Consider the following 57671-nt stretch of genomic DNA (forward strand, 5'->3'; position numbering starts at 1 on the left):
AAAAAGCGCCGCAAGCGGCGCTTTATCCTTCAAGCAGGCTGTCGCAAATACCCCACCAGCCTCATCAACATCGCATCGCACCCTTGCAACTGCTCCAGGCTGACAAACTCATCCGGCTTGTGCCCCTGGTCCATGCTGCCCGGCCCGCAGACCACCGTGGGGATCCCCGCCTGGTCGAACAGTCCGCCTTCGGTGCCGAAAGCCACGGTGCCGAATTCACTGGATCCGCTGAGCAGCGCCAACACCCGCGCCGCTTCACTGTCAGCCGGTGTCGCCAACCCCGGATAAGCACTCAACGGCTGCAACCGCACCGCCGTTTCCGCCTGCACGGCGCGCATCTTCGGCAGCAATTCGGCCTCGGCGTAGGCACCCAGTTCGTCCGCGACGGTCTGCGCATCGAAGCCCGGCAAGGCCCGGACTTCGAAGTCGAATTCACACTCCGCCGGCACGATATTCAACGCCCTGCCGCCTTTGATCACCCCGGTCTGCACCGTGGAGAACGGCGGATCGAAACGCGCGTCATGCTGTTCAGGACGCGCCAGTCGCTCGCCGATCTCGCCGAGTTTGCCGATCAGCCGCGCCGCGTATTCGATAGCGTTCACGCCATAGGGCGCATAAGCCGAATGACAGGCCGCGCCGTGCACCTGGCAACGCATCGCCAGCTTGCCCTTGTGGCCGAGTACCGGCTTGAGTTCGGTGGGCTCGCCAATCAGGCACATGACTGGCTTGTGCGGACGCTGTTCCAGAGCCGCGAGCATGGAGCGCACGCCGAGGCAGCCAACTTCTTCGTCATAGGAAAACGCCAGGTGCACGGGAATCTGCAACGGCTCGGCGAGAAACGCCGGCACCGCCGCCAGCACCGAGGCGATAAAGCCCTTCATGTCGGCGGCGCCACGGCCATACAGGCGGCCTTCGCGCTCGGTCATGGCGAACGGGTCCACCGTCCAGGCCTGGCCGTCCACCGGCACCACGTCGGTATGCCCGGACAGCACGATGCCACCCCGGTCCCGCGGACCCAGGGTGGCGAACAGGTTGGCCTTTGTGCCTTCGGCGTTATGGAACAGTTCGCTGTCCACGCCATGCCCGGCCAGGTAATCGCGAATGAACGCGATCAATTCGAGGTTGGACTCGCGGCTGACCGTGGCGAAACCGATCAGCCGGCCCAACAGCTCGCGGCTGCTGGTGTCACTCATCGCCCGGCACTCCGTAGCTGGGCGCGGCGGTGGGATCAAGGGCGCGGGTGACGTAATCCTGCATCTGTGGCCGGTAGGCCTGCCAGAGTGCATCGAGCTGGCCGATCGGGTCTTCGTCGGCCCAATCGACCCGCAGGTCCACCAGCGGCCAGGTCAGTTCGCCTGCCACTTTCAGTGCCGCCGAATGCACCGGCCCGGCCTCGCCGCCCGCCGCCATCGCCGCGTGCATGGCCGCCAGCAGGCGGTCGGCGAGCAGGCCGTGGCTGTTTTCGAAGGCGGCCACCATGGCCTCGATTACCTCGCGGCTGGTCAGCAGGTTGCCCGCCGCCGCGCACTGCTCGCCGGCCACGGCGTTGTGCACGCCAAGGGCTTCCTGGCCGGTGAACAGCGCCACCTGGCCATTGCTGTCGATCACCGTGACCTGGCGATATTCGCTCCAGCCGTTGGTCCCCAACACCCGCTCCAGGGCAATGCCCGGCGCGAGTTGCTGGCCCTCCAGCAGGTCGAGAATCTGTGGGCCGAGCGCCGGCAGGGTGATGTTCTGCGTCGACACCGCGCCCACGCCCGCGCGTACCCACGGGCAACGCGCGCCGACGGCGATGCTGGAAGAACTGATGGCGATGCCGAGCTGCCCGGATTCCGCGCAGCGCCCGATGATGGAAAAGGTCATGTGTGCTCCTTGAGGGCCGCCCGCGCGGCCGCTGATTACGGCTGTTGGGGCAGATGGTGCGGGACGTCCGGCAACAGGAAAACGATTAAAAATATGCTCCGGGCATAGGAAAAACCTGCCTAGCCCGCCGCAAGGCCCGTAGCGCCGGGCCTTCGCTTTTTTGTCGGCAATCCCTCGCTAATTACTATTTTCGCGAAAAACCGCCCGTCCCTAGTCTGGCCCCAGGCAACGGCGGTTCGACGACCGCCCTGGACAACAACGTCTCGAAGACAGGGCTTGAAAATGACTTTGAACAACCTCGAAATCGATACCCTCGTGGTCGGCGCCGGCCAGGCCGGCGTGGCCATGAGCGAACACCTGAGCAAGCTCGGCGTGCCGCACCTGGTGCTGGAGCGCAACCGCATCGCCGAAGCCTGGCGCAGCGGTCGCTGGGACTCGCTGGTGGCCAACGGTCCGGTCTGGCACGACCGCTTCCCGGGCCTTGAATTCGACCTCGACCCGGACGCCTTCGCCGGCAAGGATCAAGTCGCCGATTACTTCGAAGCCTATGTGCGCAAGTTCGACCTGCCGATTCGCACCGGGGTGGAGGTGAAATCCGTGGTGCGCAATGCCGACCGTCCGGGCTTCACCATCGACACCAGCGAAGGCGTGATCCGCGCCAACCGCGTGGTCGCCGCCACCGGCCCGTTCCAGCGGCCGGTGATCCCGCCGATCGCGCCGAAAGACGCCGGCCTGCACCAGATCCACTCCGCCGCCTACTACAACCCAGAGCAGTTGCCCGAAGGCGCCGTGCTGGTGGTGGGCGCCGGCTCATCCGGCGTGCAGATCGCCGACGAGCTGATGCGCGCCGGGCGCAAGGTCTACCTCTCCGTCGGCGCCCACGACCGGCCGCCGCGCAGCTACCGCAACCGTGATTTCTGCTGGTGGCTGGGCGTGCTGGGCGAGTGGGACGCGGAGATCGCCAAACCCGGCCGCGAGCACGTGACCATCGCCGTCAGCGGCGCCCGCGGCGGCCACACCGTGGACTTCCGCGCCCTCGCCCACCAGGGCATGAACCTCGTCGGCCTGACCCGCTCGTTCGACAACGGCGTGGTGCGCTTCGAAGACAACCTGGCCGACAACATCCGCCGTGGCGACGAAAACTACCTGGCCCTGCTCGATGCCGCCGACGCCTACGTCGAGCGCAACGGCCTGGACCTGCCCCTGGAGCCGGAAGCCCGCCGCCGCCTGGCCGACCCGGCGTGCGTGACATCGCCGACTCTCGAACTGGACCTGGCCGCCGCCGGCGTCACCTCGATCATCTGGGCCACCGGCTACGCCGTGGATTTCAACTGGCTGAAAGTCGATGCCTTCGACGCCAACGGCAAACCGAAGCACCAGCGCGGCGTGTCCGCCGAGCCGGGCGTGTACTTCGTCGGCCTGCCGTGGCTGTCGCGTCGCGGTTCGTCGTTCATCTGGGGCGTGTGGCACGACGCCAAGCATGTCGCCGGACACATCGCCACTCAACGTACCTACCAGGCCTACCGCGACCGCGACCAGCGCCAGAGCACTGAAACCACCGAATCCTCCGCTGCCAAAGCCGACCTCATGGGAGTCAACTGATGCCTACTCACACCCGCGTTCGCATGTTCAACACCAAGGAAACCTACCCCAACCAGACTCTGGACAATGACCTGTGCCAGGCCGTGCGGGCCGGCAACACCGTCTATGTTCGCGGCCAAGTCGGCACCGACTTCGAAGGCCGCCTGGTGGGCCTTGGCGACCCGCGCGCGCAAGCCGAACAGGCGATGAAAAACGTCAAGCAACTGCTCGAAGAAGCGGGCTCGGACATGTCGCATATCGTCAAGACCACCACCTACATCACCGACCCGCGCTTCCGCGAACCGGTCTACCGGGAAGTGGGCAAATGGCTGAAAGGCGTGTTCCCGATTTCCACCGGGCTGGTGGTGGCGGGGTTGGCGCAGGCGGAGTGGCTGATGGAGATTGATGTGATCGCGGTAATTCCGGAGTAACCATTTATTGGGGGCTGCTTTGTGATCCATCGCGAGCAAGCTCGCTCCTACAGTGCGTGCTGTGAACTGTAGGAGCGAGCTTGCTCGCGATGAACCGCAAAGCAGCCATCAGCTCAACCGCGCCAACTCTTCCCGACAGAAATCCACAAACAACTGCGCCGGCCGGGTCAACTGCACCCGCTTCAGCTTGGCGGTCACCAGCCCGGACATTTCCACCGGTTCGGCAATGTCCACCGCCACCACTTTCTGCCCGTCATAGGTGCATTCGGAACTCGGCCGGGTCACCAGCAGCGAGAAGCCGAAGCCCTGCCCCACCATGCCGCGCACCATCTCGATCGATGGCGAGCTGAAGACGATATTCGGCGTCAGCTCAAGGTCGTTGAACAGACTGACGAAGTAGGTCCGGCTCGGCGCCACGTCCAGCAGGATCATCGGCTCCGGGCACAGGTCACGCAGCGAGACCTGGGTCTGGCCGGCGAAACGGTGCTTCTGCGGCAGCAGCACATAGGGTTTCTGCGGCGGCATCAACGGCTCGGTTTCGATGGTGTTGTCGAGGTAGTGATCGTAGAGAAACGCCAGATCGAAAGCGCCCGAGGTCAGGCCCTGGATCAGTTCCTGCTGCTCGCCGTCGCGCATGCGGATATCCACGCCGGGATAGCGCTGGCGAAAACCTGCGATCAGCCGCGGCAGGTACAGCGGCGCGACGGTCTCGAACACACCGATATCGATTTGACCGGCCACGGTGTCGTTGTCGGCCAGGGCGTTCTGCTCGAACTCGCGGGCCATCTGCAAGAGCAATTTGGTCTTGCTGTAGAAGCGCTTGCCGCTGGGGGTCAGGGACACGCCCTGGGCGTGATGGCGGATGAACAGTTGCACGCCGAAACTCTCTTCCAGGCTCTTGATCGCCGTGGAAATCGAAGGCTGCGCAATGTAGAGCTGGCGCGAGGCCTCGGCAACGCTACCGGCCTCGACCGTGGTGACGAAGTACTTGAGTTGTCGCAGGGTGTAGGAAGCCACGTGAACCTCTCCTGGCCGGCTGCCGGCTCCGTCCCGCAGCGGTGTGGTCGATGAAGCTGTCACCTTACCGTAGACGCCGGATGACAGCTTGGCCGCCAGGAGAGGTTTTTCCTGTGCTTGGAAGATATTTTTCCTTGGGTCGTTGAGGGACTGGCTGACAGTTTTTAGCGCTCTATCTGAAAAACACTAAAGATCACAAACCCTCACCCCGACTCAAATCACCACTTTCGCCACCTGCTCCTGCAACTGCCGCGATACCCGCTTCAACCCTTCACACGCCTCCCCCGTCTGCCGCAGGGTGTGCGTGCCCGTGGACGCGGCATCGTGAATCCGCGTGATGCTGCGGTTGATTTCGTCCGCCGTGGCCGCCTGTTCCTCGGACGCGCTGGCAATCTGGAAGGCCATCTGGCTGACCGTCGCCGCCGACACGGTTATCCGTTCCAGCGCCTGCCCGGCGCGGGCCGAGGCTTGTACCGGGTGCTGCGCGGCGGCGACGTTGGTGCCGATCTGGCCCGCCGCTTCGCTGGCGCCGGCCTGAACCCGGGTGATGATCTGCTGGATTTCCAGGGTCGATTTCTGGGTGCGCATGGCCAGGCTGCGCACTTCGTCGGCGACCACGGCAAAGCCACGCCCGTGCTCGCCCGCGCGGGCGGCTTCGATGGCGGCGTTGAGCGCCAGCAGGTTGGTCTGTTCGGCAATGGCCGAGATGACTTCCAGTACCTGGCCGACGCTGCCGGAATCGGCGGCAAGCTGGTCCACCACTCGGCGGCTGTCGTTCAGGCCGTCCGCCAGCACGCCAATCGCGCTGACGGTTTCGTCCACCGTGCCACGCCCCTCGCTGGCATGGCGCTCGGCTTCTTCGGTGGCGCGGGCAGCGACGCTGGCGTTCTGCGCCACTTCCTGCACGGTGCAGACCATCTGGGTCATGGCGGCGACCACGCTGTCGGTTTCCTGCTGCTGGGCGGCCATGTTGTCCTGGGCGGTGCGGGTGATGCGGCCGAGGTCATCAGTGGCCTTGGCGATCGCCTGGCTGGCATCGACCACGCTGGCGGTGACGTCATGGGCCGCCAGCACCAGGCTGTTGAAGCTGCGCGACACCTGGCTCAGTTCGTCGTCGCCATCCACCGGCAGGCGCAGGGTCAGGTCGGTGTGACCTTGGGTTGCACGGGCCAGTGCATCGACGGTGTCGTTCAACGGCCGGGTGATGCTGCGGATCAGCAGCCAGGCGAACAACCCGATGGCCAGCAAGGCAAGCCCGACGATAAAGGCCGGCACGCGCAGCACCTGGTTGACTTCGTCACGCACGTCCTGCGGATGGATGCCGCTGGCCAGCACCCAGCCCCAGGGCTTGAACAGCAGCACTTCCGACACCTTGAACTCGGCCTGGGCGCCATTGGCCCGCGGGAACCAGTACTCCACCGTGCCACGGCCGAGGGTGCGCGCCTTGTCGATCATCTCGCGGGAAAACAGCTTGCCGTTGACGTCCTTGAAGTCCGCCAGTTGCTTGCCCACCAGCGCCGGCGCGGTGGGGTGCATGAGCATGCGGTGGTCGAGGTCGAGGACCAGCAGGTAGTTATCGCCGAGGTAGCGGATGGTGCTCACCGCCTGCAACGCCTGGCGCTGTGCTTCTTCCGCGCTCAGATGGCCTTCGCTGGCCTGGCGCTGGTAGTGACCGAGGATATTCGAGGCGGTGTTCAGCGCGGTGCCGACCCCGGCCATTTTTTCCGTCAGCAAGGTGCGCTGCAGGGTCAGCCCCAGCCAGCCGCTCAGGCACAAGACAAAAAGGGAAATGCACGCAACCAACAGGGTGACACGCGTACTGATGCGGAGTTTTCTCAACCCGGACATGGGATGCCTCGTTCTTGTAAGAGTGATGGCAGGGGTATGGCCTGCGGCGGCAAACATACACCAATGCATTCACAAGAAACGAGGAAAATAGAAAAGGATTAGCTAATTTGCGCAGCAGTAAATCGATTTACATTCATAACAGTATTCATTTACCAGCAATCAACCGCTGGCTTTGTCCTTGTCGTCCCGGCGCGGCCAGACCAGCCGCAGGTGCGGCTCGGGAGGTTGCAGGCGCTGGCGGTTCTCGCTGAGCACGCGCAACCGCGCCTCCAGCCGCTCGGCTTCCGCCGCCAGTTGCTCCAGCGCCTCCAGCAGGGGCTTGGCGGACTCGGCATCCACCGGCTCGGGCCGCTGGGCGACGCATTTCATCAGGTCGTGATAACGACGCATCAACGCTTTGAACAGGATCACTCTTACCTCCGGCACTACGCGTGGAGGCCCTTGGGCCGTGGACAAGCCTTCAATCGTGTTTCCAGCCGCGCGGCCTTGCGCGCCAGCTCCTGGCTGGCAGCACTGGCCTGGCGCGAACGCCAGGCCGAGGTCTGCGCGAGTTGTTCGATACTTGCCAGGGCACCCTCAAGTTCATCAGTCGCTCGACCCTGGGCCTCGCAGTCGCGAGCAATCAGCGTGCCGCACTGGCTGATGCTGCTCGCCGCGTCGCTGATCCCGGCCAGGGCGAGGTTGGCGCTATAGGCCTGGTCGCGGCTTTCCCGGGCCAGCGCCCGGACGTCCCGCACCATCATCGCGCCCTCGGCTTCGGCGGCGGTCGCCGACTTGTCCATCGAGCGAAACGCCATCAGCGTCGCGCTGAGCCCGGCCTGCCCCTCGCGCGCCAGGCGCAGCGACTGGCGCGATTCGTTGCCCACCCGTTGTGCATTGCCGGCGAGTTCGCGGCCCTGCGCCTTGATCCGGGCGAAGGCCGTTCCGGTGCATTGCAGCTTGAGCTGCTGTTGTTGCAAAGCGATGTCGCAACTGTCGGTGAGGACGTTGAGCCGGGCGGCCAACTGCGCCAACAGCAGCGCGTCGTGCCGCAGGACGGACAGGGTCTGACGCAGTGTTTCCACTTCGCGCCGCCCCGCGCTGAGGCGCCGGGCCTGCCAGCCGGCCAGCACCAGCAGCGCCAGCGACAACAGGCACAGGCCGGCGGTCTTGCCGAGCACAATGGCCTGCGGCGTACTCAGCGCCACGACGGACAGGGCAAGCGGGAGGGCAAAGCGTGGAATGGAGATGGGAACCTCGGCGGGGGGCGCAAACGTGTGCGGGCCATTGTCCGTACTTTCGCGACAGGCTTTAACCCCGCGCTGGCCGAGGGATAAAGGAAAGGGCTGCGTGGATAAAGGAAACTAGCTGCGCCCCTGTTCCCGATAGCGTCCCGGCCCCATACCGAACCACCGTTCACAGGCCTTGTTGAACGCGCTCTGATGGCGGAAACCCACTTGGTAGGCGATCTGTTTGAAACTCAGGGTGCTGCTGCGCAGCAAGTTGTGGCTATCGCGCAGGCGCACTTCATCGAGCAGGCGCAAAAAGCCGTGGCCTTCGTTTTCCAGCCCGCGACTGAGCTGGTGCTGGCTCAGCCCGAGGCTCTCGGCCACCCCCGCCAAGGTCACCGGCCGGCCTTGAGCGAAGTGTTCGCTGATCGCTCGCCTGACTCGCAGGCTGACAGTGTCGCTGTCCAGTTGCCGTTGCCATTGCGCCAAGTACTGGCTGTGCACCGCGTGCAGCGCCGGGTCGTGGGTGGCCACCGCGAGCTGGACATCGGCGTGGCTGAACAGCAGCGCGTTCTGCGCCGCGCCATAGTGAATTTCAGCGCCATACAAATCCTCGACGGCGCGGGTGTCGGCCGGTCGCGGGTAGCTCAGTTCCGCGCGCAACGGCCGAATCACCCGCCCCGGCACCAGCCAGCACAACAACCCGAGAGTGATGGCCGAGATGGCATCGATGAACACCCGCGACAGCGGCTGCTGCTCGGGGCCGGTCATTACTCCCACCAGGCGCAGGCCCTCGACCCGCTCCTCGACGAACAGGCAAAAGCCGCTGCCAACCAAATGGTGAAACTCGGCAATGGCGGTCAATACGCTGCCAATCGTCGGGCTGGACATCAACGCATAGCCTAACGGCCCGAGGTTCGCCGGATGGGCGTGGTGAAAGGCGCGCAGGCCGATGTCCGGGTCGCCGCTGAGAACACTGGCCTGCTCGAACAACGCGGTGAGCGACGCCAATGAAATGAACGCCGGATCGGACGCCGCCAACAGTGGCTCGCCCAGGCGTCGGCAAAGCGCGGCGACGGCAGGATCGGACTCGCCGAGCGCGGCAATGATCGCGCTGGCGAAGGTCCGCGAAAGGGTGTGCATGAAAGGGCCCCGGGAAAAGAGTTGGTCTACCAGATGAAGGTCGGTCATCCGACACCAAAGGGGCTCATTTTACCCAGCTAACCGCTGCCTATTGGAAGACCGTAAATGGAGTAAGGCTTTTCCTGATGGGGTTTCAGCCTGATAGGTAAATGCCATCAATCGATTCCAAAGTGAAATGAGTTGTCATACAATTGTTGGTAATGATTCTCAGTATCTAATCTTAATAATTCTTAACTGAACGATGAGTCAGCAGGCTGATAGAACAAGCGCGAATCTCCAGTGAAGGAGCGGTGAATGCGGGTATTAGTAGTAGAGGACGACCCTTCGGTCAGCCATTGGCTCGGTTGCAAGCTGCATGCGTGCGGGCATAACTGCCGACTGATCGACAACGGCGAATGTGCCTTGCAGATGATCGGCAGCGAGGTCTTCGATGTGGTGATTCTCGACCGGATCCTGCCAAAGATGGACGGCATCGAAGTGCTGCAACGGCTGCACGGCCAGAATCGCCCGCCGATCCTGATCCTGTCGGCCAACGACCAGAGCAGCGACCGGGTCGAGGGGCTGCGTGCCGGCGCCGACGACTACCTGGGCAAACCTTTCGACTTCAACGAGTTGCTGCTGCGCCTTGAGCTGCTGGCGCGGCGTCACCAACGCCAGGTGCCGAGCGAGATTCTGCAGATCCAGGACCTGCGCATCGACCTGGCCAGCCGCCGCGTCCAACGCGGCGAGAAAGCCATCGACCTCACCGACAAGGAGTTCAAGCTGCTCCAGGTGCTCGCCGAACACGCGGGGCAAGTGGTCACCCGCGGCATGCTGCTGGAGCGGATCTGGGGTTACAACTTCGACCCGCAGACCAACCTCATCGACGTGCACCTGTCCAAGCTGCGCACCAAGCTGGAAAAGGGTTTCGAGCATCCACTGATCAAGACGGTAAGGGCGATCGGCTATGTCCTGGGCTAGCCTGCGCCCACTTCTCGCCACCAGCAGCCTGCGCCAAGCCACCACCATCGCCTTTATCTGCCTGTTGTTCTCGCTGATCTCCATCGTGCTGAGCAACCAGTTGCTGGAAGTAGTGATGCGCAGCCATGTGCGCGACATGATCCTCAACGAGGTGCGCAGCGGGCAGTTGCAGGGACGTTTCCAGGACGCCGCGCAGTTGGCCTGGTCGCTGCAGCACCGGCAGTCGCTGGAGGTGCGCAAAGAGCACCAGGCGGTGGTCATCGACCGCGATGGCCGGCTGCTGCTGGGCAACCCCGATTACCTGCCCGACACCCGCCGCCCGGCCACCGACAAGCCGCGCTGGCACCACATGACCCTCACCAACAGCAACGGCTACACCGCGGAAATCCTCGGCCTGTCGATCCCGCTGCCAGACGGCGGCCAGTACTTCAGCGCCTTCGACCTGCGACCGATGCTCGAACGCACGCGGATCATCCCGCTGGCCACCGGCGCCGGCTTGCTGCTGTTGCTGCTGTCGATCCTGATCACCGCCCTGCCCTTCGGCCTGCACAACCTCTACCGCATCAACCGCATTCGCGATGCGCTGGTGCGCTACGCCAACGGCGACTACACCGCCCGCGCGCCGACCACCCAGCAAGGCGACGAATTCGATCAGTTGGGCGTCGAGATCAACCACGGCCTGCTGCGGATCAACAAGCTGATGGACGAGGTCAAGCACATCACCAGCCATATCGCCCATGAGCTGCGCACGCCGCTGACCCGCCTGCAGAGTCGCCTGCTCACCGCCAGTGAAATGCTCGAAGGCCCGGCCCGCGACGAGCTGCTCTGCGCGGTGCAGGACAGCGAACGGATCCAGAACCTGTTCCGGGCGGTGATGCGGATTGCCGAGGTGGAAACCGGGCGCATGACCTGCCATTTCCAGACCATCGATGTGCATGAACTGCTGCACGACGTCACCGATTACTACCAACCCCTGGCCGAGCAGCGCGGGTGTCCGCTGCGCCTGGACGTGGCCCGTGACTGTCAGCTCTACGGTGACCGTGCGCTGTTGTTCCAGGCCCTCGCCAACCTGATCGACAACGCCCTCAAGTACGCGCCGCCGGGGCTGCCGATCACCCTGCGCGCGCAGTCACGCAACGGCCATGGCGAACTGCAGGTGCGCGACCACGGCGCCGGCATCGCCGCCGCCCAGAGCGAGCGGGCGATGGAACGGTTCCAGCGCCTCGGCGAAAGCAGCGAAACCCCCGGCCATGGCCTTGGCCTGACCCTGGTGCGGGCGATCGCCGAGCTGCACGGCGGCGAGCTGCACCTGGGCGACAACCGTCCCGGTCTGATCGCCACCCTGTGTGTGCGCCGTCAGCGCCCGGGCCCGGCGGGCGAGGTTCGTTAAGCATTCTTAATGGTTGTCGCCTTGCTCGCCAATTGAGAATAAATCTTAATATCGCCACGCCCCGCCGGGGGCCTTTCCTCCCCCCAAACCTGTTCCCGGAGACTTGCCATGACCCCACGCATCCGCGCCTTCCTCAACGACGAAAGCGGTGTGACCGCCATCGAGTACGGCATCCTCGCCGCCGCCATGGCCGCGGCCATCGGCATCATCTTTGGCGAGGACGGGGTGTTCATCAAAGCGCTCAAGGACCGCTTCGCCGCCATCGGCAACCAGATCAACGGCGACAAGGGTGGCGCCGCGCAATAAGCCGGCCAGCCAGTCCAGATGAACAGCACTTTCGCCCTTGTCGTCCTGCTCCCCGCGCTGTGCTGGGTGATCTGCTCGGACCTGCTCTACCGCCGCATCCACAACCTGCTGGTGGTGCTGTTGCTGCTGGTCTGGTGCGCCTTGCCGCTGTTCGCCCTGCTCGGCCTCGGGCCCTGGGGCGCACTCGCCGGCCCGGCTCTACTGAACGAGACCGGCAGCGCGCTGTTTGGCGCGGCGCTGGTACTGGCGGTGGGTTTCATGCTGTTCAACCTGGGCCAGGTCGGCGCCGGCGACGTCAAGCTGATGACCGTGCTGTGCCTGTGGAGTGGCGGCAACCAGATGGCGTTCCTGATCGTCACGGCCCTGGCCGGCGGCATCCTCGCCCTGGCAATGCCGCTGCTGACGCCGCTGGAACAGGTCGTCGCGCTGCTCTGGCAACGCCTCGGCGCACGCTTTCCGGGCCTGGCCATCGCCACGCCCACGGTGCTCACCAGCGACCGCCCGCAAGGCCTGCCCTACGGCCTGGCCATCGCGACCGGCAGCTTCTACACCCTGCTGTTTCCCATTCACTCCTGACGACCGGTTGAACCATGAAAACCCCTTCCGTCCTCCTGCTGGCAGGCGCTTTGACCCTGGCTGGCGGCGCCGCCCTGCTGGCCCGCGTCCTGCTCGCTCCGCCCGCCGCGCCCGTCGCGGCCAAGGCGCCCGCCGAAGCAGCCCCCGTCTCCGTGAGCAAACTGGCGGTGCTGGTCGCTACCCGTGAACTCAAGCCCGGCCAGTTCATCGACAGCAGCCTGCTGCGCTGGCAGGAAACCGACGCCGAACTGCCGGCCGAACAGGTTTACCTGCGGGGCCAGGACGACCTCGCCCTGGTGGTCGGCGCCACCGTGCGGCGCACCGTCGCCGAGGGCCAGCCGGTGTTCGTCAATGCCCTGGTGCGTCCCGGCGAACCGGGCTTCCTGGCCACCGCGCTGACCCCCGGCATGCGCGCCCTGACCCTGCCCACCTCGGCGGTCGCCGCCGGCCAGGGCCTGATCGCCCCGGGTGATCGCGTCGACATCATCCTGGCGCTGAACAAGGACGCCCTCGAAGGCCGCGACGCCGCTGGCGCGCCCGTCTTCCCGCCGCCCTACGCGGCCCAGACCTTGCTGCGCAACGTCCGAGTGCTGGCGCTGAACCGCAGCGCCCGTGACCTGACCCAGCGCAACGACCGCGCCAAGACCCCAGCCACGCCAGGCAAGAAAGACGAAAACCCGTACTTCGACAGCGTCACCGTCGAAGTCACGCCGCGCCAGGCCGAGCGCCTGTCCCTGAGCAAGGAGATCGGCGTGTTGCAACTGGCCTTGCGCAGCAACCGCGAAGAGAGCGACGGCCTGCCCCGCAGCGGCAACCGCGAGGTCACCCGCCTGGCCCAGACCACCGACCTCTACCCGGCCAAGGCCGCGGCCCCGGTCATGCTCTATCGCGGCGGCACCACCGAGATCGTGCCGCCCAGCCACTGAGGCTCCCGACCCTCCCGACCGTGCCCGCGCCGCGGGCATTGACTGGCCTTTCCGGAATTCCTGACGATGAAGTTCGCCCCTGCCTGCTCCCCCCTGTCGCTGTCCTGCGCGCTGGGCCTCGGTTTGTTCTGCGCCCTGCCGTTGCGCGCCGAGGTCGTGGTCCTCGACCCGCCCCTGGAACTGCCGCCGCAATATGAAGAAGTGGCCCAGCCGGTGGACACCGAAGCCTACGCCAGCGAGGCCGAATACCCCGTCGCGCCGGCCCCCAAAGCCGCCGCGCCACGCCTGCCGGCAACCCTGACCGAAGTCCGCGAAACCCGCGACCTGCACCTGCTGCTGAAACAGGGCCGGTTGCTGCAACTGCCCAAGGCGGCGAGCAAAGTGCTGGTGGCCGATCCGAAGATCGCCAGCTACCAGGTGCCGACTCCCGGCAGCGTCTTCGTCTTCGCCGAAAGCGCCGGCGCCACCACGCTTTACGCCCTTGATGCGCAGGACCAGGTGATCGCCGCCATCCGGGTGGTCGCCGACTACGACCTGGAGGCCCTGAGCAAACAGATCAGCGCCGAAGTGCCGGGGGCCAAGGTCGAATTCGGCCCGTCCTCGGCCAAGGGCCTGGTGGTGCGCGGCAATGTCCGCACGCCGCAGCAGGCGCGTCAGGTGATCAGCGCGGTCGAGGCCTACCTCGGCTCGCCGAGCAGCAGCCCCAACGGTGGCGGCGCCGCCGGCAGCGACGGGCCGCGGGTAATCAACCAGCTCAAGGTGGAGCTGTCGGCCCAGGTCAACCTCAGCGTACGCATCGTTGAAGTCTCGCGCAGCCTCAGCTCCGAGCTGGGCCTGAACTGGGAAGCGACCCTCAAGGACGGCAACTATTTCTTCCGCAACGCCCGCAGCCTGTTCGACGCCACCACCGGCGCGTTCACCGGCGGCACCGCCACCAACGCGGTGGCCGGCGGCTTCCACCGCTATGGCTCGACCACCGTTTCCGGGCTGCTCACCGCGCTGTCCCAGGACGGCCTGGCGACGGTGCTGGCCGAACCCAACCTGACCGCCATGTCCGGCGAAACCGCAGGCTTCGCCGCCGGTGGCGAGGTGCCGATCGTCATCACCACCAACAACAACATCACCATCGAGTACAAGCAGTACGGCGTGATCATGCGCATGACCCCGACCCTGCTCTCGCCCAACCGCATCAGCCTGCACGTGGCCCCGGAAGTCAGCGACCTGTCCGACGAAGGCGCGGTGGAGCTGCAAGGCAACGTGATTCCCGCGTTCAAGGTGCGCCGCGCCGACACCACGGTGGAACTCGCCAGCGGCCAAAGCTTCGCCCTCGCCGGCATGCTGCGCAGCAACAGCGCCCAGCAGGTCAGCGGCGTCCCCGGCCTGAGCAGCGTCCCGGGCCTTGGCCGCCTGTTCGAGACCCATACCTCCAGCCAGGCCGACACGGAACTGGTGATCATCGCCACCGCCTACGTCGTCGAGCCCACCAACCCGGGTGACCTGCAAACCCCGGGCCGCGGCCTGCGCACCCTGGACTCGCAACTGCCCGCCCAGGCATCCGCCGGCTACCTGTACTAAGTTTCGGAGCACTTCGCATGCACGCCGCCAAACCCCTGTTCGTCGCCCTGTCCCTCGCGCTGTTGCTGGGCGCCTGCGACCGCAGCGTCAACGACCAACGTATTGCCCTCTACGCCCCGCAAAGCCCGCAAGCGCCGATCCGCGCCGTGCCGTCGGCGATGGTCGCGCACCTCACCGCCAGCGCGGGCGGCGGCATGAGCCGCGAATCGCTGGCCGACCTCAACACCCTGCTCGCCCGCCAAGGCCGCATCAGCCAGCAGACCCTGACCCTGCGCCCGTCCACCCCGGCCGGCGAACAGGTCGCCAAACGCCTCGGCGAGGTGCTGACCCAGCTCGGCGCCCGCCAGGTGATCGTCGCGCCGACCCAGTTGGACAAGGCCCAGGGCGCCGACCTGCAAGTGGTGTCCGAAGCACTGGTGGCGCAGATCCCCGATTGCACCATCAGCGACCCGGACCGTTCGGCAGTCAAGCCGTACCGCGCCGTCGGCGACCTGGGCTGCGCCAACCGCGCCAACATCGCGCGCATGGTCGCCGACCCGCGCGACCTCAACCGCGCGCAAAGCCTCGAGGGCGCCGACGGCGTCGCCGCGGTGAACGCGGTCGAGCGTTACCAGCGCCACGAGACCGTGGAACTGCTGGACATCAACTTCAACAAGGACTGACCGGGAGCGAGCCATGAACGACACCACGCGAGTCACCCCGCCCGGCAACGACGTGCCACCGGTGCTGCTGTACGCCGCCAGTGCCGCCGACGCCGAACTGTTCGGCCAGTACCTGCAACGCCTCGGCCTGCCGGCGCAACTGGCCCGCGCCGGCGGTTTCGCCGCGGCGCTGGCCGGCTGCCGCGAGCAGGCGGCGCCCGAAGTGCTGGTGGTCGATCTCGACGGCCAGGCCTCGCCGCTGCAAGCGGTGGCCGAGTTGGCCCAAGTCTGTCCGCCGGACTGCCGCTTGATCGCCCTGGGCAGCACCCACGACCTGAACCTCTACCGCGCGCTGCTGCACAGCGGCGTGCAGGATTACCTGTGCAAACCGGTGCCCCTCGACCAGTTCGCCAACACCCTGCGCCGCGCCCGCGATCCGCATGACAGCCTGCGCCCCGGCAGCCGCACCGGGCGCACCATCGCCATTACCGGCGTCAGCGGTGGCCGCGGCACCAGCACGGTGGTCGCCGGCCTCGGCCAGTTGCTCGCCAGCCAGCGTCACAGCAGCAGCGCGGTGGTGGATTTCGACCGCGGTCACGGCGACCAGGCGCTGCTGCTCGGGCATGACGGCGACGCCGGCCTGGCCGCCGCGCTGAGCACCGCACAGATCGACTCGCGCTTCCTCGAACGGGCCCTGGCACGGATCGACGAACGCCTCTACCTGCTCGGCCAGCAGCCCGACCTGCGCGCCGCCGACAGTTTCAGCGGCGAACACCTGCTGAACCTCGGCGCCAGCCTCTGCCAACTGTTCAACCAGGTGATCTGGGACTTGCCCAGCGGCCGCTGCCACGGCGCCCTGGAAGTGCTGGAGCATGCCGACACGCGCATCCTGCTCTGCGACTTCAGCGTGCAGGACGCACGCAACTGCCTGCGTCTGCTGCGGGAGATCGGCGACGAGAGCAACGGCCAGCGCCTGCTGCTGGTGGGCAACCCGGTGCGGCCGGGCCACCTGGACCTGGTGGAGCGTCAGCAGTTCGAGGATTTCGTCGGGCACAAGGTCGATCTGGTGCTGCCCCACGCCGGCAGCGTGATCGCCGACAGCCTGCTCGCCGGCCCGCTGCAGACCGCGCGCGCCCCGGCCTTGCAACAGGCCCTGCTGGACCTCGCCGACCTGGCCTGCGGACGCACGCCGAGCAGCGCCCCGGCCGTCAGCGGCAATCTGATCCTGCGTCTGCGCCAGGCCCTGGGCCGCGGCCGCCGCGCCGCCTGAAGCGAGGAACCGGCCGATGATCATCCGACACCCGAAAAAGAACCTCGCCGCGGTCGCCGTCAGCGACGTGCCCGCGCCGCCCCACAACAGCCGCGCCAGCACCGAGCCGACCTCGGTGCAACGCGCGGCGCCCACCCGCCCGGTGGACACCCTCGGCACCCAGAACCGTCGGCTGATCCGTAACCAGCTTTACGACCAGATCGACCCGCTGAAAGCCGCCGCCCTCGGCCGCGATGCCCTGCGCCAGCAGGTCGAGGCGGTGATCCGCAAGATCTGCGACGACAGCCGCCTGCAGTTGTCCCGCCAGGAAGAACAGGCGGTCGGCGAGGAAATGCTCAACGAGATGGTCGGCATCGGCCCGATCCAGCCGCTGCTGGGCGACGACTCGGTGAACGACATTCTGGTCAACGGCGCCGGCCAGGTATTCGTCGAGCGCTACGGCAAGCTGGAGCTGTCGCCGATCACCTTCATCGACGAAGAGCACGTGTTCAACACCGCCCAGCGCATCGCCGCGGCGGTGGGCCGGCGCATCGACGAAGCGCACCCGATGGTCGATGCGCGGCTGGCCGACGGCAGCCGGGTGAACGTCATCACCTACCCGCTGGCCATCGACGGCACCACCATCTCGATCCGTAAGTTCATGCGCCGCAACATGTCCCTGGACATCCTCGCCGAACGCGGCGCGCTGTCCTTCGAGATGGCCGAGGTGCTCAAGCGCGGCATGCTCGCCAAGCTCAACATCGTCGTTTCCGGCGGCACCGGCGCGGGCAAGACCACCCTGCTCAACGCCCTGTCGCAGAACATCAGCGACGAAGACCGGGTCATCACCATCGAGGACGCCGCCGAGCTGCAACTGCAGCAGCGCCATGTGGTGCGCCTGGAAACCCGTCCGGTCAGCGCCGAAGGCACCGGCAAGGTCGACCAGCGCGACCTGGTGCGCAACGCCCTGCGCATGCGCCCGGACCGCATCATCCTCGGCGAGGTGCGCGGCGGCGAAAGCTTCGACATGCTCCAGGCGATGAACACCGGCCACGATGGCTCGCTCTGCACCGTCCACGCCAACACCCCGCGGGACGCCATCATGCGCCTGGAAAACATGGTGATGATGGCGGGCATGCAACTGCCGCTGGAAGCCATCCGCCGACAGATCGCCAGTGCGGTGAACCTGATCGTCCAGGTCGAGCGCATGCGCGACGGTGGCCGCCGCATCGTCTCCATCACCGAGGTCTGCGGCATGGAGAACGACGTGATCCAGACCCAGGAACTGTACGGCTTCACCACCAGCAGCGTGGATGCCGACGGGCGCCTGGTCGGCCAGTTCAACGCCAGCGGCCAGCGCCCGCAGTTCTATACCCGGCACGCCCACCTGTTCACGGGAGGCCAGTGAATGGACGCGCTGCTCGATCTGTTCACCCTGCTGGTGTTCCTCTGCGTGCTGCTGGGCTTCTTCGCGGTCCGTAGCCTGAGCCGCAAGCGCCAGCGCGCCGAGGCCCAGGCCGAGCGGTTGACGGCGCTCAAGGCCGGCTTCGTCGCGGCGCACCCGGGCGCGGCCCTGGCCCTGGAACACAGCCCCGACCTGCTGCGCGACCAGGATGCTCCGGACTGCACCCGCTGGCCGCTGCTGGGCGCGCCGCTCGGGCGCTTGTGGCTGGGCAGCCGCAGCCTCGGCTGGCACGGCAAGCTGCGTTCACGCCTCGGCCTGCTGGCCGTCGCCAGCCTGATCGTCGGCGTGGTGCTGGGGCGGCAGATGCCCTGGCCGTGGCTGTACGGCAGCTTGCTGGCCGGGCTGACTTTCGTCGGCGTCGCCACGGTGGTCTATCGCAACGCGATGAACCGCTACCTGCACGACCTCAAGCTGAGCCTGCCGCAGGCGATCGACGCGATCACCCGCGCGGCCCGCGCCGGGGTGCCGGTGAGCAACGCCTTCACCCTGGTCGCGCAGAACATCAGCGGGCCGCTGGCGGTGGAGTTCGCCGAGATCGACAACTGGCTGCGCCTCGGCCTGCCGTTGCGCCAGGTGATGCAGGACTCGGCCAACCGCATCCCGCTCAATGAATACCGCTTCTTCGCGGTGATCCTGATCATCAACCAGGAAGCCGGCGGGCGCCTCGGCGAAACCCTCGACCGGCTGTCGGCGACCCTGCGCGAGCGCCAGGAGCTGCACCTGAAGGTCCAGGCCAAGACCTCCGAGGCCCGCGCCTCGGCCAAGATCGTCGCGGCGCTGGTGCCCTGCGCGCTGGGCTACATGTACCTGAACTCGCCGCGCGACTTCCAGTTCCTGCTCAACGACCCGACCGGCAACAGCGTGCTGTTCTACGCCTTCGGCAGCGTGACGCTGGGCCTGGTCATCACCCACCTGATGGTACGGAAGATCGCATGAACAGCTTGCTCCAGGATCCGTTCGTCCAGGCCGCGCTCGGCCTGCTCTGCTGTGGCCTTGGCGTCGGCCTGATCGGCCTGTACCGCCAGCAGCGCCAGCCGGTGCTGCACGAGCGCCTCAACCGGCGCCCGGCCGGCGCCCCGACCAACGACCGCGCCGACATCCTCCGCGACCAGGGCCTGCAAGTGCCGCCGCGCCTGCTCGCCGTGCTGCAAGCCGTGGCCCGGGTTGGCGAACAAGCCGCCGGCAGCCCGCGTGACCGCGACAAGCTCGGCGTTCTGCTGGCCATGGCCGGCCTGCGCCAACGCGAGGCCCTCGGCCTGCTGATCGCCGGCAAGTACCTGCTCGGCCTGCTGCTGGTGGCGCTGGTGATGATGCTGCTGGAACCGGGCAAGCGCCTCGGCCTCAACGGCGTCACCGCGGCGCTGGTGGCGTTGTTCGTCGGCGGGCTGATCCCCGAACTCTGGCTGAAATGGCGCGCCGCCCGCCGCGGCGGACGCCTGGCCCGCAGCCTGCCGGATGCCCTCGACCTGATGGTGATCTGCGCCGAGGCCGGCCTGCCGCTGGGCCGCGTGCTGCAAGTGGTGGCCAAGGAGCTGGCGCTGTCGGCGCCGGAGATGGCCGACGAGTTGCGCTACACCTGCGCCGAACTGCAAATCCTCGCCGACCGCCCGCGGGCCTTGCTCAACCTCGCCGAACGCACCGGCGTGAGCGGCATCGACAGCATGGTCTCGACCCTGATCCAGGCCGAGCGCTATGGCACGCCGCTGTCGCAGGCGCTGCGGACGATTTCCGACGAGAGCCGCAAGACCCTGATCCTCACCCTGGAAGAGCGCGCCGGCAAACTCCCGGCCCAGCTCAGCGTGCCGCTGATGACCCTGATCCTGCCGCCGATCATCGCGATGATGGGTGCGCCGGCGCTGGTGCGCATCGTCCGCCTGCTCTCCAACTGAACCTACCGACTGCCCTTTTCGAGTGACCGCCATGCCCCGCTCCCTGACCACCCTGACCCTTCTTGCCGTGCTCGCCCTCAGCGGTTGCAGCAGCCTCGGTTCGGCCCTGCCCGGCGGCGCGCCGACGCTGTCTGGCAAGGAAAACCGCGAAGCGCTGAAACTGGCCCGGGTACTGCGCGACAACGGCCGCCTGGAAGGCGCTTTCGAGGTTTACCAACGCCTCGACCAACGCAGCTCGCTCAAGGGCGCCTACCTGCTGGAATACGCCAGCGTCGCCGCCGCCGTGCGCCCGCCGCGCGATGCCTGGGCGCTGTACGACCGCGCCCGCCAGCAAAGCGACCTCGCCGCCCTCGACCCGGCCCAGCGCCAGGCCCTGTGCGGCGGCCTGGGCCGGGCCGCGCTGGCGCTGGGTAACGCCAGCAGCGCCGAACAAAACTTCAGTTGCGCATTGAAAGTGGACGGCGAACCCAGCCAGCGCGCGCAACTGCTCAACGGCCTCGGCGTGGCGCAGACCCTGCTCGGCCAGCGCCCGGCGGCGCGCGAATCATTCCAGCAAGCCCTGGCGCTGGAACCCGGCTACAGCCCGGCGACCAACAACCTGGCGCTGAGCTGGCTGGCCGACGGCGAGCGCAGCAAGGCCATCGGCCTGCTCAACGGTGCGCGGCAGAACGGCGAAGTCGCCCTGCAACTGAACCTGGCCCTGGCCTGGGTGCTGGACGGCCACGACGACACCGCCCTGCGCATCCTCGAAGAAAACCTCGAGCCGCACTACGCCCAGGACATCCTCGAGCGCTTCCGCGCCACCCGCGAACGCATCGCCAACGGCGCGCCGGTGGACAGCGAACTGCTCGCCGCCAGCCAGCAACCCCTGAAACTGGCCAGCCGGGACTGATTGTCGATGAGAGCGCCGATGAAATTGCGCGTTGCCCTGCGTCGCTTGCGCGGCGCCGATGACGGTGTCACCGCGGTGGAAACCGCGTTCATCCTGCCAGTGCTGCTGTTCGGCCTGATGATGCTGTTCGAACTGGCGCACATGGCCCTGGTCATCGGCGCCGGCAACCTGGCGCTGGAACACGCCGTGCAGCGCCTGCGGGAAATGCCGGATTACTACCGGCTCGGCGCCAGCGACCTGCAACAGCGGCTGGCCGAACGCATGCAGGCGCGCAGCTTCGGGCTGATCGAGGCGGGCGAGCTGAAGGTCGACGTGCTGCCGTTCGACAACCTGCGCCAGTACGGCGAATCGCGTCCGGGCGCCAGCGGCACCAGCAACGCCAGCCAGACCGGCAGCGATGCCGTGGCCGGCGTGGAGACGCCGCTGGACACCGTGTTTTCGCCGCCGATCCTGAGCGTCACCGTGGACCTCAAGCAGGACTACATGACCGTCTTCCCCGGCCTGTTCGGCCTCGGCGACGGCTACCAGTACCAATACCGCCACCTCCTCGGCAACCTGCCCAGCGACCCGGACAACGAGGACAGCCAATGAAGCGCAAACACTCCCAGCGTGGCAGTGCCTTGCTGGAAACGGTGCTGGTGTTCCCGGTGCTGATCGGCGTCACGCTGCTCGCCGCCGACCTCTACAACCTGCACCAGGCGCGCAGCTACATGGAGCAGTCGGCGCACACCATCGCCTCGGTGCTGGGGGTGCAGAGCACCCTCGACAACAATGGCGTGCAAGCCCTGGTCGAGCGCGCCACCAGCATGAACCGCACACCGTTCGAACTGATCATCAGCAAGGTCGAGAGCGACCGCAGCATGAACTGGCGACCGCTGTACCGCGGCGAGGTCCAGGGCGTGTGCGAACGGCACAGTGCCGGCTCGCGCTTTACCGGCGCGTTCCCCGAGGCGCTGCGCGCCGATGACGAACAGACCCTGAGCAACGTGCCGGTGGTGGTGGTGCAGGTTTGCGCCACCGTCGACGCCCTGGCCTTGAGCTACGCCCTGCTGGGCAGCGACAAGATCGAGGTCCAGGCCATCAGCCGCTTGCAACACGGCACGCCGACCCTGGACGACGTCCTGACCCGCGAACTCGACCCACAGGAAGACGAATGAGCCAGACCGTCCCCCAGGCGCGCGGGCTCAAGCGCCTGGCGTACCTGCTGTTGGCCTGGGCCAGCCTCGGCATGGCGGTACTCGGCGCCGTCCTGCCGGGGCTGCCTTGTACCGAGTTCGTCCTGCTCAGCGCCTGGGCCGCGTCGCGCAGCTCTCCGCGCCTGAACCGCTGGCTGGAACAGCACCGCCTGTTCGGTCCACTGCTGCGCGACTGGCGGGCGGGCGGGTTTATCAGCCGGCGGAGCAAAGTGGTCGCCAGCGTAGCGATGCTGCTGTGCCTGGGATTGCTGCTGTGGCACCAGCCGCCGTTGTGGCTGGTGTTATGTGCGGGGGGCGGGATGGGCGGTGGCGCGGTGTTTATCTGGTCGCGGCCGGAGCGGGGTTAGAGGGCCACATCCCAAGGGTTCGGCGCCCCGCCAAAATCGCGCCTACAGAGGCGACGTGCCCCGGACCTTGTAGGAGCGAGCTTGCTCGCGATGCCCCCACCCTTAAGCAATCTTAATGATGCAACGATTGCCGCTAACAAGAACGATTCCTATCTTTGTCGCCACCCTCGGCCGAGGCACCTCCGGCCCGCTCACTGCGCAGGAACCCGTCCCGCCATGCCCGCTCTCCCCCGCTTCGCCACCCGGCTCCGTCATTTCGCCCGGCAACAACAGGGGGCCGTCGCGCCCTTCGCGATTCTGGTACTCGGCGGTGCGCTGATGGCCACCGCCTACGTCATCGACCAGAGCCGCGCCCTGGAAAACACCGCCCAGCTCAAGCGCGCCACCGACGCCGCGGCCATGGCCGTGGGCAACCAGCGCCTGCTCGATGACAGCCTCAGCCAGCAGCAGATGCAGCAACTGGCGACCTCCATGATGCAAGCCAACCTCGGCACCGACCTGGCCCTGCGCGAGCAGGTCGGCGGCGATGACATCAACCTCACCCAGCAACGCGACGGCGAAGGGGTGGTGCGCATTACCGTCAGCGCCGCCTACAGCGCCGAGTCGCAACTGTTGCAGGCGCCGGTGCAACGCATGCAAGTCAGCTCCACGGTGGAGGTGGTCAATCGTCCCGTGGAGATCGCCCTGGTGATCCCCAATACCCTCAGCGAACAGGCCCGCGACCTCGCCGCCCTGCGGCGCCTGGTGCGCGAGTTCGCCGAGCAGGTGCTGGGTGCCCGTCCCGACGGCCAGACCTGGATTTCCCTGGTGCCCTACAGCCAGTCGGTGAATGTCTACAGCAGCGAAGACAGCGGGCGCATCCGCCGCTGGGCGGCGCCCGGCGCACTGACGCCGGTGGAGCTGCGCTCGCTGTTCCGCACCGGCTACAGCGGCCTCGCCGACCAGCGCATTCCCGACCGCCGCGCCAACCTGCTGTGCATGTACCGCGGCCTCGGCCAGGGCCAGAACTACTTCTGGGACCAGGCGCCGTCCGGGCAATTCAAGGTCCATTACCGTCACGACCTGCCGGAGAACGGCAGCCCCGGCGCGCCGGCGATTTCCTGGACCGGCCCCAACCCGGACTTCGGCCAGGCCACCGGGGTCAACGACACCCGCTGGATGGTCGCCGACCGTGGCTGCCCGGCCGCCGCCCTGCTGCCGCTGACCCGCGACATGACGCGCATCGAGCGCCGCGTGCAAGAGTTCTCGACCCGCTTCAACACCAACTACGCCATCGCCATGGGCTGGGCCGCCGCCAGCCTCTCGCCGCAAATGCGCGGCGCCGCCGGCTGGGGCGACAGCCGCCTGCCGCTGGACTTCAACGCCGACCGCCAGGGCGACAACGTGAAGATCATGGTCATGCTGGCCAACACCACCGGCAACTGGTTCGACACCGATGCGTACAACGCCGAAGTGGGCCAGGCCATCGACGGCGAGAACTCCACGGTGTCGTCCAACGACATCGCCGGCCGGCGCTTCATGAACCTGTGCAACAGCTTCGTCGCCCGCGGCCTCAAGTTTCATTTCCTCGGGGTTCGCCCCGGTGACCCCAACGACTTCGGCCGCCGCCTCTTCGACCGCGTCGCCGGCCCCGGCCTGCGCGTCTGCGCCCAGGACGGCAGCATGACCTTCGCCAATGCCGAGAACTTCGGCGACGGCGAAGCCCAGATACGCAGCCTGCTGCGCGAGATCGCCAACAGGATCAAGCACGAGCGCTTCGTGCGCCTGATCGACTGAGTCCCCTCTTTCCGCTTCCCGACAAGGACATGCCATGAGTGCGTCACGCCCCCGCAATCGCAAGCCCCACACCAGCCTGGCACTGGCCCTCGAACCGAGGATGATGTTCGACGCCGCCGCAGTGACCACCGCGGTGCAGACCGCCGACCAGGCCGATGCCCAGCAGGCCGCGGCCAACCATGCGCCGAGCCTGAGCGCCGAGGCGACGCAGGTCACCCATACCGTGACCGAGGGCGCGGTCAGCGGCGGGCCGTTGTTCAGCAATGTGCTGGCCAACACCAACGACAGCGACCAGCACTTCGACAACCTGCGCATCACCATCAACAGCAGCGGCACCCACGAGGCCCTGCTGGTCGACGGCACGCAGATCCTGCTGGACGGCACGCCGAGCGGCGAGACGGCGGGCAAGTTCTACAGCTACACCGTCAGCAACAGCGGTGGCATGACCACCATCGACATCAATTTCGATTCCAGCGCCGCCAACAGCGCCGCCGACGTCAAGGCACTGGTGGAGGGCATCCGCTTCCAGACCCTCGACGGCACCCCGGACAACGGCAGCCGCACCATCAGCCTGACCCAGGTCAGCGACATCAACGACGACAACAGTGGCGGCGACAGCACCACGCTGAACATCAGCGCCACGGTCAATCTGGTCAGCGGGGTCAACCGCGCGCCGCTGCTGGAACGCGACAACCCGCTGGACCTGGCGCAGTCCCTGACCACCAGCGGCATCACCCTGAAAGAGGCGATCTACAGCGGCGACGGCAAGTTTCTCTATGCCGCCGCCGACAATGGCCGGCTGCTGGTCTACGGCATCGACGGCAAGGGCATGCTCAGCCTGGTGCAGAACCTCGCCGCGCCCACCGGGATGACCGAACTGGTGGATGTCGCCCTGAGCAAGGACGGCAAGTTCCTTTACAGCGCCAGCAGCGACACCCTCCACACCTTCCAGGTAGCGGCGGACGGCAGCCTCAGCCGCATCCAGGGCACCAGCATCGGCAGCGTGCGCGGGCTGGCGCTGTCGGACGACGGCAAGCAGGTCTACATCACCACCCTCTACGGCGGCCTCGAAGTGCGCAGCCGCGACCCGCTGACGGGCGCCATCGGCACCAGCGCCGTGCAGACCCTCGATGAAGGCACGCTGCAGTCGGGCCGGGCCAAGCTGGTGCAGAGCATCGGCGACTATGTCTACGTGGTGCTCGACCCGGACTCGTTCGTCTCCCGCGACACCCTGACCATTCTCAAGCGCGGCAGCAACGATCGCCTGTCGGTGGTCGACCTGGGCTGGGCCTACACCACCGACGGCAGCTTCGATGGCACCACCGAGCACAGCCTGGCGGCCAGCGCCGATGGCCGTTTCATCTACCTGGGCGACAGCGAGCAAGGGGTGATTCAGGTCTATCAACTGAGCAGCAACGGCCTGGTGCGCATCGACAGCATCGCGCTGGCCCAGGTCAACGGCCTGACCCTCAGCGCCAACGGCAGCCAGCTCTACGCCACCAGCGCCGACGGCACGCTGCATCAATATCAGGTCAACGCCAGCAGCGGCCTGCTCAACGAAACCGGCAGCCAGAGCGTGGTCGGCGCCAAGGCGGTGGTCGCCAGCCCCGACGGCCAATCGATGCTGGTGGCCGGCACCGGTGTCAGCCGCTTCACCAACGTGCGCACCTACCTCAGCGCCAGTGACCTGGTGCTCGGCCAGGGCCTGAAACTCAGCGACAGCAACGCCGATGCGCTGACCTCCGGCGCCGGCGACTACAGCGGCATGCGCGTCACGGTCGAGCGGGTCGGCGGCGCCAATGCCGCTGACCAGTTCGCCTTCGCCGCCGGCAACGGCATCAGCCTCAACGGCGAGGCCGTGATGCGCAACGGCGTGGAAATCGGACGCTTCGTGCAGAACGGCGGCCAGTTGACCCTGAGCATCAGCGCCGCGCTGACCCGCGCCGAGGCCAATGCCCTGCTGCAACAGGTGATCTACCGCAACACCACCAGCAGCGGCCAGGTAGAACTGCGCCTGGTGGCCAACGACGGCCAACTGGACAGCAGCGAACAGCGCGTCAGCCTGCTGATCACCCTCAACAGCGCCCCGCAACTGAGCGCCACCACGGTGGTCAACCCGGTCTACGACACCCACGGCATCCTGGTGAAGCTGTTCCAGGACGCCCAGGTCAACACCGGCGAAGCCGGCCAGAGCATCAGCCGCCTGACCCTCACCCTCAGCGGCGTGGCCGGCGCCAGCAACGAGTTCGTGCTGGTGGACAACACCGCCATCGCCCTCGGCCAGTCCGCCAGCGGCACCCTCGCCAACGGCATGACGTACACCTACACCGTCGACGGCGACAACGCCACGCTGGTCCTGAGCAGCGCCGCCGGCCTGGCGCCCTCGGCCCTGCAGACCCTGGTCAACGGCATCGGCTACCGCAACGACAACCCGCTGGCGGTCAGCGGCCAACGCAGCGTCACCCTCTCCAGCGTGCAGGACAACGGTGGCACCGGCGGCGGTGGCAGCGACACCAGCGCCCTGCAGGTCAGCAGCAGCCTGACCGTCAACACCGGCACCGCGCCGACCGTCACCGAACAGGTCGACCCGGTCGCCACCCTGTATTACGCCAACGGCACCCTCAGCGGCTACAGCGACTACGTCAACGCCATCGAGATCAGCGGCGACGGCAAGACCCTGCTGCTGGCCGGCACCACCGGCAGCAACCTCAACGGCACGAGCTACCTGCGGGTGTACGCCCGCGATGCCAGCAGCGGTGCCCTGACCCTGCTGCAGAGCTTCACCCAGGGCGCCAGCGACAACCCGGCCACCAGCGACATCGAAGTCGATGGCCTGGGCCGCATCACCAGCGTGATGGCGGCGGGCGACAACCTCTCGGTGTACGTCGCCGGTTTCGACAGCGCCAAGGGCTACAGCACCCTGGTGCGCTTCAGCTGCGATGCGGCCAGCGGCCTGCTGACCTACGCCGGCATCGCTGCGGTGCAGAACGACGTCGTCCGCGCCGCGGACAGCAGCGTCACGCCAGCGGTAACGGAAGTCCGCCTGGACGGCCCGGTGACCGACATCGTCATCTCCGCCGACGGCACCTCGCTGTACACCATCAACGGCATGACCGCCGGCTTCACCAGCACCGGCAAGGCGGTGCTCGGCATGTACGCCCGCGACCCGGCCAGCGGCGCGCTGACCTACCTCGGTCACTACTACGACACCACGCAGATGCCCCGCCCCAGCGGTATCGTGCTGAGCAGCGACGGCGCCTCGGTGTACGTCTCCAACAGCAACGGCAGCATCACCGTACTGGCCCGCGCCGCGGACACCGGGCGCCTGACCTTCGTCGAGCGGGTGACCGTCGCCAGCATCACCGCCGACCCCGACAGCGCGCCACGTACCAGCACTGACACCCGCTACCTGAACGCCACCGATATAGTGATCTCCGCCGACGGCCGCTCGGTCTATGTCAACTCCGTCGACGCGACGATGATCTCGTCCTTCAGCCGCGATGCCGCCACCGGCAAGCTGACCTTTATCGGCGCCCTTTACACCTACACCTACAGCAACGCCACCAGCATGCGCGAGCTGGCCATCTCGGCGGACGGCACCGCCGTCTACGCCACCGCCAACAACCGTGGGGTGATGCTGTTCAACCGCGATACCAACACCGGACTGCTGACCTACAACAGCATGATCAGCGGCCTGTCGAAGAACAGCGGCTACCTGGCCCTGAGCCCGGACGGCCAGCACCTCTACAACGGCACCTATGTGGTCAACAACGGCGTGGACATCATCGCCGCCCGCTACAACGCCCACTGGAACGAAAACACCCCGACCCACGTCGCCGCCGGCATGCAATTGAGCGACGTCGACTACGAAGCGCTGGGCAGCTACCAGGGCCTGGTCATCACCCTGGCCCGCGCCACCAGCGCCAACGCCGCCGACCGCTTCGACTTCAGCGCCGGCAACGGCCTGAGCCTCGACGGCCAGCGCATCCTCCTCGATGGTCAACACGTGGCGACCTTCGTGCAAAGCGCCGGCACCCTCACCGTGACCCTGACCGGCGCGGTCAACGGCCAGGTCACCAACCAGATCCTCCACCAGTTGAACTACGTCGCCGGCCCGACCGCCACGGAGCAACAACTGAACCTGAGCATCCGCTTCAATGACGGCGTCAAGCAGACCGAGCGCGCGATCGTCGTGCTGGTCAACCACGCGCCGCAGATCAGCGCGCCGCTGGCCGCGCTGGCGCCGGTCGAGATCGGCCAGACCCTGAACCTCAGCCTGCCCCTGGAGCGGTTCAGCGACAGCGACGGCGACGCCCTCACCTTCCGCCTCGACGGCCTGCCCGCGGGCCTCGCCTTCGACCCGGCCACCGGCCTGCTCAGCGGCAGCCCGGCCGACGGCACGGTGGGCGTGCATGCACTGACCCTGACCGTCACCGATGCCCGTGGCGCCCAACAGGTGATCAGCCTGGAACTGGAAGTCCAGGCCATGCCCGACCAGCGTCCCGCGCTAGGCGGCGCGATGACCGATGTGGAACTGATCGACAGCGTCGGCAACAACGACGACAACCTCGGCAACCTGCTGGAGGCGCCCCGGGACAGCCTGCTCAGTGCCGACGGCAAGTTCCTTTATGTGATCAGCGACGGCGTCCACTGGGACGACTCCAGCAAAGCCACCCTCAGCGTCTTCACCCGCGACAGCGAAGGCCGCCTGAGCCTGGTGCAGAGCCTGAACGGCGACGCCGCCGCGCTGGCCGGCGCCGAGAAGGTGCTGATCAGCGCCGACCAGCACTGGCTGTACGTGCTGTCCGGGACCAGCAACAGCCTGCTGGTATTCGCCCGCGATAGCGACAGCGGCCAATTGCACCTGGCGTCCACGTTCGCCGGCGACAGCCTCGGCGAAGAACTGCCGGCCATCGTCGATCTCGCCCAGCAGGGTGACACCCTCTACCTGGCCACCAGCGCCGGCCTGTTCCAACTGCGTCAGGCGGCTGATGGCAGCCTGACGCAAGTCGCCCCGGCCACCAGCGTCCAAGGACTGGAAAGCCCGCAGCGGCTGCTGCTCAGCAGCGACGGCGAGTTCTTGCTGGTCAGTGGCGTGGGCGGCCAGGACCTGCTCGTCACCCTGCGCATCGGCAGCGACGGCAGCCTCAGCGAAGTGGCGCGCGCCGGCCTGAATGACGGCAGCACCCTGCACAACCTCAGCGCCATGACCCTCAGCGCCGATAGCCGCTTCATCTACGCCCTGGACAAACAGGACGCCGGCGACGTGCAACTGCGCATCCTGGCCCTGGGCAGCGACGGCAGCCTGCGCTTGCTCGCCAGCCAGAGCGTCGACGGCCAGGCCAGCGAACTGGCGGTCACTGCGGACGGCAGCGCCCTGTTCATCGCCGGCGGCGGCACACTGGCCGGCTACGCCCGCAACAGCGACGGCCTGCTGCTCGGCGAAGCGCACCCGCTCAAGGGCGATTACAACGAACTGGTCGGCCTCAGCCTGAGCGCGGACGGCCAGAGCCTGTACCTGGTCGGCGGCCAATGGGACGCCAGCGTGCTAAACCTGCGCCTTGGGGTCAGCGCGCTGACCGTCACCGAAGGCGATGCCGCCGTACCGCTGCTACCCAGCGCCACGATCAGCGACCTGCAACTGGACCAGCGCGACGACTACCAGAACGCATCGGTGCAGATCGCTCGCCAGGACGGTGCGTCCAGCGACGACCTGTTCGGTTTCACCGAGGGCAACGGCTTCACCCAGGTCAACGACCAGATTCTCAAGGACGGCAGCGTCATCGCCACGCTTGTGCAGCAGAACGGCCGCCTGACCCTGACCTTCACCGGTACGGTCAGCCAGGCCGATGCCCAGCAGGTGCTGCGTCAGCTCGACTACCGCAACGTCAGCCAGGACCCGACCCACAACGGCGATCAGGTGAAGATGCAGGTGGTGTTCTTCGACGGCGATGGCAACCGTGCAGTACTCACCGTCGCGGTAACGCTGATCGGCGTGAACGACCCGGCGATCCTCGACAGCAGCGTGCTCAACCCGACCCTGGCGGACCTCGGCGCGCCGGTGCAACTGTTCGACAAGACCCGCATCGACACCATCGAGGCGGGCCAGTTGGTCAGCCAGGTGGTGCTGACCCTCGACGCGATCAACCAGCACGACGTCATCAGCGTGCTCGGCCAGAAGATCTACCTGGACAACCGCGGCGAAGACCCGACCAAGGACGACACCAACGTCTATACCCTGCCGAATGGCTTGCAGTACCAGGTCATCCGCGAGAACGGCGTGACCCGCCTGAACCTGTTCGTCATGCGCTCGGCCAGCGAGGCCGCGACGCTGATCGACAGCCTGACGTTCTACAACCACGGCAGCGACAACACCGGCAGCCGCCAGATCAGCCTGGCAATCCGCGAAAACATGGATTACGCCCTGACCGACAACTACCTCACCACGCTGCAACAGGCGGTGACCGTCACCTTCGGCGCGGCCGCTGCCAACGCCGCGCCCGTGCTGGAGAACCGCGGCGCCGCCGTGCTCTACCGCGAGCGCGAAGGCGCGGTGGTGCTGGCGCCGGTCGCGAGCATCGGCGACAGCCAGCTCGACGCCTTGAACAACGGCCTGGGCAACTACCAGGGCAGCACGCTGCACGTGACCCTGCTCAACGTCAAAGCCGGCGACACCCTGGGCTTCCAGGAAGGCAACGGCTTGAAGGTGGTGGACGGCAAGCTGCTCAAGGGCGGCGTGGTCATCAGCAGCGTCGAGATCGGCAACGGCACACTCACCGTGCGCTTCAACGACGACGCCGGGGTCATGCCGAGCAAAGAAGACGTCAACAACGTCCTGCATCAGCTCACCTACGCCAGCACCAGCCACAGCCCGGACGCGGTGCAGCGCTTCAGCATCACCCTCAATGACGGCCGGCTGACCTCGGCGGCGCTGGACGTGCGGATCAATACCCAATTGATCAATGACACCCCGGTGGTGGGTGACGATCCGCTGCTGGCGCTGGGCGAATTCAGCCTGTCCCGCCCGCTCGCCAGCCTCGCCGGGCTGGGTGAACTGAGCGGCGCGGTGTTGAGCGCCGACGGCAAACTGCTGTATGCCGCCGACACCCAGGGCAACCTGGCGTTGTTCAGCCTGGACAGCGCCGGGCGGGTCAGCCTGGTCAGCAGCCTGCCCCTCGCCGAGGGCCTGAAAAGCATCCAGCACCTGAGCCTGAGCAGCGACGGCAAGCACCTGTTCGTCTCGGCCAACGATAACCAGCAGTTGCGGGTGTATGCGCGGGATGCCCAGGGTGGGCTGAGCCTTGCGCAAGTGCTGGACACCGACGCGTCCGTCGAATGGCAAAGCTTCCGCCAGGTCGAGCTGTCGACCGATGGCAAGTTCGCCTATGTCATGACCGACACCGGGCTGATGGTCTTCAGCCGCGCAGACAACGGCAGCCTGGCCTTCAAGCAGGTGATCGAAGCCAGCGGCGACACACCGCCGCACCTTTGGCTGCCCTCGGCGATCAGCGTCAGCGGCAACTACCTGATTGTCACCACCGTCTATGAGACGCGCCCCTCGGTGATCGTCTACAGCCGCGGCAGCGACGGCGGGCTGACGGTGCTGACCAGCCTGAGCAAAGGCCAGAAAGACGCCGCCGGCGTAGTCGTCGAACTCGGCAAGGTCCAGCACCTGGCGGTCAGTGCTGACGGCAAGACGCTGTACATCACCGATGCCAACGGCGTGCAGCGCCTGAGCCTGGACACCGCGAACAAGACCCTGACCGTCGCGGAACGCTTCGCCCTGGAGGGCATTCGCGATATCGCGCTGAGCACTGACGGGCTCAGCCTCTATGTCACCCTGGAAAACGGCAGCGTCCAGCGCTACAGCACCCGCGAAGGGCTGCTGGCTGCTGGCGCGGTCGACGCCGTGGGCAACACCGGGCAACTCCTTTTGGGCAGCAACGGCCAGGTGCTGGCGCTGGGCGACGGCGTGGCCGTGCTGTCGGCGCCGGGTGTCAGCGACCCGCTCTACCAGCGCAACGGCCAGCCGGTGGCCCTGGCTCCGACCCTGCGCCTGAGCGACTACGAACTGGACGCTGGAAATGACGGCCAGGGCAACTACCAGGGCGCCAGCCTGACTATCCGCCGCGAGTTCGACGGTTCGTCCGCCGACCAGTTCGGCCTGATCGCCGGCAACGGCTTCAGCCTGGAGAACGGCGTCGTTCTCCTCAACGGCGGCGCCGTGGCCCGACTGCAGTCGGCGGACGGCGCCATGACCCTGACTATCGACGCCGCGCTGAGCAGCACCCAGGTCAACACGCTGTTGCGGCAACTGTCGTACGCCAATACCACGGGCAGCGCGGACGAGCGCATCAGCCTGATCCTGCAGTTGAACGATGGTGCGCTTGCCAGCAGCACGTTCTCGGTCGATCTGAGGCTGACCGGGACTGCGGGGACGGTGGATCCTGTTGATCCGGTGGATCCGGTAGACCCTGTTGATCCCGTTGACCCGGTGGATCCGGTAGACCCTGTCGACCCCGTTGACCCGGTGGATCCGGTAGACCCTGTCGACCCCGTTGATCCGGTGGATCCGGTTGACCCTGTCGACCCCGTTGATCCGGTGGATCCGGTTGACCCTGTTGATCCCGTTGATCCGGTTGACCCTGTCGATCCCGTTGATCCGGTGGATCCGGTGGACCCTGTCGATCCCGTCGATCCGGTAGACCCGATCACCCCACCCACAATCGACACCGTCGCCCCGGTAATCCTGCAGGACAGCACCGAGCGCTGGTCGCAACCGGAACCGTTCAGCACTCAGTCGATCAGCTTCCAGGCACCCGCCTCGCCACACGCAACGCCCGCCAGCGCCGAACAGGTGCTGCAACGGACCGAGCAAAGCCGGACAGCCTTCACCGAGGAAAGCCAGGCCATCGCCCGCCTGCCGGAGCCGGACGACCTGCCCGAGCCCGACGACCTGGATGCCGTCGCCAGCACGGTCATTACCCTGGATCCGCTGGTGATCGGCAGCGCCGCCGTTACCCCCGAGGTCAATGTGCAGGCCGGCGTCGATGGCGTGGCACAGCTTCCAACGGGGTTGCTGGCGGGCCGTGATGGTCGTGCCAAGGTCAGCCTGCGCCTGGCCAACGGACTTGATCTGCCGGGCTGGATCCGCTTCGACCCGCGCAGCGGCGAGCTGCGGGTAGACAACCGGCAACTGGCGCGCTTCGGCCAGTTGGAACTGATGCTGCGCGGGCTGGATGCCCAGGGGCGGCAGGTGTTGGTCAAGGTGCAGCTCAGTGCCGAAGGACCTCAGCAGCAGGCTGCTTTGCCTGGCAGCCAGTCGCTGAGCCAGATACTCGCGGCGCTGTAACCGCTTTGGGGCCTCATCGCTGGCAAGCCAGCGATAAGGCCCCACCGGCTCCCCCACCTTAAGCAATCTTAATAAACCCGCAATTGCCCAATGTTGGGAATGATTCCTATCCTCGCCAGCGCCAAGCCGACCGCCCGCCGCTGGTTCGCCGCTTACCATTCGTTCAAGGGAAATAACGTGATCAAGAAGCAACTGCCCGGCTCGCCGAAACGGCTGCCGCTGAACCTCGCCGTCGGCTTCATGGCCATGGGCCTGAGCGCATGCGCCATCACCCCCGAACCACTGACCCTCGACCAGCAACTGGCCCAGGCCAGCGCCGACCGCAGCCAGATGTTCGACAACCAGGAACCGGTGACCCAGGCCATCGACCTCGACCAGGCCATGGCCCGCGCGGTCAAGTACAACCTGCAACAGCGGCTGGGCCTGATGGAACGCGCCCTGGAAGACAACCTGCTGGACCAGAGCAGCTACGACATGCTGCCCAAGCTGGCCGCCCGCGCCGGCTGGCGTGGCCGCGACAACACCCTGGCCTCCTCCAGCGAATCGATCCGCACCGGCAACCAGTCGCTGGAACCGTCCACCAGCCAGGACCGCTCGGTGCGCAGCGCCGACTTGCAGATGTCGTGGAACGTGCTGGACTTCGGCATCGGCTACTTCGGCGCCAAGGCCCAGGCCAACAAGGTGCTGGCCGCCGAGGAACGCCGGCGCCGGGTGATCGCCGACATCATCCAGCAGGTGCGCAGCGCCTACTGGGAAGCCGCCACCGCCCAGCGCCTGCAACCGCAAGTGCAGCGCGCCCTGACCGACGCCCGCCAGGCGCTGGAACAGGCCCGGCAGACCGAACGCCAGCGCCTGCTCGCGCCGGTGGACGCCCTGCGTTACCAGAAAGGCCTGCTGGAAATGGTGCGCCAACTGGAAACCGTCGACGGCGAACTGGCCACCGCCAAGGCGCGCCTGGCCGGCTTGATGAACCTGCCGCCGGCGACTCGCTTCGACGTCGTGGTGCCCAGCGATCAACAGCTCCAGGCACCGAACCTGGCCTACCGCCTCGACGACCTGGAAGCCATGGCCATGGTCCGCCGCCCGGAAGTCCGCGAGGAAAGCTACCAGGCGCGCAACGCCGTGCTGGAAACCCGCGCCGCGCTGCTGCGCCTGCTGCCGGGGGCCTCGCTGTTCGTCGGCGGCAACTACGACAGCAACAGCTACACCACCAACAACCACTGGGCCGACGCTGGCGTGCAAGTGAGCTGGAACCTGTTCAACGTGCTCGCCTACCCAGCCATCAGCCGCACCGGCGAAGCACGCGAAGCGCTGGGCGAAATGCGCCGCCAGGCCATGCGCATGGCGGTGCTGACCCAGGTCAACGTGGCCTGGCAGCAATACCATCAGGCCACCCAGTTGTTCGAGCGCTCCAACGAGCTGCAACGGATCCAGAACGGCATCCTGCTGCAGACCGAAAACGCCGTGCGCAGCGACGCCCAGACCGTGCTGGAACAGGTGCGCACCAGTACCGAGACGGTCCTCGCCCTGCGCAGCCGCGACCGCAGCTTCGCCCAGTTGCAAACCGCCTACGGCGCCATCTACCAGGCCGCCGGCCTCGACCCGCTGCCGGAGCGCCTGGCCGGCGACAGCGTCGCCGAACTGGCCCGCGCCATCGGCCAGAAAAGCGCGGCCCTGGCCCAAGGCACGATCCAGGCACCGCTGATGCTGCGCTACGCCGTGAGCAGCACCGACTACGTCACCCCGCAACGGCTGCAGCCAGTGAAACTGGACCTGTGGAGCAGCGTCGGTTCGTTGCAGGGCACCGAAGTGGTCGAGGTCAGCCATGCGCCGGCCCGCCGCTGAAACCTGGCTGCTGGCGCTGCTGCTCAGCAGCGCCACGGTCCTGGCCGAGGAGCCCGCGCCGTTGCAGGCGCCAGCGGCCAGCGCAATGAACTCGCCGGACCTGCGGGTCCAGCTCAGCGCCAGCCAGCGCACGGTGATTTCCAGCGAACTGGCGGGCAAGATCACCGAGCTGAAGGTCAAGGAAGGCGACAGCTTCCGCAAGGGCGACCGTCTGGTCGCCTTCGACTGCGCCATTCACCGCGCGCGCCTGGGTCACTCCGGCGCCGCCCAGGAAGCGGCGAACAAAAAGCTCGGGGTGGCGAAGAAGCTCGATCAGTTGCAGTCCATCAGCGTCTCCGACCTCAGCCAGGCCCAGGCCGAACTGAACATGGCGCGGGCGCAGAACGGCGTGAACCAGGTGATGGTGCAGCATTGCAGCATCGCCGCGCCGTTCTCCGGGCGGGTCGCCGAACGCAAGGTGCAGCCGGGGGAATACGTCGCCGAAGGCAAGGAGCTGCTGGCGCTGTATGACGACAGCGCCTTCGAGGTGGAATTGATCGTGCCGTCGCGCTGGATGGCCTGGCTCAAGCCGGGCTACCGCTTCAACGTGCACCTGGAAGAAACCGGCGGCGACTACGAGGCCAGGGTCGAACGCCTGGGCTCGGTGATCGACCCGCTGAGCCAGACCCTCAAGGTCTTCGGCCGCCTCGACGCGCAACCCGGGCAATTGCTCCCCGGCATGAGCGGCACCGCGCGCATCGACCCGCCAACGGCGCCGCGAACATGAGCGCCGCACTGCCGACGCCGGCGCTGGCCGGCCTGGTCCAGCTCGAACGTCAGGTCCGCGCCGCCGAAGACATGGCGGCGCTGGGCTTCGTCATGGTCAACGACAGCCGGCGCCTGCTGCCCTATCGCCAGGCCATGCTCTGGGACGCCCGCGAGCAGCGCCTGCTGAGCCTGTCCGGGCTGGCCACGGTGGAAGCCGACGCGCCGTTCAATCACTGGCTCGCCAGCCATTGCCGCACCTGGCAACAGCAACACCCGGGGCCGACACTGGCGCAGTTCAATGCCAGCCAACTGGGCAGCGCCGATCAGGCGCAATGGGCCGAATACCTGCCGTCGTGGCTGGTCTGGCTGCCGCTGGCGGACCGTCATGGACACGTGCTCGGCGCCCTGCTGCTGGCCCGCGACCAGCCGCTGGACGGCAACGACGCCACGCTGCTGCCGCTGATGCAGGATGCGTTCGGCCACGCCTGGGCCAGCCTGCAACCGGCGCGTCCGCGTCCGTTGCAGCGCTTGCGCCGTGATCGTCGTTGGTGGCTCGGCGGGGCCGGCGCGCTGCTGCTGATTCTGCTCCTGCCGATCCGCCAGGCCGCCCTCGCCCCGGCGGAAATCGTCGCCCTGCAACCCAGCGTGCTGCGCGCGCCGTTGCAAGGCGTGGTGGAACGCCTGCTGGTGGAACCGAACCAGAGCGTGAAAGCCGGCCAGCCGTTGATCCAGCTCGATGCCCGTGAACTGCAAAGTCGCCTGGAAGCTTCGCGCCAGGCCATGGCAATCGCCGAAGGCGAGTTCCGCCAGGCCCAGCAACAGGCCCTCAGCGACGCCCGCAGCAAGGCCGGGCTGGCGGTGCTGCAAGGCCGCCGCGAACAGGCCATGGCCGAGGTGCGCTTTCTCGAACAAAGCCTTGAACGCACGCGGATCCTCGCCCCGCACGACGGCGTCGCGCTGTTCGACGACCCGGCGCAATGGCAGGGTCGTCCGGTGTCCCTCGGCGAACAGATCCTGCAGGTGGCGGACCCGGCGCACACCCAACTGGAGATCCAGTTGCCGGTCAATGACGCCATCGAATTGCAAAGCGGCGCCGAGGTGCTGCTGTTCCTCAACACCGACCCGGCGGCGCCATTGCAAGGCAGCCTCAAGCGCCTGGGCTACCGCGCCACGGCCACCGCCGAGGGCGGCATGGCCTACCGGCTGAAGGCGGCGTTCAACGAGGCCGATCCGCGAATCCGCATCGGCCTCAAAGGCACGGCCAAGGTCTATGGCGAACGCACCACGCTGTTCACTTACCTGTTGCGCCGGCCGCTGGCGACCCTGCGCATCTGGTTCGCCCTGTGACCGCCGCCAGCGCCAGCCTCGGCGAACTGCGCGAAGAATTGCGCCTGCATCCGGGCCCCCGCGATGCCAGCGGCGCGCCCGGCTGGACCCTGGAAGACCCGGCCAGCGGACAGTTCTTCCGCCTTGGCTGGGCCGAACTGGAGATTCTCAAGCGCTGGAGCCTCGGCTGCGCGCAACGCATCGCCGAGCAGGTCAGCGCCAGCACCACCCTGGAACTGGACGCCCAGGACGTCGAACGCCTGCGCGCCTTCCTGCGCCACAACCACCTGCTGCAATGCCGCGACGACGACGACCGCGGACGCCTGCTGGAGGCCCTGCACAACCGCAAGACCGGCTGGGCACGCTGGCTGCTGAAAAACTACCTGTTCGTGCGCGTGCCGTTGCTGCGCCCGGATGCCTTTCTGCAACGCACCCTGCCCTGGGTCGCGCCGTTCTTCAGTCGCACGTTCCTGTTGCTCACCCTCGCCGCCGGCCTGCTCGGCCTGGCCCTGGTGCTCCGCCAGTGGGACACCTTCACCCACACCTTCCTGCACTTCTTCACGTTCCAGGGCGCGGCACTGGCCGGGTTGACCTTGATCCTCGCCAAGGTGCTCCACGAGTTGGGCCACGCCTACACCTGCAAGCGCCACGGCGCGCGGGTGGCAACCATGGGCGTGGCGCTGCTGGTGATGTGGCCGGTGCTCTACACCGACACTTCCGGCGCCTGGCGTCTGGCCCGGCGTCGCCAGCGACTGGCCATCGGCGCCGCCGGCATGGCCGCGGAACTGGCCCTGGCCTGCTGGGCCACGCTGCTCTGGAGTTTCCTGCAGGACGGCATGCTGCGCAGCGCCGTGTTCACCCTGGCCAGCACCACCTGGATCCTCACCCTGGCGGTCAACCTCAGCCCGTTCATGCGCTTCGACGGCTACTTCCTGTTGTCCGACCTGCTCGGCGTGCCCAACCTGCAACAGCGCGCCTTCGCCCTGACCCGCTGGCGCCTGCGCGAAGTGCTGTTCGGTTTCGGCGATGCACCGCCGGAGTTTTTTCCCGCGGGCATGCGGCGGGTGCTGATCGGTTACTCCATCGGCACCTGGATCTACCGGTTCTTCCTGTTCCTGGGCATCGCTCTGCTGGTCTATCACTTCGCCTTCAAGCTGCTCGGCCTGCTGCTGTTCGCCGTGGAGATCGGCTATTTCATCCTGCTGCCATTGGTCAACGAAGCCCGCCAGTGGTACGCCCGCCGCAAGGACTACCGCATGAACCGCAACAGTGTGATCAGCCTGTCCGCCTGCCTGCTGGCGCTGGTGCTGCTGTGCCTGCCGTGGCGCAGCAGCGTCGAAGCGCCGGCGCTGCTCAAGGCCGCGCAACAGAGCAGTCTGTACACGCCCGTGGCCGGGCGACTGGCGCAGGTGCTGGTACAACCCGGCGACCGGGTTCAGGCCGGGCAGCCGCTGTTCATGCTCGATGCCCCGGACCTGCGGCATGAACTGGACAGCGTCGAACGGCGCATCCTGATCCTGCAATGGCAGACCAGCTTCCAGTTGCTCGACCGCGAAAGCGCCGCCGGGCTGGGAGTGGTACGCCAGGAACTGACTGCCGCGCAACAGCGCCAGCAGGTGCTGCGTCAGCAATGGCAGGAGCTCACCGTGCGTGCGGCGTTTGCCGGCGAGGTTCGCGAAGTGGCCGAGCCGCTGGCGGTCGGCGAATGGCTGCCAGCTGGGCAATGGCTGGGCACGCTGGTGGGTGACGATGGTCAGCAGGTCGAAGCGTTTGTCGAAGAACATGACCTGCACCGCCTGCCTGCGGACAGCCGCGGCTGGTTCTACCCCGAGACCTTCAGCCGTGCCGCGCGGCCGGTGCAACTCGAACACCTGGCGCAGACCGCCAGCCGCCGCCTCGGCTCGGCGCCGGAACTCGCCTCACCCTACCAGGGCAGCATCGCCGCCAGCCTCGACGGCAACGAACCGCCCAAGCCCGAGCAAGCGCTGTACCGGGCGACGTTGCGGGTGAGCGGTGATGCACCGGAGAACGCCATGGTTCTGCGGGGCACGGTGGTGTTGGAGGGAGAGCGGCAGAGTTTGTTGTGGCGGGGGGTGAATAATCTGGTGGCGGTGGTGATTCGGGAGTCGGCGTTCTGATTTTTCAGTTTGGGGTGTCATGTGCGAATCGCGAGCAAGCTCGCTCCTACAGGGGAGCGGCTCAATCCACTGTAGGAGCGAGCTTGCTCGCGATGCAGCGACCTTAAGCGATCTTAATAGAGCCACGATTGTCCCCCTCCCACCCCGCTGCGCATCATTCCCGGCACAGTCACCTTCGATGGAATGCCCGATGAATGCTCCCGCCGTTTCCGCCCCATCCCCCAGCCGTTGCAAGCGCTTGAAAGCCGCCAGCAGCAGCGACCACGACAGCGTTGACGCACTGGTCATGGCTGCGCAACCGTTCGCCAGCCGCGAGCGTTACGCGCTGTTTCTGCACCTGCAACACCGTTTCCACGGCAGCCTGCTGGGGCTGTACCGCGACAGCGATCTGAACGCGCAATTGCCCGGCCTGGAACTGCTGTCGCGGTTCGTGGCAGTGGAGTCGGACCTGCGTGACCTCGGTCTGAAAACGCCCGCCGCGCCGGCGTTGGTGGAACTGGCGCACCCGGCTGAAGCCCTGGGCTGGCTGTATTGCAGTGAAGGCTCAAACCTGGGTGCGGCATTTCTGTTCAAGGAAACCCAGCGCCTGGGCCTGGGCGGCGAGCAAGGCGCCCGCCACCTGGCCGCCCACCCGGACGGCCGCGCGCCGCACTGGCGGCAGTTCGTGGCGCTGGTGGATGCGCTGGAGCTGAGTAGTGAGGAAGAGGCTCATGCGGTGAAGGGTGCGATCAATGCGTTCGATGCCTATCGCGGGCATTTGCGGGCGGTGTTTGGCCAAAACCCTGCCTAGAAAGAAAGCGGGACCGCAAGAGCGGTCCCGCAACGCGGTCAAGCCGGCCGCAAAATCAGCACCGCCAACGGCGGCAAATTCAACGCCAGCGAAATCGGCTGCCCATGACTCGGCAACGCCTGCCCCACCACCGCGCCTTCGTTGCCGTAGTTGGTGCCGGCATAACGCTGCGAATCACTATTGAACACTTCGTCCCAGCGCTCACCAAACGGCACACCGATGCGGTAGCCCTCGCGGGGGATCGGGGTGAAGTTGGCAACCACCAGCAGCGGTTCGCCGCTGGCGCTCCAGCGCAGCCAGGCATAGACGCTGTTGTGCGCATCATCGCCAATCAGCCACTGGAAACCCTGCGGCACGCAGTCCTGCTGGTGCAGTGCCGGCTCTTCGCGGTAGAGGCGATTGAGGTCGCCGACCAGGCGCTGCACCCCAAGGTGCTCGCTGTACTGCAACAGATACCAGTCCAGTTCGCTGTCGTGGTTCCACTCGCGCCACTGGCCGAACTCGCAGCCCATGAACAGCAGTTTCTTGCCCGGATGGCACCACATGAACGCCAGGTAGGCGCGCAGGTTGGCGAATTTCTGCCAGCGGTCGCCGGGCATCTTGTCGATCAGCGAGTGTTTGCCGTGCACCACTTCGTCGTGGGAGATCGGCAGGATGAAATGCTCGGAATAGGCATAGATCAGGCCGAAGCTCATTTCGTTGTGGTGGTGCTGGCGATGGATCGGGTCGTTCTGGATGTAGTGCAGCGTGTCGTGCATCCAGCCCATGTTCCATTTGTAGGAGAAGCCCAGCCCGCCCTGTTGCACCGGCTGGCTGACGCCGGGCCAGGCGGTGGATTCCTCGGCGATGACCAGCGCGCCCGGCACTTCGACCGCGACCACCTCGTTGAGGTGACGGAGGAAGTCGATGGCTTCGAGGTTCTCGCGCCCGCCGTGGCGGTTCGGCACCCATTCGCCGGCCTTGCGCGAGTAGTCGCGGTACAGCATCGAGGCCACGGCATCGACCCGCAGCCCGTCGATGTGGAATTCCCGCAGCCAGTGCAGCGCCGAGGCCAGCATGAAGCCGTGCACTTCGGTGCGGCCGAGGTTGTAGATCAGGGTGTCCCAGTCCTGGTGGAAGCCTTCCAGCGGGTTTTCGTATTCGTACAGCGCGGTGCCGTCGAAGCGGCTCAGGCCATGGCTGTCGGTAGGGAAATGCGCCGGCACCCAGTCGAGGATCACGCCAATGCTGGCCTGGTGGCAGGCATCGATGAACGCGGCGAAATCCTCCGCCGTGCCGTAACGCGCCGTGGGCGCGAACATCGACAGCGGTTGATAGCCCCACGAGCCGCCGAACGGGTGCTCCATGATCGGCATCAGTTCGATATGGGTGAAGCCCAGTTCCTGGATGTAGGGCACCAGACGCTCGGCCAATTCGCGCCAGTTGTAGAAGCGGGTGACTTCGCCGGCCTCATCCAGCTCGCACTGCCAGGAGCCGGCATGCAGTTCGTAGATCGACAACGGCGCGTTGCTGCGCTGGCGCGCTTCTCGCGCTTGCAGCCATTGTTGGTCGCGCCATTCGTGCCGCAGCGGCCCGGCCACTTTCGAGGCGGTGCTCGGCGGCAGTTCGGTGGCCCGCGCCAGCGGGTCAGCCTTGAGCGGCAGCACACCGTCCTGGCCGAGCACTTCGTATTTGTAGGTTTCGCCAGCGCCCAGGCGCGGAATGAACAGCTCCCAGACCCCGCTGGCATGGCGCAGGCGCATCGGATGGCGCCGACCGTCCCAGTTGTTGAAGGCGCCCACCACCGAGACGCGGCGGGCGTTCGGCGCCCACACCGAGAAGCGCACGCCGTGCACGCCATCGACCTCGATCGGCTGCGCGCCGAGGCGGTTGGCGAGGTCGCGGTGGTTGCCCTCGCTGAACAGGTAGAGGTCCATGTCGCCCAGTTGCGGGCCAAAGTTGTAAGGGTCTTCGGTGACCTGCTCGCCCCCGGCCCAGTTGATGCGCCAGAGGTAATCGCCGGGCGGCTGGGTGAAGTGTGCGATGAACAGTCCTGGCACGCTTCCCTGCTCCAGCTCGGCGAGTTCCGCGCCATCGCCACGGCCCAGCGCATGCACGCTCAAGGCATCCGGCAAATAGGCGCGTAACCAGGTGCCTCCCGCACCATCGCCGTGCGCGCCGAGCACCGAAAAAGGATCGCTGTGCCGGGCATTCACCAGGTCATCGACATCGGTACGGCTCAGCCCGCCATGTTCCCGCTTGTGCACGCTCATCTACTGCTCTCCCCAGGTACTGACAAGCCCGTGCAGACCATGCAAGGGCACGGCCAACCAGCTCGGGCGGTTTTCGGCTTCATAGGCAATTTCGTAGGCAGCCTTCTCCAGGCTGAACAGTTCCAGCGCCGCCTGCTCGCCGCCGTCTCGCGCCCAGGCATGGGGAAGACTGGCGGTGGCCAGGCCGTAGGCCTGGATAAAGGCGTGGCGTGACTGATGCAGGTAGCGGCGAGTGACGCGTTGTCGCGCCTGCAAATTGTCGGGCAGCGCACCGGCTCCCGCCGCGCCACGCAGCGCCATCGCAGCAGCATAGTCGAAGGAACGCAGCACGCCGCTGACGTCCTTGTACGGGCTGTGCCGGGCCCGACGCTCGTCCAGCGGCCGGGCCGGCTCGCCTTCGAAGTCGATCAGGTAGGCATCACCCTGCACCACCAGCACCTGGCCCAGGTGCAGGTCACCGTGCACGCGCATCACCAGGCCGCCTTCGGCCTGCTCGGCGAGTTGCCCGACTTCGCGCAGCAGGCTTTCGCGCTGCTGTTCAAGATCGGCGACCAGCGCCTGGCTTTCCTCGTCGAGCTGGTCGCGGTGCTGCACCAGCAGGTCCAGCGCGGTACGCAGTTGCTCGGCGATCTGCTCGCCCCAACGCTGGCTGTCCTGGCCATTGCTGACGCGGGTCTGGAATGCCGGGTCGTCGCTGGGCAACGCCAGGGCCTGGTGCATTTCGCCCAGGCGCTGGCCGAGCAACGCAGCGAAACCGGTGAGGTCTTCCAGCGCGTCGGCGTGGCCGTCGCCGCGCAGTTGCGGGGCGTCCATGTCATCGCGCACGGCGCGTTCGAGGTTGTTCTGGGTCCAGTCCCAGGCGTCGCCTTGGTTACTCAGGTAACCCTGGGCAATCGCCAACAGGTGCGGTTCGCCGGCCTCATCGACGCGGCTCAACCAGCCCAACAATGGCGAGATATTGGCGAAGCCGGCGGCGGTCAGGTAGGCGCCCATTTCCAGTTCCGGGTGGATACCGCCGTTGACCCGGCGAATCAGTTTGAACACCAGCTTGCCGCCGACCACCACCGAGCTGTTGGACTGTTCCGCCGACAGGTAGCGCACCTCGGCGTCGTCGCCCAGGCCCAGCGCCGCCAGTTGCGGGGTGGATTCGAAGTGCAGCTCGCCGTCGCTACCGGCCAGACGGGTGTGCTGGGCGAAACCGTCGAGCAGGCCGCGAACGAAGGTTTCCAGGCTGAAACCGTCGGTGATAAAGCCGACCTGACGACCACGGCGCACCCGCGCCAGCGCCAGTTGCTGCGGCAAGGCGCTGTGAATCTGCTCCTCGCCGACCAGACCGAACGGCAGGAAGTAGCGGCGCCGCTGGCCACCGCTGTCCACTTCGATCTCGCTGAGCAGCACCGGGCTGGTGGGCGAGCCGAACCGCACGCCGTAGGCGATGTGCACCTGTTCGATGGCCGCGTCCTTGCCGGCGAACCAGCGCCGCTTGGGCAGGTACTGCGGCAGGATGGTCTGTTCCAGGGTTTCGCGGGCCGGGGCGTCGAGCAGTTCCTCCATGCGCTTTTTCAGCACCAGGGTGGTGAACTCCGGCAGCGGCTGCGCGGCTTCGACGTGCCAACTGGGCATGTTGTCCTTCGGCGCCAGCAGGAACCAATAGAACCCGTACGGCGCCAGGGTCAGCATGAACGGCAAGTGGCCGATCGGCGGGAAGGCGCAGCCGCCGAGCATTTCCACCGGCACCCGGTCGACCCACGGCGCCAGGTCCAGCTCCACCGCCTGGGCGGCGCGGGACACGTTGGCCACGCACAGCACGGTTTCGCTGACGCCATCGGGCCCGGTGAATTCACGCAGGTAGGCGAGGATGCGGCGGTTGTTCGGCGCGAGCATTTTCAGGGTGCCGCGACCGAAAGCCTTCTGCTGCTTGCGCACCGCCAGCAGGCGACGGTTCCAGTTCAGCAGCGAGTGCGGGTCTTCGATCTGCGACTCGACGTTGATGGTCTGGTAGCCGTACTGCGGGTCCATGATCGGCGGCAAGACCAGCCGCGCCGGGTCGGCGCGGGAGAAACCGCCGTTGCGGTCCAGCGACCACTGCATCGGCGTGCGCACGCCGTCGCGGTCGCCGAGGTAGATGTTGTCGCCCATGCCGATCTCATCGCCGTAGTACAGGGTAGGCGTGCCCGGCATCGACAGCAGCAGGCTGGTCAGCAGTTCGACGCGGCGGCGGTCGCGCTGCATCAGCGGCGCCAGGCGCCGGCGGATGCCGAGGTTGATCCGCGCCCGGCGGTCGGCCGCGTAGTAGTTCCACAGGTAGTCGCGCTCGCGGTCGGTGACCATTTCCAGGGTCAGTTCATCGTGGTTGCGCAGGAAGATCGCCCACTGGCAGTTCTCCGGGATTTCCGGAGTCTGGCGCAGGATGTCGGTGATCGGGAAGCGGTCTTCCTGGGCCAGCGCCATGTACATGCGCGGCATCAGCGGGAAGTGGAAGGCCATGTGGCATTCGTCGCCCTTGCCTTCGCCGAAATACAACTGGGTGTCTTCCGGCCACTGGTTGGCCTCGGCGAGGAGCATGCGGTCAGGGTAATTTGCGTCGATTTCGGCGCGGATCTGCTTCAGGACCTGGTGGGTTTCCGGCAGGTTCTCGTTGTTGGTGCCGTCGCGCTCGATCAGGTACGGGATGGCATCCAGGCGCAGGCCGTCGACGCCGAGGTCGAGCCAGAAGCGCATGACGTCGATCACCGCCTTCATCACCTGCGGGTTGTCGAAGTTCAGGTCCGGCTGGTGCGAGTAGAAGCGGTGCCAGAAGTACTGGCCGGCGACCGGGTCCCAGGTCCAGTTGGACTTTTCCGTGTCGAGGAAGATGATCCGCGTGCCGTCGTATTTCTGGTCGCTGTCGGACCACACATAGAAATCCCGCGCCTTGGAGCCGCGCTTGGCGTGGCGGGCACGCTGGAACCACGGGTGCTGGTCGGAGGTGTGATTGATGACCAGCTCGGTGATCACCCGCAAGTTACGCTTGTGCGCTTCGGCGATGAAGCGGCGCACGTCGGCCAAGGTGCCGTAGTCGCTGTGCACCGCCTTGTAGGCCGCGATGTCGTAGCCGTCATCGCGCCGCGGCGACGGGTAGAACGGCAGCAGCCAGAGGGTATTCACCCCCAGGTCGGCGATGTAGTCGAGCTTGGCCAGCAGGCCGGGAAAATCGCCGATGCCGTCGTTGTTGGAGTCGAAGAAGGATTTGATGTGAATCTGGTAGATGATCGCGTCCTTGTACCAGAGGGGATCATCAATGAAGGCCGCGGGACGGTTTTTTCTCGCCATGGTCGATTCCCTTTCTAGTTCGCTTTGTCCAGACGCCAGATACCGAACGGCAGGTGCCAGGGCTCGATACGCATCCACTGGGTTTTGCCGTACCAGTTCCAGCGGTGGCCGGTCATCAGGTCTTCGCCGCGGGTGGTGGCGTTGTCATCCAGCCCCAGTTCCCACAGCGGCAGTTCGAAGTGCGCTTCCTGGGCGTTGTGCGGGTCGAGGCTGACCGCCACCAGAATGAAGCCCTCGCCATCGGGATCGGGCTTGCCGAAATAGACGATGTTGTCGTTCCAGGCGTTGAAGAAGCGCACGCCCAGGTGGCTCTGCAACGCCGGCTGCTGACGGCGGATCCGGTTGAGCTGGGCGATCTCGGCAATGATGTTGCCGGGCTGGGTGAAGTCGCGCGGGCGGATCTCGTATTTCTCCGAGTCCTGGTACTCCTCCTTGCCGGGGATCGGCGCCGCTTCGCAGAGTTCGAAGCCCGAGTACATGCCCCACACGCCCGAGCCCATGGTCGCCAGGGCCGCGCGGATGAGGAAGCCGGCGCGACCGCTGGTGTGCAGGAAGAACGGGTTGATGTCCGGGGTGTTGACGAAGAAGTTCGGCCGGTAGCACAGCGACCACGGCGGCTGGTCGAGGGTCTGGAAATATTCCTCGATCTCGGCCTTGGTGTTGCGCCAGGTGAAGTAGGTGTAGCTCTGGCTGAAACCGACCTTGCCCAGCCGCGCCATCATCCCCGGCTTGGTGAAGGCCTCGGCGAGGAAAATCACCTCCGGGTGACGGCCGCGAATATCGGCGATCAGCCATTGCCAGAACGGCAGCGGCTTGGTGTGCGGGTTGTCGACGCGAAACTGCTTCACGCCCTCTTCCGCCCAGCCCAGCACCACGTCGCGCAGCGCCAGCCACAGCGAGGGGATGGCGTCGGGCGCATAGAAATCGACGTTGACGATGTCCTGGTACTTCTTCGGCGGGTTTTCCGCATAACGAATGCTGCCGTCCGGGCGCCAGGAGAACCAGCCGGGATGTTCCTTGAGCCAGGGGTGGTCCTGGGAGCACTGGATGGCGAAGTCGAGGGCGATTTCCAGGCCGTGCTCGGCGGCGGCGGCCACCAGCCGACGGAAATCCTCGCGGCTGCCCAGTTGCGGATGGATGGCGTCATGACCGCCGTCGGCGCTGCCGATGGCATAGGGACTGCCGGGATCATCCGGCGCGGCCTGCAGGGCATTGTTGCGGCCCTTGCGAAATTGTTTGCCGATGGGATGGATCGGCGGGAAGTACAGCACGTCGAAGCCCATGTCGCGGATCATCGGCAGGCGTTCGTGTACGTCATTGAAGGTGCCGTGGCGCTGCGGGTCGTCGGTGATCGAGCGCGGGAACAGCTCGTACCAACTGGCGAACACCGCCCGCTCGCGCTCCACTTCCAGCGGAAATTCCGGGCTGCGGCTGAGGTAGCTGCGCGGCTCGGCCTGGGCCATCAAGACCCGGGTGGCGGCCGCCATCAGCAACTCCACCTGGGCCTGGGCCGGCAGCCCCTTACGCAGGCGCTTGGCGAGAGTGAGCAGTTGCTCGCGCAGCGGGCCGGCGCTGCGTTCGGCGCCGTGCTCCAGATGCAGGCGGCCTTCCTTCAATTCCAGGGCGATATCGACGCCGGCGCTGAATTTCTTCTCCAGGTCGTGGCAATAGGTGGCGTAGCCATCGATCCACGCTTCGATCAGGAACAGGTGCCGACCCACCTCGTTGACGCTGAACGCCGCCTGCCAGCGGTCGTTGCCCAGCGCCACCATCGGAATGCTGTGCCAGCGCCGGCTGCGGGCCTGGCGCCAGTTGAGGGTGACCGCGAGCACGTCATGGCCATCGGCGAACACCGAACTGTTGACCGTCACCGTCTTGCCCACTTCGGTCTTGACCGGAAACAGCCCGGCGTCGAGCACCGGGCTGGTGTTCTCGATCACCACGCGCGGCAGCAACAGGGCCTGGGACAGGCTCAGGGGTTCGTCGGCGGGGCTGTCGCCACCGGCCATTCGCTCGGTTTCGAAAGGCTCATTGCGGGTCATCGAACATCGCTCCGTTACGGCTGGCGGTAATGGTTCAGAGCAATGGCTGGCGCGGGGGTTCAATAAAAAGTGAGCGATGCCGGGAGCGCGGGGTCGAAGCCTTGAACGCCGCAATCAACGTCCTTTAGAGGTAAGGCCAATGAATATCCCTATCCCGGCAGAAACGCCCGATCCGAATATCGACGACCCGAACCTGCCACCACCGGATCCGGTGCAGGAGCCGGAAGGCGTGCCGGTCAAGCCGACCGTTCCGCCTACCGTGGGTGACCCGCCCAATGAAGAGCCTCCGGTGAAAGGCCAAGCATAGACGGCTTGCCGCGCCGTGCCCGGGGATTTTCCCGGGCGTTGGCGCGGCCTTGGGCTCAGTGAAACAGGCCCAGCAGCAAGGTGGCGAGAATCACCGTCGAAGCGCCGCCGATCCGCGTGGAAATCTGCGCGAACGGCATCAGTGACATGCGGCTGGAGGCCGACAGGATCGCCACGTCCCCGGTGCCGCCCAGCCCGCTGTGGCAGCAGGTGACGATGGCGGACTCGATGGGGAACATCTTCAGCAGGTTACCGATCAGGAAACCCGCCAGGGTCATGGCGATCACCACCGACGCGCAGACCACCACATAACCCAGCGAGAACACCTTGACCACGCTGTCCAGCGGCACATACAGCATGCCGAGGCCGATCATCACCGGCCAGATGAACGCCGTGGACACCAGTTTGTAGAACGACTTGCTGCCCTCCTCCAGCCGTGCCGGCAGCACTTGCAGGTATTTGAACAGCACCGCCACCAGAATCATCATCACCGGCCCGGGAATGTGCATCACCTTCTCCAGCAAGCCGCCGAGGACGAAGAACGCGCAAATCACCAGCACGCCCGCGCCCATGTAGCGGAAGTCGATGCCCTGGCTCTTGTCCTCCTGCTCGCGGAAGCGGTCGTTCTCTTCTTTCGCGCGGATCAACATGCCGTCGCCGTTCAGTTCCGGCCGGCGCAGGGCCAGGCGCGCCAGCACGCCGGCGCAGATGATCGCGACAATATTGCCCACCACCGCCGCCGGGACCAGTTGCGCCACGTACTGGTCGGGGCTGCCGCCGAGAATCGCCGAATAGGCCAGCGACAGCGGCAGGATGCCTTCGCCGATCCCGCCGCCAATGATCGGCACGATGATGAAAAAGAAGGTGTGATAGACGCTGTAACCAAACAGCGAACCCACCAACAGGCCGGCGCCCACCGCAGCCAGGGTGCCCACCAGCAGCGGCACGAACATACGCACCATGCCTTGCACCAGGATGAAGCGGTTCATGCCGAGGATGCTGCCCACCACCAGGCTGGCGATGACGAAATAGAGGAAGTTGGCGTCCTTCATCAACATCTTGGTGGCGTCGATGGTGGTGCTGCCGAAGAAGCCGTAGAACACCAGCACCGACGGCAGCATCAGGCACAGGATCGCGCCGCCGCCGATTTCCTTGAGGATCGGCAGGCGCTGACCGATCTGGCCGAAGAACATGCCCATGGTCATGATCACCGCCAGACCGCCGATCATGGTTTTTGGCAGCAGGCCAAGGTGCGCGGAGAGAAATACAGTCAGGGCGATGCCGAGGAAATACGGCAGCGGGATCACGCCGATTTCATAACGCAGCAGTCGGCGCAACGGAGAGGTGGCGGTGTCGGCAGGCGCCACCGCGGAATCGGAAACCAGGCTCATGGTCGGTCCTCTGTTTGTTGTTGTAGGAGGAGTGGCGACGCTGCCGAATCCGCGGCTCGGAGCGTCGATAAAGGAATGCTATCCTTCGCGTTTAGTGGAATAAACGTGCAAACCATAAGAGCCATGAACACACATCGTATCGAATCGCCGTTACCCGAAGACCTCCGTGTGTTCCTCACGGTGATCCGCAAATCCAGCTTCGCCGGCGCCGCCGACGAGTTGGGCCAATCTCCGGCCTATGTCAGCAAGCGCATTCGCATCCTCGAAGAAACCCTCGGCACCCGCCTGCTGCACCGCACCACTCGCCGCATCGCCCTGACCGAAGCCGGCGAACGCACCCAGCGCTGGGCGATCCGTATTCTCGATGACCTGGACGATTTCGTCGGCGAACTGACCGAAGCGCGCAAGGCGCCGCGGGGCATGTTGCATATCTGCAGCAGCTTCGGTTTCGGTCGCAACCATGTGGCCCCGGCGATTGCCGGGCTCAGCTCCGCCTACCCCGACCTGGAAGTGCGCCTGGACGTGTTCGACCGGGTGGTGGACATCGTCGCCGAGGGCTTCGACCTGGAAATCCGCGTCGGCGACGACATCCCCGGCCAGCACATCAGCCGCAAGCTGGTGAGCAACCGCCGGGTGCTCTGCGCCACCCCGGAATACCTCGCCGCCCGCGGCACGCCGAAGACCCTCAAAGACCTCGACGACCATGACTGCCTGGTGCTCAAGGAACGCAACAACCCGTTCGGCGTCTGGCACCTGGAGAGTGGCGGGCGGGAAGAATCGGTGCGGGTCAGCGGACCGCTGTCGTCGAACAACGGCGAGATCGTCCTGCAATGGGCGCTGGGCGGCAAAGGCATCCTGCTGCGCTCGCTGTGGGACGTGCGACCGCTGCTGGAACAAGGGAAGTTGGTGCAGGTGCTGCACGACTACACCCAGAGCGCCAACGTCTGGGCGGTGTACCCGACACGGCTATCGGACTCGGCGAAATTGCGGGTGTGCGTGGAGTTTCTGGAGCGGTATCTGCGGGATCAGCCGTGAGTGTCGGATCGATATAGAAGCATCGCGAGCAAGCTCGCTCCTACAGTAGGAGCGAGCTTGCTCGCGATTAGCACCGAACCGCTCACGCCAGCCAGGGATTGGCCCGCAAATGCGCCGCTTCGAAATCCCGAATCTGCGCCGTGCGCTGCAAGGTGCTGCCGATTGCGTCCAGCCCCAGCACCAATGACTCCTTGCGCAACGGGTCGATATCGAAACCGATGATCTGCCCGTTGCGCAGGCGAATTTCCTGGGCCGGCAGGTCTACGCATATCTCCGCGTCCCCCGCGCCTCCGACGATCGCGCCGATCTCCTGCACCTGCTCTTCCGGCAACTGGATCAGCAATACGCCGTTGCGCTGGCAGTTATCGAAGAAAATCCCGGCAAAACTGCTGCCGATCAGTGCCCGGATCCCGAGCTGCTTGAGCCCCCACACCGCATGTTCACGGCTCGACCCACAGCCAAAGTTCGGCCCCACCACCAGGAACCGCGACCACTGCCACGGCGCCTGATTGAGTACGAATGCCGGGTCGGGCTGGCCGTCAGGGAGAAAACGCAGGTCGAAGAACACGCCACGGTCCAGCCCGGCGCGGTCGATGCCCTTGAGGAACTGCTTGGGCATGATCACATCGGTGTCGACGTTGGCGGCGAGCAACGGCGCGGCGGTGCCGCAGACGCTATCGAAAGGTTGCATGTCAGGCCTCCAGGGCGAAGTGGCGAACGTCAGTCAGGTAGCCGCTGACCGCGGCGGCGGCGACCATGGCCGGGCTCATCAGGTGGGTACGCGCCCCGGCCCCCTGGCGGCCTTCGAAATTGCGGTTGGTGCTGGAAGCGCAGCGGTCGCCGGCGGCCAGCACGTCGTCGTTCATCGCCAGGCACATGGAACAGCCGGACTGCCGCCACTCGAACCCGGCCTCGCGGAACACCTGCGCCAGGCCCTCGGCTTCCGCCTGGTCGCGGACCAGGGTCGAACCGGGGACGATCATCGCCCGCACCGTGGCCGCGACCTTGCGCCCGCGCACCACCCGCGCGGCGTCGCGCAGGTCCTCGATGCGCGCATTGGTGCACGAGCCGATAAAGGCGTGGCTGATGGCGATCTGATTTAACTGGGTGCCCGGCTCGAGGCCCATGTAGCGCAGCGCGCGCTGCAGGTCCTGGCGGCGGATCAGGTCGCTTTCCAGGTTCGGGTCCGGTACGCGCTCGCCAATGGGCGCCGCCTGGTCCGGGCTGGTGCCCCAGGTGACCATCGGTTCCAGCGCCGCCGCGTCCAGCTCGACCTCGCGGTCGAACACCGCGCCGGGGTCGCTGTACAGCTCGCGCCAGCGCGCCACCGCCTGCTCCCACAGCGCACCGCGCGGCGCCCGAGGTTTGTCCTTGAGGTAGGCGAACACCTTGTCGTCGGGGGCCATGAAGGCACCGCGCGCGCCCGCCTCCACCGCCATGTTGCAGATGGTCATGCGTGCTTCGACGCTCAGCGCATCAATCGTCGGCCCGGCGAATTCGATGGCGTAGCCGGTGGCCCCGGCGGCGCCGATGCGGCGGATCAGGGCCATGATGATGTCCTTGGACGTCACCCCCAGCCCCAGCGCGCCGCGCACGGTGACACGCAGGGTTTTCAGGCGCTTGTAGACCAGGGTCTGGGTGGCCAGCAGGTGTTCGATTTCCGACGTGCCGATGCCAAAGCCAAACGCCCCCAGCGCGCCGTAAGTGGTGGTGTGACTGTCGCCGGCCGCGACCACCATGCCCGGCAGGATGAAGCCCTGTTCCGGCGCCACCACATGCTCGATGCCCTGGCGCTTGTCCAGCACATCGAACAGCTCGATGCCGAAGTCCCGACAGTTCTCCTCGAAATACGACACCTGCCGCGCCCCGCCGGCATCCGGCATCGCCGCGCTGCGCTGCGGCGTGGTCGGGTTGACATGGTCGACCACGCACAGCGTCGCCGAAGGCCGCCACACCGAGCGCCCCGCCTCACGCAAGCCGCTGAACGCCTGCGGGCTGGTGTACTCGTTGGCCACCTGGCGGTCGATGTAGAGCAGCACATGGCCGTGGTCGTCGAGGGCGCAGACAGTGTGGGAATCGATGTGCTTGTCGTAGAGGGTTCTCGGGCGGTTCATGGCAGGTCTCGCGAGTGATTGTTATGCGTGTCCGCGGACACGGTGCGCGACCCCGCGTGAAGGGCCGGCCTGCCAAGAGGATCATTCAATGCGAATAAGGCATCAATGTGGCGGATGGAATATCAGGATTCACGAAATGTGCTCAATCGGTGCCGCATCCCTAACGAAAAAACTGACTCGGCGTCCGCCCGAAATGCTTCCTGAACATCGCCGTGAACGCGCTCGGGCTGTCGTAGCCCAACTCCCCCGCCACATCGATGATCTTCTCGCCCACCGCGATACGTTCCAGCGCCAGCAGCAGCCGCGCCTGCTGGCGCCATTGGCCGAAGGTCATGCCGGTGTCTTTGCGGAACAGGCGCTGGATGGTTTTTTCGTCGAGGCCCAGGTGCGCGCTCCAGTCCGCCAGGGTGGAGCTGTCGCCGGGGTTGCGCCGCAGCGCCGCGCAGACCGCGCACAAGCGCGGGTCGCGGGGTTGCGGCAGGTTCAGCGGCAAGGTCGGCAGGATTTCCAGTTCGTCGAGGATCAGGCGCATCACCCGCGCCTCGCGGGAGTCCGGCGCGTGCGGGTGACGCATGGCCACCGAGACTTTGATCAGTTCGCTGAGCAGCGTGGAAATGCTCACCGCGCAGGTCTCGGCGGGCAAGTCGAGCTGCTCGCCAGGCTGGACGAACACGCTGCGCATCTTCACCGCGCCGACACAGCGAATCGAGTGCTCCTGCCCCTTGGGCATCCAGATCCCGCGGCTCGGCGGCACGGTCCACTGGTTCAGGGCCGAGTGCACCACCATCACGCCTTCGATGGCGTAGATCAGTTGGTGCTTCTCGTGGGAATGCGGCGGGATCCACCAGTTTTCCGGGTAGTCGGTGGCGCTGCTGCTGACCATCCAGTCGGCCTGGTCGATGGCACGGAGAAATTCATCCAGTGGTCTGATCATCTTGCCCTTTTCTCGACAGTCGTCTCCCGAATCGCGTGAGACAGGCATTCGTCCGGCGCCTAGCATAGCCCTCGCTTCACTCGATCCTGAACCCCCGTGAGCGCATTTCTTCGCCGGCCGCAGTGCCGACAGCGAATGCGCCGCGCCTTGCCCCGGAAGGTCCAGCATGTCCACCAGTAGTACCGCGTCATCCTTCTCCACCGCGTCGGTCGCGAGCCAGGCCAGCCCCTTGGTCATGCGCGTGATTGGCGCCTGCGCCCTGGCCCACCTGATCAATGACCTGATCCAGGCGGTGCTGCCGTCGATCTACCCGATCCTCAAGGCCAACTACGGCCTGAGCTTCACCCAGATCGGCCTGATCACCCTGACCTTCCAGCTCACCGCCTCGCTACTGCAGCCCTGGGTCGGCTACCACACCGACCGTCATCCCAAGCCCTGGCTGCTGCCGACCGGCTCGATCTGCACGCTGATCGGCATTCTGTTGCTGGCCTTCGTCGGCAGTTTCGAGTCGATCCTGATCGCCTCGGCGCTGGTTGGCATCGGCTCGTCGACCTTCCACCCGGAAGCCTCGCGTATCGCCCGGCTGGCTTCGGGCGGTCGCTATGGCCTGGCGCAATCGACCTTCCAGGTCGGCGGCAATGCCGGCAGCGCCTTCGGCCCGCTGCTGGCGGCGGCGATCATCATTCCCTATGGCCAGGGCCACACCGCCTGGTTCGGCCTGTTCGCGCTGTTCGCCATCGGCGTGCTCTACGGCCTGAGCCGCTGGTATCGCCAGCATCTGACGCTGTTCAAGCTGAAGGCCGGCAGCCAGGCCACCCACGGCCTGTCGAAAGGCCGGGTGACCTTCGCCCTGGTGGTCCTGGCGCTGCTGGTGTTCTCCAAGTACTTCTACATGACCAGCTTCACCAGCTACTTCACCTTCTACCTGATCGAGAAATTCGACCTGTCGGTGGCCAGCTCGCAGCTCTACCTGTTCCTGTTCCTGGGCGCGGTCGCGGCCGGCACCTTCTTCGGCGGACCGATCGGCGACCGTATCGGCCGCAAGGCGGTGATCTGGTTCTCGATCCTCGGCGCCGCGCCGTTCACCCTGGCGCTGCCTTACGTGGACCTGTTCTGGACCAGCGTGCTGAGCGTGGTGATCGGCTTCATCATGGCTTCGGCATTCTCGGCCATCGTGGTGTATGCGCAGGAGCTGGTGCCGGGCAATGTGGGGATGATCGCGGGAATCTTCTTTGGCCTGATGTTCGGCTTTGGCGGGATCGGCGCGGCGTTGCTGGGGTATCTGGCGGATATCCACGGCATCAATGAGGTGTACACGCTGTGCTCGTACCTGCCGTTGCTGGGGATCCTGACGATTCTGCTGCCTTCCACCAAAGGCGTGTGAAGCTCAGGGCCTCATCGTTGCGATGAGGCCCTGAGCCCGGCCTCAAGCGATATCCCGATCCTTGGTTTCCGGCAGGAAGAAGGTGCCGAGGATCGCCGTCATCACCGCAATGACGATCGGGTACCACAGCCCGTAGTAGATATCACCGGTCGCCGCGACCATGGCAAACGCCACGGTCGGCAGGAAACCGCCGAACCAGCCGTTGCCGATGTGGTACGGCAGCGACATCGAGGTGTAGCGGATCCGCGCCGGGAACAGCTCCACCAGCCAGGCGGCGATCGGCCCGTAGACCATGGTCACGTACAGCACGAGGATGGTCAGCAGCAACAGCACCATCGGGTAGTTGGTCTTGGCCGGGTCGGCCTTTTCCGGGTAGCCGGCGTCTTTCAGCGCGGTGCCGAGGGTCGCGGTGAAGGCGTCGTTGGTGGTCTTGAAGTCCGCCGCCGGCATGCCGGTGCCTTCGAAGCTGGAAATCACCTTGTCACCAATCCGGACCTGCGCCACCGTACCCGCCGCGGCTTTCTCGTTGACGTAGGGAATGGCTTTTTTCGCCAGCACGGTCTTGGCGAGGTCGCAGGAGCTGGTGAAACGCGCCTTGCCCACCGGGTCGAACTGGAACGAACACTGCGCGGGATCGGCGATCACCGTCACCGGGTTCTGCGCCTGGGCGCGGTAGATGTCGGGGTTACCGAACTCGGTCAGGCCCTTGAAGATCGGGAAGTAGGTCAGCGCCGCGAGGATGCAGCCGGCCATGATGATTTTCTTGCGGCCGATGCGGTCGGACAGGCTGCCGAACAGGATGAAGAACGGCGTGCCGATCAGCAGCGAACCGGCGATCAGCAGGTTGGCGGTTTGCGGGTCGATCTTGAGCATCTGCAGCAGGAAGAACAGCGCGTAGAACTGGCCGGTGTACCAGACCACCGCCTGCCCCGCCGTGCCGCCGAGCAGCGACATGATCACCACCTTGAGGTTGTCCCAACGGGCGAAGGATTCGGTCAGCGGCGCCTTCGACGCCTTGCCTTCGGCCTTCATCTTGTTGAACACCGGCGACTCGTGAAGCTGCATGCGGATGTACACCGAGACGATCAGCAGCAGGATCGACAACAGGAACGGAATACGCCAGCCCCACTCCTCGAAGGCCTCGGTGCCGAGCACCGTGCGGCAGGCGAGGATCACCAGCAGCGAGAGAAACAGGCCGAGGGTCGCGGTGGTCTGGATCCACGAGGTGAAGAAACCGCGCTTGCCGGGTGGCGCGTGCTCCGCGACGTAAGTCGCCGCCCCGCCGTACTCGCCACCCAGCGCCAGGCCCTGTAACAGGCGCAGGGTGACCAGGATGATCGGCGCCGCCACACCAATGGTGGAATAACTGGGCAACAGCCCCACCACGGCGGTGGAGACACCCATGATGACGATGGTGATGAGGAAGGTGTGCTTGCGCCCGATCATGTCGCCCAGGCGGCCGAAGAAAATGGCGCCGAACGGTCGCACCGCGAAACCGGCGGCGAACGCCATCAGAGCGAAGATGAAGGAGGTGGTTTCGTTGACGCCGGCGAAGAAATGCTTGGCGATGATCGCCGCGAGAGAGCCGTAGAGATAAAAGTCGTACCACTCGAACACCGTACCGAGGGACGAGGCGAAGATCACCTTGCGTTCCTCTTTGGTAATACCGCGCCTGGGCTCGCTGCCAGGGGTCGTACTGTCGACTGCCGCCATGATTTTCTCCGTCTTGTTCTAGTAGGCCGGAGCATCCCGCTATCCTTTCGCACGCACTCTGGCCAAGAGAGGCTGATGACTTCGGATCACGGACTGCGCCGGGCCTTTGGAACAGGCGGCGGCCTCGCGTTTTTGCACGCACGCTTGAAGCATAATCAGCCTTGGCGAGATATCCAGTCGCCATCACTGATGAAGGAGCAGCTCTTGCGCCTGGTGGCATGTGTAGGAGCGAGCTTGCTCGCGATAAGGCGTGTAAAAACGCGCTTTGGCTAGGATGTCAGAGCGGTGAGCGTTATCCATTCTGTTTGGCGAAGCCGCCGGCCCCTTTCGCCTCTGTGGGAGCCGGCTTGCCGGCGATAGCGCCCTCAACTCCCCCACACTTGCGCGAACGTAAAAAACTATCCGCCTCGCCCCCTAGACCCCACTCAACCCGCCAAGTGACGAAACACCGCCGCCGCAACAACCCCCGCAGCAATCGCCGGCAGCGGCTTCTTCACCAGCAGCATGACCACCGCCGTACTCGCCAGCGCCACCCGCGCACCGTTGTCGCCACTCACCGCCAGCGGCGTCAACACCGCCACCAGCACCGAGCCCGACATCGCGCCGATAAACTGCTGCACGCGGTGGCTGATGGGCACGAAGGACATCACGAACACCCCGCCCCAGCGCGTCGCCAGGGTCACCAGCGCCATGACCAGAATGATCAGCAGC

Annotated in this window: 43 protein-coding genes and 1 pseudogene (1 of these 44 running past the window's edge); 27 read left to right on the forward strand and 17 right to left on the reverse strand. The window is 66.3% G+C overall.

Annotated elements, in window-relative coordinates; genetic code table 11:
* Positions 1-29: 29 nt before the first annotated feature.
* Together argE and NTD82_RS02965 are read right to left on the reverse strand one after the other, a co-directional pair.
* Positions 30-1193 (reverse strand): acetylornithine deacetylase, encoded by a 1164-nt coding sequence (argE, locus tag NTD82_RS02960; RefSeq protein WP_262127674.1) that lies wholly within the window; start codon positions 1191-1193, stop codon positions 30-32.
* The gene (locus tag NTD82_RS02965) at positions 1186-1863 is read right to left on the reverse strand and encodes a DUF1028 domain-containing protein (protein WP_110970183.1); all 678 of its coding nucleotides are present in this window, start codon (positions 1861-1863) and stop codon (positions 1186-1188) included. Before NTD82_RS02965 ends, argE begins: the two co-directional genes overlap by 8 nt.
* Before the next feature lie 282 nt (positions 1864-2145).
* Between NTD82_RS02965 and NTD82_RS02970 the strand changes: the two genes are divergently transcribed.
* Together NTD82_RS02970 and NTD82_RS02975 are read left to right on the forward strand one after the other, a co-directional pair.
* Positions 2146-3465 carry a flavin-containing monooxygenase gene (locus NTD82_RS02970; RefSeq protein WP_262127675.1) on the forward strand — a complete coding sequence of 440 codons (1320 nt, stop codon included), beginning with the start codon at positions 2146-2148 and terminating at the stop codon, positions 3463-3465.
* Positions 3465-3875 carry a RidA family protein gene (locus NTD82_RS02975; RefSeq protein WP_262127676.1) on the forward strand — a complete coding sequence of 137 codons (411 nt, stop codon included), beginning with the start codon at positions 3465-3467 and terminating at the stop codon, positions 3873-3875. The genes NTD82_RS02970 and NTD82_RS02975 overlap by 1 nt, the downstream gene beginning before the upstream one ends.
* A 108-nt stretch (positions 3876-3983) precedes the next feature.
* On the opposite strand, the gene NTD82_RS02980 is transcribed toward NTD82_RS02975, so the two are convergent.
* The 6 genes and pseudogenes from NTD82_RS02980 to NTD82_RS03000 form a co-directional block, all read right to left on the reverse strand.
* Positions 3984-4892 (reverse strand): LysR family transcriptional regulator, encoded by a 909-nt coding sequence (locus NTD82_RS02980; protein ID WP_262127677.1) that lies wholly within the window; start codon positions 4890-4892, stop codon positions 3984-3986.
* A gap of 213 nt (positions 4893-5105) precedes the next feature.
* The gene (locus tag NTD82_RS29205; RefSeq protein ID WP_410017020.1) at positions 5106-5861 is read right to left on the reverse strand and encodes a methyl-accepting chemotaxis protein; all 756 of its coding nucleotides are present in this window, start codon (positions 5859-5861) and stop codon (positions 5106-5108) included.
* A gap of 114 nt (positions 5862-5975) precedes the next feature.
* Positions 5976-6809: pseudogene (locus NTD82_RS29210) on the reverse strand (cache domain-containing protein); the annotation flags it as partial.
* A 90-nt stretch (positions 6810-6899) separates the two neighbouring features.
* A complete protein-coding gene (locus NTD82_RS02990) occupies positions 6900-7151 on the reverse strand; it encodes a hypothetical protein (protein ID WP_262127679.1) in 252 nt (83 codons plus the stop codon).
* 14 nt (positions 7152-7165) lie between these two features.
* Entirely contained in the window at positions 7166-7927 is a 762-nt protein-coding gene (locus NTD82_RS02995; protein ID WP_262127680.1) for a hypothetical protein, read from the reverse strand.
* A 156-nt stretch (positions 7928-8083) separates the two neighbouring features.
* Entirely contained in the window at positions 8084-9091 is a 1008-nt protein-coding gene (locus NTD82_RS03000; RefSeq protein WP_262127681.1) for an AraC family transcriptional regulator, read from the reverse strand.
* Positions 9092-9385: 294 nt separating this feature from the next.
* Here NTD82_RS03000 and NTD82_RS03005 point away from each other — a divergent pair, with 294 nt between their 5' ends.
* From NTD82_RS03005 to NTD82_RS03110, 22 genes are all read left to right on the forward strand, one after another.
* Positions 9386-10051, forward strand: a complete 666-nt coding sequence (locus NTD82_RS03005) for a response regulator transcription factor (protein ID WP_095158857.1) — start codon at positions 9386-9388, stop codon at positions 10049-10051.
* The gene (locus tag NTD82_RS03010) at positions 10038-11441 is read left to right on the forward strand and encodes a sensor histidine kinase (RefSeq protein ID WP_095158856.1); all 1404 of its coding nucleotides are present in this window, start codon (positions 10038-10040) and stop codon (positions 11439-11441) included. The genes NTD82_RS03005 and NTD82_RS03010 overlap by 14 nt, the downstream gene beginning before the upstream one ends.
* A 108-nt stretch (positions 11442-11549) precedes the next feature.
* A complete protein-coding gene (locus NTD82_RS03015) occupies positions 11550-11747 on the forward strand; it encodes a Flp family type IVb pilin (RefSeq protein WP_095158855.1) in 198 nt (65 codons plus the stop codon).
* Positions 11748-11765: 18 nt separating this feature from the next.
* Positions 11766-12323, forward strand: a complete 558-nt coding sequence (locus tag NTD82_RS03020) for a prepilin peptidase (protein ID WP_262127682.1) — start codon at positions 11766-11768, stop codon at positions 12321-12323.
* Positions 12324-12337: 14 nt separating this feature from the next.
* Positions 12338-13249, forward strand: coding sequence for a Flp pilus assembly protein CpaB (cpaB, locus tag NTD82_RS03025; RefSeq protein ID WP_262127683.1), 912 nt, complete (start codon positions 12338-12340; stop codon positions 13247-13249).
* 66 nt (positions 13250-13315) lie between these two features.
* Positions 13316-14824 carry a type II and III secretion system protein family protein gene (locus tag NTD82_RS03030; protein WP_262127684.1) on the forward strand — a complete coding sequence of 503 codons (1509 nt, stop codon included), beginning with the start codon at positions 13316-13318 and terminating at the stop codon, positions 14822-14824.
* A gap of 17 nt (positions 14825-14841) precedes the next feature.
* Positions 14842-15486 (forward strand): CpaD family pilus assembly lipoprotein, encoded by a 645-nt coding sequence (locus tag NTD82_RS03035; RefSeq protein WP_095158851.1) that lies wholly within the window; start codon positions 14842-14844, stop codon positions 15484-15486.
* A 13-nt stretch (positions 15487-15499) separates the two neighbouring features.
* Positions 15500-16735, forward strand: a complete 1236-nt coding sequence (locus NTD82_RS03040; protein WP_262127685.1) for a CpaE family protein — start codon at positions 15500-15502, stop codon at positions 16733-16735.
* Between the two features lie 16 nt (positions 16736-16751).
* Complete coding sequence (locus tag NTD82_RS03045; RefSeq protein ID WP_262127686.1) at positions 16752-18122, forward strand: CpaF family protein; 1371 nt, start codon at positions 16752-16754, stop codon at positions 18120-18122.
* The gene (locus tag NTD82_RS03050; protein WP_262127687.1) at positions 18123-19115 is read left to right on the forward strand and encodes a type II secretion system F family protein; all 993 of its coding nucleotides are present in this window, start codon (positions 18123-18125) and stop codon (positions 19113-19115) included.
* A complete protein-coding gene (locus NTD82_RS03055; RefSeq protein ID WP_262127688.1) occupies positions 19112-20068 on the forward strand; it encodes a type II secretion system F family protein in 957 nt (318 codons plus the stop codon). The genes NTD82_RS03050 and NTD82_RS03055 overlap by 4 nt, the downstream gene beginning before the upstream one ends.
* A 31-nt stretch (positions 20069-20099) precedes the next feature.
* On the forward strand, positions 20100-20960 hold the full coding sequence (locus NTD82_RS03060; RefSeq protein WP_262127689.1) for a tetratricopeptide repeat protein: 861 nt from the start codon (positions 20100-20102) through the stop codon (positions 20958-20960).
* 18 nt (positions 20961-20978) lie between these two features.
* On the forward strand, positions 20979-21551 hold the full coding sequence (locus NTD82_RS03065; RefSeq protein WP_262127690.1) for a TadE/TadG family type IV pilus assembly protein: 573 nt from the start codon (positions 20979-20981) through the stop codon (positions 21549-21551).
* Entirely contained in the window at positions 21548-22117 is a 570-nt protein-coding gene (locus tag NTD82_RS03070) for a TadE/TadG family type IV pilus assembly protein (RefSeq protein ID WP_095158844.1), read from the forward strand. The genes NTD82_RS03065 and NTD82_RS03070 overlap by 4 nt, the downstream gene beginning before the upstream one ends.
* Positions 22114-22503: a YbaN family protein gene (locus NTD82_RS03075; RefSeq protein WP_262127691.1), complete on the forward strand. Its 390-nt coding sequence runs from the start codon at positions 22114-22116 to the stop codon at positions 22501-22503. Before NTD82_RS03070 ends, NTD82_RS03075 begins: the two co-directional genes overlap by 4 nt.
* Positions 22504-22719: 216 nt before the next feature.
* Complete coding sequence (locus tag NTD82_RS03080) at positions 22720-24279, forward strand: TadE/TadG family type IV pilus assembly protein (RefSeq protein ID WP_262127692.1); 1560 nt, start codon at positions 22720-22722, stop codon at positions 24277-24279.
* Between the two features lie 34 nt (positions 24280-24313).
* A complete protein-coding gene (locus tag NTD82_RS03085) occupies positions 24314-33631 on the forward strand; it encodes a beta-propeller fold lactonase family protein (RefSeq protein ID WP_262127693.1) in 9318 nt (3105 codons plus the stop codon).
* Between the two features lie 99 nt (positions 33632-33730).
* Positions 33731-35476: a TolC family protein gene (locus NTD82_RS03090; protein ID WP_262127694.1), complete on the forward strand. Its 1746-nt coding sequence runs from the start codon at positions 33731-33733 to the stop codon at positions 35474-35476.
* Positions 35457-36242, forward strand: a complete 786-nt coding sequence (locus NTD82_RS03095) for an efflux RND transporter periplasmic adaptor subunit (RefSeq protein WP_262127695.1) — start codon at positions 35457-35459, stop codon at positions 36240-36242. Before NTD82_RS03090 ends, NTD82_RS03095 begins: the two co-directional genes overlap by 20 nt.
* A complete protein-coding gene (locus tag NTD82_RS03100; protein ID WP_262127696.1) occupies positions 36239-37570 on the forward strand; it encodes an efflux RND transporter periplasmic adaptor subunit in 1332 nt (443 codons plus the stop codon). The genes NTD82_RS03095 and NTD82_RS03100 overlap by 4 nt, the downstream gene beginning before the upstream one ends.
* A complete protein-coding gene (locus tag NTD82_RS03105; protein WP_262127697.1) occupies positions 37567-39687 on the forward strand; it encodes an HlyD family efflux transporter periplasmic adaptor subunit in 2121 nt (706 codons plus the stop codon). Before NTD82_RS03100 ends, NTD82_RS03105 begins: the two co-directional genes overlap by 4 nt.
* A 190-nt stretch (positions 39688-39877) precedes the next feature.
* Positions 39878-40477: a biliverdin-producing heme oxygenase gene (locus NTD82_RS03110; RefSeq protein WP_262127698.1), complete on the forward strand. Its 600-nt coding sequence runs from the start codon at positions 39878-39880 to the stop codon at positions 40475-40477.
* A 38-nt stretch (positions 40478-40515) separates the two neighbouring features.
* Here NTD82_RS03110 and glgB read toward each other — a convergent pair whose 3' ends face one another.
* Genes glgB through NTD82_RS03125 form a run of 3 tightly spaced genes read right to left on the reverse strand, consistent with a single transcriptional unit; the run spans position 40516 to position 48083 of the window.
* Positions 40516-42729 carry a 1,4-alpha-glucan branching protein GlgB gene (gene glgB / locus NTD82_RS03115; RefSeq protein WP_095158836.1) on the reverse strand — a complete coding sequence of 738 codons (2214 nt, stop codon included), beginning with the start codon at positions 42727-42729 and terminating at the stop codon, positions 40516-40518.
* The gene (gene treS, locus NTD82_RS03120) at positions 42730-46041 is read right to left on the reverse strand and encodes a maltose alpha-D-glucosyltransferase (protein ID WP_262127699.1); all 3312 of its coding nucleotides are present in this window, start codon (positions 46039-46041) and stop codon (positions 42730-42732) included.
* A gap of 14 nt (positions 46042-46055) precedes the next feature.
* Positions 46056-48083 carry an alpha-1,4-glucan--maltose-1-phosphate maltosyltransferase gene (locus NTD82_RS03125; protein ID WP_262127700.1) on the reverse strand — a complete coding sequence of 676 codons (2028 nt, stop codon included), beginning with the start codon at positions 48081-48083 and terminating at the stop codon, positions 46056-46058.
* 139 nt (positions 48084-48222) lie between these two features.
* Between NTD82_RS03125 and NTD82_RS03130 the strand changes: the two genes are divergently transcribed.
* Positions 48223-48390 (forward strand): hypothetical protein, encoded by a 168-nt coding sequence (locus NTD82_RS03130; protein WP_175649702.1) that lies wholly within the window; start codon positions 48223-48225, stop codon positions 48388-48390.
* 55 nt (positions 48391-48445) lie between these two features.
* On the opposite strand, the gene NTD82_RS03135 is transcribed toward NTD82_RS03130, so the two are convergent.
* Positions 48446-49780, reverse strand: a complete 1335-nt coding sequence (locus NTD82_RS03135) for a 2-hydroxycarboxylate transporter family protein (RefSeq protein WP_262127701.1) — start codon at positions 49778-49780, stop codon at positions 48446-48448.
* A gap of 123 nt (positions 49781-49903) precedes the next feature.
* Between NTD82_RS03135 and NTD82_RS03140 the strand changes: the two genes are divergently transcribed.
* Positions 49904-50815 (forward strand): LysR substrate-binding domain-containing protein, encoded by a 912-nt coding sequence (locus NTD82_RS03140; protein ID WP_262127702.1) that lies wholly within the window; start codon positions 49904-49906, stop codon positions 50813-50815.
* 82 nt (positions 50816-50897) lie between these two features.
* On the opposite strand, the gene leuD is transcribed toward NTD82_RS03140, so the two are convergent.
* The 3 genes from leuD to NTD82_RS03155 form a co-directional block, all read right to left on the reverse strand.
* On the reverse strand, positions 50898-51506 hold the full coding sequence (gene leuD / locus NTD82_RS03145; protein WP_262127703.1) for a 3-isopropylmalate dehydratase small subunit: 609 nt from the start codon (positions 51504-51506) through the stop codon (positions 50898-50900).
* Position 51507: 1 nt separating this feature from the next.
* On the reverse strand, positions 51508-52929 hold the full coding sequence (gene leuC / locus NTD82_RS03150; RefSeq protein WP_262127704.1) for a 3-isopropylmalate dehydratase large subunit: 1422 nt from the start codon (positions 52927-52929) through the stop codon (positions 51508-51510).
* A gap of 160 nt (positions 52930-53089) precedes the next feature.
* Positions 53090-53863 carry an AraC family transcriptional regulator gene (locus NTD82_RS03155; protein WP_410017019.1) on the reverse strand — a complete coding sequence of 258 codons (774 nt, stop codon included), beginning with the start codon at positions 53861-53863 and terminating at the stop codon, positions 53090-53092.
* A gap of 166 nt (positions 53864-54029) precedes the next feature.
* Here NTD82_RS03155 and NTD82_RS03160 point away from each other — a divergent pair, with 166 nt between their 5' ends.
* Positions 54030-55247 (forward strand): MFS transporter, encoded by a 1218-nt coding sequence (locus NTD82_RS03160; RefSeq protein WP_262127706.1) that lies wholly within the window; start codon positions 54030-54032, stop codon positions 55245-55247.
* 42 nt (positions 55248-55289) lie between these two features.
* On the opposite strand, the gene NTD82_RS03165 is transcribed toward NTD82_RS03160, so the two are convergent.
* Positions 55290-56960 (reverse strand): MFS transporter, encoded by a 1671-nt coding sequence (locus tag NTD82_RS03165; protein ID WP_095158827.1) that lies wholly within the window; start codon positions 56958-56960, stop codon positions 55290-55292.
* 425 nt (positions 56961-57385) lie between these two features.
* Positions 57386-57671, reverse strand: the 3' portion of a protein-coding gene (locus tag NTD82_RS03170) for an AzlD family protein (protein WP_262127707.1). It continues 29 nt past the right edge of the window; the window shows 286 of its 315 coding nt (coding positions 30-315); the start codon falls outside the window, past its right edge; it ends in the stop codon at positions 57386-57388.

This window comes from Pseudomonas sp. 5P_5.1_Bac1 (genome assembly GCF_025466015.1).
GTDB lineage: Bacteria > Pseudomonadota > Gammaproteobacteria > Pseudomonadales > Pseudomonadaceae > Aquipseudomonas.

Excerpts from the sequence above, each read along its gene's own strand:
- argE (WP_262127674.1), bottom strand. The coding sequence starts at position 1,193 with ATGAGTGACACCAGCAGCCGCGAGCTGTTGGGCCGGCTGATCGGTTTC.
- NTD82_RS02965 (WP_110970183.1), bottom strand. The coding sequence starts at position 1,863 with ATGACCTTTTCCATCATCGGGCGCTGCGCGGAATCCGGGCAGCTCGGC.
- NTD82_RS02970 (WP_262127675.1), top strand. The coding sequence starts at position 2,146 with ATGACTTTGAACAACCTCGAAATCGATACCCTCGTGGTCGGCGCCGGC.
- NTD82_RS02975 (WP_262127676.1), top strand. The coding sequence starts at position 3,465 with ATGCCTACTCACACCCGCGTTCGCATGTTCAACACCAAGGAAACCTAC.
- NTD82_RS29205 (WP_410017020.1), bottom strand. The coding sequence starts at position 5,861 with ATGGCCGCCCAGCAGCAGGAAACCGACAGCGTGGTCGCCGCCATGACC.
- NTD82_RS03000 (WP_262127681.1), bottom strand. The coding sequence starts at position 9,091 with ATGCACACCCTTTCGCGGACCTTCGCCAGCGCGATCATTGCCGCGCTC.
- NTD82_RS03005 (WP_095158857.1), top strand. The coding sequence starts at position 9,386 with ATGCGGGTATTAGTAGTAGAGGACGACCCTTCGGTCAGCCATTGGCTC.
- NTD82_RS03010 (WP_095158856.1), top strand. The coding sequence starts at position 10,038 with ATGTCCTGGGCTAGCCTGCGCCCACTTCTCGCCACCAGCAGCCTGCGC.
- NTD82_RS03015 (WP_095158855.1), top strand. The coding sequence starts at position 11,550 with ATGACCCCACGCATCCGCGCCTTCCTCAACGACGAAAGCGGTGTGACC.
- NTD82_RS03020 (WP_262127682.1), top strand. The coding sequence starts at position 11,766 with ATGAACAGCACTTTCGCCCTTGTCGTCCTGCTCCCCGCGCTGTGCTGG.
- cpaB (WP_262127683.1), top strand. The coding sequence starts at position 12,338 with ATGAAAACCCCTTCCGTCCTCCTGCTGGCAGGCGCTTTGACCCTGGCT.
- NTD82_RS03030 (WP_262127684.1), top strand. The coding sequence starts at position 13,316 with ATGAAGTTCGCCCCTGCCTGCTCCCCCCTGTCGCTGTCCTGCGCGCTG.
- NTD82_RS03035 (WP_095158851.1), top strand. The coding sequence starts at position 14,842 with ATGCACGCCGCCAAACCCCTGTTCGTCGCCCTGTCCCTCGCGCTGTTG.
- NTD82_RS03040 (WP_262127685.1), top strand. The coding sequence starts at position 15,500 with ATGAACGACACCACGCGAGTCACCCCGCCCGGCAACGACGTGCCACCG.
- NTD82_RS03045 (WP_262127686.1), top strand. The coding sequence starts at position 16,752 with ATGATCATCCGACACCCGAAAAAGAACCTCGCCGCGGTCGCCGTCAGC.
- NTD82_RS03050 (WP_262127687.1), top strand. The coding sequence starts at position 18,123 with ATGGACGCGCTGCTCGATCTGTTCACCCTGCTGGTGTTCCTCTGCGTG.
- NTD82_RS03055 (WP_262127688.1), top strand. The coding sequence starts at position 19,112 with ATGAACAGCTTGCTCCAGGATCCGTTCGTCCAGGCCGCGCTCGGCCTG.
- NTD82_RS03060 (WP_262127689.1), top strand. The coding sequence starts at position 20,100 with ATGCCCCGCTCCCTGACCACCCTGACCCTTCTTGCCGTGCTCGCCCTC.
- NTD82_RS03065 (WP_262127690.1), top strand. The coding sequence starts at position 20,979 with ATGAAATTGCGCGTTGCCCTGCGTCGCTTGCGCGGCGCCGATGACGGT.
- NTD82_RS03070 (WP_095158844.1), top strand. The coding sequence starts at position 21,548 with ATGAAGCGCAAACACTCCCAGCGTGGCAGTGCCTTGCTGGAAACGGTG.
- NTD82_RS03075 (WP_262127691.1), top strand. The coding sequence starts at position 22,114 with ATGAGCCAGACCGTCCCCCAGGCGCGCGGGCTCAAGCGCCTGGCGTAC.
- NTD82_RS03080 (WP_262127692.1), top strand. The coding sequence starts at position 22,720 with ATGCCCGCTCTCCCCCGCTTCGCCACCCGGCTCCGTCATTTCGCCCGG.
- NTD82_RS03085 (WP_262127693.1), top strand. The coding sequence starts at position 24,314 with ATGAGTGCGTCACGCCCCCGCAATCGCAAGCCCCACACCAGCCTGGCA.
- NTD82_RS03090 (WP_262127694.1), top strand. The coding sequence starts at position 33,731 with ATGATTCCTATCCTCGCCAGCGCCAAGCCGACCGCCCGCCGCTGGTTC.
- NTD82_RS03095 (WP_262127695.1), top strand. The coding sequence starts at position 35,457 with ATGCGCCGGCCCGCCGCTGAAACCTGGCTGCTGGCGCTGCTGCTCAGC.
- NTD82_RS03100 (WP_262127696.1), top strand. The coding sequence starts at position 36,239 with ATGAGCGCCGCACTGCCGACGCCGGCGCTGGCCGGCCTGGTCCAGCTC.
- NTD82_RS03110 (WP_262127698.1), top strand. The coding sequence starts at position 39,878 with ATGAATGCTCCCGCCGTTTCCGCCCCATCCCCCAGCCGTTGCAAGCGC.
- glgB (WP_095158836.1), bottom strand. The coding sequence starts at position 42,729 with ATGAGCGTGCACAAGCGGGAACATGGCGGGCTGAGCCGTACCGATGTC.
- treS (WP_262127699.1), bottom strand. The coding sequence starts at position 46,041 with ATGGCGAGAAAAAACCGTCCCGCGGCCTTCATTGATGATCCCCTCTGG.
- NTD82_RS03125 (WP_262127700.1), bottom strand. The coding sequence starts at position 48,083 with ATGACCCGCAATGAGCCTTTCGAAACCGAGCGAATGGCCGGTGGCGAC.
- NTD82_RS03130 (WP_175649702.1), top strand. The coding sequence starts at position 48,223 with ATGAATATCCCTATCCCGGCAGAAACGCCCGATCCGAATATCGACGAC.
- NTD82_RS03135 (WP_262127701.1), bottom strand. The coding sequence starts at position 49,780 with ATGAGCCTGGTTTCCGATTCCGCGGTGGCGCCTGCCGACACCGCCACC.
- NTD82_RS03140 (WP_262127702.1), top strand. The coding sequence starts at position 49,904 with ATGAACACACATCGTATCGAATCGCCGTTACCCGAAGACCTCCGTGTG.
- leuD (WP_262127703.1), bottom strand. The coding sequence starts at position 51,506 with ATGCAACCTTTCGATAGCGTCTGCGGCACCGCCGCGCCGTTGCTCGCC.
- leuC (WP_262127704.1), bottom strand. The coding sequence starts at position 52,929 with ATGAACCGCCCGAGAACCCTCTACGACAAGCACATCGATTCCCACACT.
- NTD82_RS03155 (WP_410017019.1), bottom strand. The coding sequence starts at position 53,863 with ATGATCAGACCACTGGATGAATTTCTCCGTGCCATCGACCAGGCCGAC.
- NTD82_RS03160 (WP_262127706.1), top strand. The coding sequence starts at position 54,030 with ATGTCCACCAGTAGTACCGCGTCATCCTTCTCCACCGCGTCGGTCGCG.
- NTD82_RS03165 (WP_095158827.1), bottom strand. The coding sequence starts at position 56,960 with ATGGCGGCAGTCGACAGTACGACCCCTGGCAGCGAGCCCAGGCGCGGT.